This window comes from Massilia sp. GER05 (genome assembly GCF_052056005.1).
GTDB classification, from domain to species: Bacteria; Pseudomonadota; Gammaproteobacteria; order Burkholderiales; family Burkholderiaceae_D; genus Telluria; species Telluria orientalis.
The window spans coordinates 572,739-630,409 of the sequence record NZ_CP178858.1; the positions used below are offsets into that span (position 1 = coordinate 572,739).

41 protein-coding genes and 1 riboswitch (1 of these 42 only partly in view) are annotated in these 57,671 nt (G+C 68.9%); of the genes, 25 read left to right on the top strand and 16 right to left on the bottom strand.

Features of this window, described 5'->3' with window-relative positions:
- Nucleotides 1-200: 200 nt before the first annotated feature.
- Nucleotides 201-310, top strand: a riboswitch (guanidine-I (ykkC/yxkD leader).
- Between the two features lie 54 nt (nt 311-364).
- From ACL58G_RS02575 to ACL58G_RS02665, 19 genes are all read left to right on the top strand, one after another.
- On the top strand, nt 365-1,366 hold the full coding sequence (locus ACL58G_RS02575) for an ABC transporter substrate-binding protein (RefSeq protein WP_413386092.1): 1,002 nt from the start codon (nt 365-367) through the stop codon (nt 1,364-1,366).
- Between the two features lie 3 nt (nt 1,367-1,369).
- Nucleotides 1,370-2,206, top strand: coding sequence for an ABC transporter permease (locus tag ACL58G_RS02580; protein WP_413386090.1), 837 nt, complete (start codon nt 1,370-1,372; stop codon nt 2,204-2,206).
- A 3-nt stretch (nt 2,207-2,209) separates the two neighbouring features.
- On the top strand, nt 2,210-3,043 hold the full coding sequence (locus tag ACL58G_RS02585) for an ABC transporter ATP-binding protein (RefSeq protein WP_440964989.1): 834 nt from the start codon (nt 2,210-2,212) through the stop codon (nt 3,041-3,043).
- A gap of 17 nt (nt 3,044-3,060) precedes the next feature.
- Entirely contained in the window at nt 3,061-3,816 is a 756-nt protein-coding gene (locus tag ACL58G_RS02590) for an urea amidolyase associated protein UAAP1 (protein WP_413386086.1), read from the top strand.
- A 10-nt stretch (nt 3,817-3,826) separates the two neighbouring features.
- Nucleotides 3,827-4,498 carry an urea amidolyase associated protein UAAP2 gene (locus ACL58G_RS02595; RefSeq protein ID WP_440964991.1) on the top strand — a complete coding sequence of 224 codons (672 nt, stop codon included), beginning with the start codon at nt 3,827-3,829 and terminating at the stop codon, nt 4,496-4,498.
- A gap of 9 nt (nt 4,499-4,507) precedes the next feature.
- Complete coding sequence (gene uca, locus ACL58G_RS02600; protein ID WP_440964993.1) at nt 4,508-8,116, top strand: urea carboxylase; 3,609 nt, start codon at nt 4,508-4,510, stop codon at nt 8,114-8,116.
- A 32-nt stretch (nt 8,117-8,148) separates the two neighbouring features.
- Nucleotides 8,149-9,018 carry a TorF family putative porin gene (locus ACL58G_RS02605; protein ID WP_440964995.1) on the top strand — a complete coding sequence of 290 codons (870 nt, stop codon included), beginning with the start codon at nt 8,149-8,151 and terminating at the stop codon, nt 9,016-9,018.
- 19 nt (nt 9,019-9,037) lie between these two features.
- Nucleotides 9,038-10,810, top strand: a complete 1,773-nt coding sequence (atzF, locus tag ACL58G_RS02610; RefSeq protein ID WP_440964997.1) for an allophanate hydrolase — start codon at nt 9,038-9,040, stop codon at nt 10,808-10,810.
- 289 nt (nt 10,811-11,099) lie between these two features.
- A complete protein-coding gene (locus ACL58G_RS02615) occupies nt 11,100-12,407 on the top strand; it encodes an efflux RND transporter periplasmic adaptor subunit (RefSeq protein WP_440964999.1) in 1,308 nt (435 codons plus the stop codon).
- 20 nt (nt 12,408-12,427) lie between these two features.
- Nucleotides 12,428-13,144, top strand: coding sequence for an ABC transporter ATP-binding protein (locus ACL58G_RS02620; RefSeq protein WP_440965001.1), 717 nt, complete (start codon nt 12,428-12,430; stop codon nt 13,142-13,144).
- 10 nt (nt 13,145-13,154) lie between these two features.
- Entirely contained in the window at nt 13,155-14,465 is a 1,311-nt protein-coding gene (locus tag ACL58G_RS02625) for an ABC transporter permease (RefSeq protein WP_440965003.1), read from the top strand.
- Between the two features lie 12 nt (nt 14,466-14,477).
- Nucleotides 14,478-15,713 (top strand): ABC transporter permease, encoded by a 1,236-nt coding sequence (locus tag ACL58G_RS02630; RefSeq protein ID WP_440965004.1) that lies wholly within the window; start codon nt 14,478-14,480, stop codon nt 15,711-15,713.
- A gap of 24 nt (nt 15,714-15,737) precedes the next feature.
- Nucleotides 15,738-17,072, top strand: a complete 1,335-nt coding sequence (locus tag ACL58G_RS02635) for a sigma-54-dependent transcriptional regulator (RefSeq protein ID WP_413386075.1) — start codon at nt 15,738-15,740, stop codon at nt 17,070-17,072.
- Nucleotides 17,069-18,400, top strand: a complete 1,332-nt coding sequence (locus ACL58G_RS02640; protein WP_440965006.1) for a sensor histidine kinase — start codon at nt 17,069-17,071, stop codon at nt 18,398-18,400. The genes ACL58G_RS02635 and ACL58G_RS02640 overlap by 4 nt, the downstream gene beginning before the upstream one ends.
- Before the next feature lie 231 nt (nt 18,401-18,631).
- Nucleotides 18,632-19,012 (top strand): energy transducer TonB, encoded by a 381-nt coding sequence (locus ACL58G_RS02645; protein WP_413386073.1) that lies wholly within the window; start codon nt 18,632-18,634, stop codon nt 19,010-19,012.
- A complete protein-coding gene (locus ACL58G_RS02650) occupies nt 19,012-19,782 on the top strand; it encodes a spermidine synthase (protein ID WP_440965008.1) in 771 nt (256 codons plus the stop codon). Before ACL58G_RS02645 ends, ACL58G_RS02650 begins: the two co-directional genes overlap by 1 nt.
- Before the next feature lie 40 nt (nt 19,783-19,822).
- Nucleotides 19,823-20,335 carry a GNAT family N-acetyltransferase gene (locus ACL58G_RS02655; protein ID WP_440965010.1) on the top strand — a complete coding sequence of 171 codons (513 nt, stop codon included), beginning with the start codon at nt 19,823-19,825 and terminating at the stop codon, nt 20,333-20,335.
- 102 nt (nt 20,336-20,437) lie between these two features.
- Nucleotides 20,438-21,535, top strand: coding sequence for an NAD/NADP octopine/nopaline dehydrogenase family protein (locus tag ACL58G_RS02660; protein ID WP_440965012.1), 1,098 nt, complete (start codon nt 20,438-20,440; stop codon nt 21,533-21,535).
- Nucleotides 21,528-22,847 (top strand): hypothetical protein, encoded by a 1,320-nt coding sequence (locus ACL58G_RS02665; protein ID WP_440965014.1) that lies wholly within the window; start codon nt 21,528-21,530, stop codon nt 22,845-22,847. Before ACL58G_RS02660 ends, ACL58G_RS02665 begins: the two co-directional genes overlap by 8 nt.
- On the opposite strand, the gene ACL58G_RS02670 is transcribed toward ACL58G_RS02665, so the two are convergent.
- From ACL58G_RS02670 to ACL58G_RS02715, 10 genes are all read right to left on the bottom strand, one after another.
- Nucleotides 22,828-23,856, bottom strand: a complete 1,029-nt coding sequence (locus ACL58G_RS02670; protein ID WP_413386069.1) for an MBL fold metallo-hydrolase — start codon at nt 23,854-23,856, stop codon at nt 22,828-22,830. The genes ACL58G_RS02665 and ACL58G_RS02670 overlap by 20 nt on opposite strands.
- Before the next feature lie 72 nt (nt 23,857-23,928).
- Nucleotides 23,929-25,443 (bottom strand): hypothetical protein, encoded by a 1,515-nt coding sequence (locus tag ACL58G_RS02675; protein ID WP_440965015.1) that lies wholly within the window; start codon nt 25,441-25,443, stop codon nt 23,929-23,931.
- Nucleotides 25,440-27,434, bottom strand: coding sequence for a DUF4175 family protein (locus ACL58G_RS02680; RefSeq protein ID WP_440965016.1), 1,995 nt, complete (start codon nt 27,432-27,434; stop codon nt 25,440-25,442). Before ACL58G_RS02680 ends, ACL58G_RS02675 begins: the two co-directional genes overlap by 4 nt.
- The gene (locus ACL58G_RS02685; RefSeq protein ID WP_440965018.1) at nt 27,418-28,287 is read right to left on the bottom strand and encodes a BatA domain-containing protein; all 870 of its coding nucleotides are present in this window, start codon (nt 28,285-28,287) and stop codon (nt 27,418-27,420) included. The genes ACL58G_RS02680 and ACL58G_RS02685 overlap by 17 nt, the downstream gene beginning before the upstream one ends.
- Complete coding sequence (locus ACL58G_RS02690; RefSeq protein ID WP_440965019.1) at nt 28,284-29,168, bottom strand: DUF58 domain-containing protein; 885 nt, start codon at nt 29,166-29,168, stop codon at nt 28,284-28,286. Before ACL58G_RS02690 ends, ACL58G_RS02685 begins: the two co-directional genes overlap by 4 nt.
- Before the next feature lie 3 nt (nt 29,169-29,171).
- Nucleotides 29,172-30,167 (bottom strand): AAA family ATPase, encoded by a 996-nt coding sequence (locus tag ACL58G_RS02695; protein WP_440965021.1) that lies wholly within the window; start codon nt 30,165-30,167, stop codon nt 29,172-29,174.
- Nucleotides 30,168-30,170: 3 nt separating this feature from the next.
- On the bottom strand, nt 30,171-30,791 hold the full coding sequence (locus tag ACL58G_RS02700) for a DUF4159 domain-containing protein (protein WP_413386064.1): 621 nt from the start codon (nt 30,789-30,791) through the stop codon (nt 30,171-30,173).
- Between the two features lie 5 nt (nt 30,792-30,796).
- On the bottom strand, nt 30,797-32,434 hold the full coding sequence (locus ACL58G_RS02705; protein ID WP_440965024.1) for a TldD/PmbA family protein: 1,638 nt from the start codon (nt 32,432-32,434) through the stop codon (nt 30,797-30,799).
- Between the two features lie 126 nt (nt 32,435-32,560).
- A complete protein-coding gene (locus tag ACL58G_RS02710) occupies nt 32,561-33,898 on the bottom strand; it encodes a TldD/PmbA family protein (protein WP_413386062.1) in 1,338 nt (445 codons plus the stop codon).
- 17 nt (nt 33,899-33,915) lie between these two features.
- Nucleotides 33,916-35,553: a TldD/PmbA family protein gene (locus ACL58G_RS02715; protein WP_413386061.1), complete on the bottom strand. Its 1,638-nt coding sequence runs from the start codon at nt 35,551-35,553 to the stop codon at nt 33,916-33,918.
- A gap of 373 nt (nt 35,554-35,926) precedes the next feature.
- Here ACL58G_RS02715 and ACL58G_RS02720 point away from each other — a divergent pair, with 373 nt between their 5' ends.
- On the top strand, nt 35,927-37,516 hold the full coding sequence (locus ACL58G_RS02720; RefSeq protein WP_440965026.1) for a trypsin-like peptidase domain-containing protein: 1,590 nt from the start codon (nt 35,927-35,929) through the stop codon (nt 37,514-37,516).
- A complete protein-coding gene (locus tag ACL58G_RS02725; RefSeq protein ID WP_440965027.1) occupies nt 37,516-38,430 on the top strand; it encodes a hypothetical protein in 915 nt (304 codons plus the stop codon). Before ACL58G_RS02720 ends, ACL58G_RS02725 begins: the two co-directional genes overlap by 1 nt.
- Before the next feature lie 113 nt (nt 38,431-38,543).
- Here ACL58G_RS02725 and ACL58G_RS02730 read toward each other — a convergent pair whose 3' ends face one another.
- Nucleotides 38,544-40,166, bottom strand: a complete 1,623-nt coding sequence (locus ACL58G_RS02730; RefSeq protein ID WP_413386057.1) for a serine hydrolase — start codon at nt 40,164-40,166, stop codon at nt 38,544-38,546.
- Nucleotides 40,167-40,259: 93 nt separating this feature from the next.
- On the opposite strand from ACL58G_RS02730, the gene ACL58G_RS02735 reads away from it, so the two are divergent.
- Nucleotides 40,260-40,835: a TMEM165/GDT1 family protein gene (locus ACL58G_RS02735; protein ID WP_413339035.1), complete on the top strand. Its 576-nt coding sequence runs from the start codon at nt 40,260-40,262 to the stop codon at nt 40,833-40,835.
- On the opposite strand, the gene ACL58G_RS02740 is transcribed toward ACL58G_RS02735, so the two are convergent.
- From ACL58G_RS02740 to ACL58G_RS02750, 3 genes are all read right to left on the bottom strand, one after another.
- Nucleotides 40,832-42,469: a CehA/McbA family metallohydrolase gene (locus tag ACL58G_RS02740; protein ID WP_440965029.1), complete on the bottom strand. Its 1,638-nt coding sequence runs from the start codon at nt 42,467-42,469 to the stop codon at nt 40,832-40,834. The two genes, ACL58G_RS02735 and ACL58G_RS02740, sit on opposite strands and share 4 nt — an antisense overlap.
- A 56-nt stretch (nt 42,470-42,525) precedes the next feature.
- Nucleotides 42,526-50,730, bottom strand: a complete 8,205-nt coding sequence (locus tag ACL58G_RS02745) for a GH36-type glycosyl hydrolase domain-containing protein (RefSeq protein WP_440965031.1) — start codon at nt 50,728-50,730, stop codon at nt 42,526-42,528.
- Between the two features lie 159 nt (nt 50,731-50,889).
- Nucleotides 50,890-52,812, bottom strand: a complete 1,923-nt coding sequence (locus ACL58G_RS02750; protein ID WP_440965033.1) for an aminotransferase class V-fold PLP-dependent enzyme — start codon at nt 52,810-52,812, stop codon at nt 50,890-50,892.
- Between the two features lie 152 nt (nt 52,813-52,964).
- On the opposite strand from ACL58G_RS02750, the gene ACL58G_RS02755 reads away from it, so the two are divergent.
- The 3 genes from ACL58G_RS02755 to ACL58G_RS02765 all read left to right on the top strand — a co-directional run bounded on the left by ACL58G_RS02755 (nt 52,965) and on the right by ACL58G_RS02765 (nt 56,693).
- Nucleotides 52,965-53,450 (top strand): Lrp/AsnC family transcriptional regulator, encoded by a 486-nt coding sequence (locus ACL58G_RS02755; RefSeq protein WP_413343381.1) that lies wholly within the window; start codon nt 52,965-52,967, stop codon nt 53,448-53,450.
- Between the two features lie 194 nt (nt 53,451-53,644).
- A complete protein-coding gene (locus ACL58G_RS02760; protein WP_440965035.1) occupies nt 53,645-54,778 on the top strand; it encodes a branched-chain amino acid ABC transporter substrate-binding protein in 1,134 nt (377 codons plus the stop codon).
- 106 nt (nt 54,779-54,884) lie between these two features.
- Nucleotides 54,885-56,693 (top strand): DUF885 domain-containing protein, encoded by a 1,809-nt coding sequence (locus ACL58G_RS02765; protein ID WP_413386052.1) that lies wholly within the window; start codon nt 54,885-54,887, stop codon nt 56,691-56,693.
- Nucleotides 56,694-56,880: 187 nt separating this feature from the next.
- Here the strand turns inward: ACL58G_RS02765 and ACL58G_RS02770 are convergent, their stop codons facing one another.
- Both ACL58G_RS02770 and ACL58G_RS02775 read right to left on the bottom strand, forming a co-directional pair.
- Nucleotides 56,881-57,048 (bottom strand): hypothetical protein, encoded by a 168-nt coding sequence (locus ACL58G_RS02770; RefSeq protein ID WP_440965037.1) that lies wholly within the window; start codon nt 57,046-57,048, stop codon nt 56,881-56,883.
- Nucleotides 57,018-57,671, bottom strand: partial view of a PQQ-dependent sugar dehydrogenase gene (locus tag ACL58G_RS02775; protein ID WP_440965039.1) — the 3' end only. The gene runs 1,023 nt beyond the window's last position; 654 of the gene's 1,677 nt are visible here — the last part of the coding sequence; the start codon falls outside the window, past its right edge; it ends in the stop codon at nt 57,018-57,020. The genes ACL58G_RS02770 and ACL58G_RS02775 overlap by 31 nt, the downstream gene beginning before the upstream one ends.

A 57,671-nucleotide genomic window follows, 5' to 3' on the forward strand; every position in this document is an offset into this window, starting at 1 on the left:
GCCCGCCCGCGTCCACCGCCGTGGCGCACGACCCGCGTGAAATACGCACCAGATCGGCGCATGAATGCACCGCTGCGGCGCGCCGCGAACGTGCGCCCGCGGCCCTCACACAGGTAAAGCCCGGCCGGACCCGGCTGGCACCGTTCTTGCAGATTGAACCTGCAACGAGAGGTGGGCCGATGTCGGCATCGCGCACATCTCGACAAGGTGGCTAGGGTTCCGACCGCGCGAGCGGTGCTGGTCCGAGAGCTGCCGGTTCCCCGCCGCGCCGCGGCAAGGAGCTACACGGAGGGATAAAAGCCCGGGAGGACGATTGCGCCGCAATCGCTTGCCTCTCGTTTTTATCCACTTCGGGAGCTCCATCATGCGTTTCTTCCAGCACCACCGCATCCTTCGCAGTTCCATCGCAACGGTCTTCGCCCTGTGCGCGGCGCTGTCGGCCGCCGGGCCCGCGCACGCCGAGGTCAAGGTCGGCCTGTCCGACTGGCCGGGCTGGGTGGCCTGGTACGTCGCGGACCAGAAGGGGTTCTTCAAGCGGCACGGCGCCAACGTCAAGCTGGTCTGGTTCGGTAATTACACGGATTCCGTCGCCGCGCTGTCGGCCGGCCAGCTCGATGCCAATGCGCAGACGTGGTCGGACACCATGACGCCGCTGGCGAAGAAGGTCGACGTGAAGGCCGTGCTGGTCAACGACAACTCGGCCGGCAACGACGCGCTGATGGTCGGCCCGAAGATCAAGTCGTTCGCGGACCTGAAGGGCCGCACGGTGGCGCTGGAGCAGTTCAGCATTTCGCATTTCGTGCTGGCCACGGCGCTGGCCCGCAACGGCATGAGCATGAATGACGTCAAGGTCGTCAACCTGTCCGCCGGCGATGCGGCCGCCGCGTTCGTGGCCGGCCGCGTGGACGCCGCCGTCGTGTGGAACCCGTGGGTCAACAAGATCCAGGCGAGCGGCAAGGGCCACGCGCTGTTCACGTCGCGCGACATGCCGGGCCTCGTCCCCGACCTGCTCGTCGCCCACGGCAAGGCCCTGCGCGACAAGACCAAGCGCCAGGACCTCGTCGGCATGATCCAGGCGTGGTTCGACACGCAGGCCTTCATCCACGACCATCCGGACGAAGCGGTGCAGATCATGGCGAAAGTCGTCGGCATCAAGCCGGCCGAGTACAAGGTCTTCCTGCCGGGCACGCGCTTCTTCGACCGCGCCGACAACCAGGCCGCGCTCGATGCCGGCAAGCCACAGTCGCTCGTCGCGGCCGGTCCCGAGATCCACAAATTCCTCAGCACGAACAAGCTGGTCGCCGGCCCGGTCGACTACGCCGCCGGCATCGATGCCTCGCTGCTGGCCGACGCCCTCAAGAAGTAAGCCATGCGCGACGACCTGTCCCCTCCCGATCGCGCGGTCACGCGCAACCGCCGCTCCCCCTGGGACGTGCGCGGCGACCTGCGCCGCCGCAGCGCGCTCGCGCTGGCCGTCGCCGGCTTCGTGCTGCCGCTGGCCGTGTGGATCCTCGTCTCGCTGAACGGCTGGGCCGATCCCGTATTCCTGCCGCCGCCGTGGCAGGTGCTGGCCCAGCTGGGCGAGTGGTACCGCGACGGCGACCTGCTGGGCGACGTCATCGTCAGCATCGGCCGCGTGCTGGGCGGCTTCTGCGTCGCGGCCCTCGTCGCCGTGCCGCTCGGCGTGCTGGTCGGGACGTATGCGCCGGTGCGCGCGTTCCTCGAGCCGCTGACGGAATTCACCCGCTACCTGCCGGCCGTCGCGTTCATCCCCCTGATCATGCTGTGGGTCGGCATCGAGGAAAGCGCGAAGGTCGCCGTGATCTGGGTCGGCGTGTTCTTCCAGATGCTGCTGCTCGTCGCCGCCGACGTGGCGCGCGTGCCGGACGCGCCGATCGAAGCGGCGCGCACGATGGGCGCGACCAACGAGGAGATCATCAAGTACGTGCTGATCCCGGCCGCACGTCCCGCGATCCTGACGACGCTGCGCGGCGCGATGTGCCTTGCGTGGACGTACCTCGTCGTGGCCGAACTGGTGGCCGCGAACTCCGGCCTGGGCTACGCGATCCTGAAGGCGCAGCGCTTCCTGCAGACCGACAAGATCTTCGCGGGCATCCTGCTGATCGGCCTCGTGGGCCTGCTCACGGACCAGGCGTTCCGCTGGCTGCACAAGCGCTGCTTTCCCTGGCATCACCTGCGAGGCTGAACCATGACACCCAAGATAACCGTACGCGGCCTGTACAAACACTATGGCCGCGGGGCCCGGCGCACGCTCGCGCTGCAGCACGTGGACCTGGACATCGCCGCCGGCGAATTCGTGACCCTCGTCGGCGCGTCCGGCTGCGGCAAGTCGACGCTGCTGCGCACGATCTGCGGCCTGGAGGAATACGGACAAGGCAGCATCGTCTGCAACGGCCGCGACGTCGACGGCCCGGGCGCCGACCGCGCCATGGTCTTCCAGAGCTACAGCCTGTATCCGTGGCTGACGGTGAAGGACAACATCCGCTTCTGCCGCCGCCTCAGGCACCACGCCGCCGCCACGTCGAGCGACGTCGAAATCGCATCCGGCCGCGCCGACGCCCTCATCGGCTTGATGGGCCTCGCCCACGTGGCGCATGCGTATCCGGCCGAACTCTCGGGCGGCATGCAGCAGCGCGTGGCGATCGCGCGGGCGCTGATGGCGCGGCCGGACGTGCTGCTGATGGACGAGCCGTTCGGCGCGCTCGACGCGCAGACGCGCGAGGTGATGCACGACCTGATCCGCCATGTCCACCACCTGGAAAAGACCACCATCGTGTTCGTCACGCACGACGTCGAGGAAGCGATCTACCTGGGCGAGCGCGTCGTCGTGATGGCGCCGCGGCCGGGCCGCATCGATTCGATCGTCGACGTGCCGTTCGGCGCCAGACGCCACCAGGACCTGAAGCTCGCGCCCGAATTCTCCGCGCTGAAGCGCCAGATCCTGAACCGCATCCGCGAGACGTCCGGCGTCAAGACCGACCTGGAACAGCTCGAAAAACTCACCCGCACAGCACAAGACTAACGACTGACGGAGCCACCATGACCCTCACCGAACACACTCTCGAACTGGCACCGGACCTGGACCCGGCCCGCGTGCTGTGGACCGAACGCTTCCCCGGCGGCGCGCACTGGTCGTACCGCGTGCGGCGCGGTACCACGCTGCGCTTCATCGCGATGGAAGCCGGCGCCAACGCGGCCGTGCTGCTGTACCGCGCCGACGAACGCATGGAGCGCCTGAACGTGCCGGACACGCTGAAGGCCCAGCACACCGCGCACCTGACGGCGGGCCACGTGCTGTACTCGGACATGGGCCGCATCCTCGCGTCGATCCCGCGCGACACGGTGGGCTGGCACGACCCGCTGTGCGGCCTGTCGGACGCCGAAGGCATCGCCCGCCGCCACGGCGTCAAGCGCTACCAGGAACACCGCAACGCCATGCACCGCAACGGCAAGGACAGCCTGCTCGTCGAGATGGGCAAATGGGGCCTGGGCCTGCGCGACCTCGTGCCGAACGTGAACCTGTTTTCCAGGGTGGCGGTCGATGCCGACGGGCGTTTCCGCTTCGCCGAACACCACGCAAAGCCCGGCGACTTCGTCGAACTGCGCTTCGAGATGGACACGCTGGTCCTCGTCTCCACCGCGCCCCACCCGCTCGATCCGCGCCCCGAGTACGCGCCGGGCAAGGTCGCCATCGTGGCCTGGGATTCCGGCCCGGCCGGCGCCGACGATGCGTGCCGCCTGTCGTGCGCCGAAAACGGCCGCGGTTTTCATAACACCGAACTGATTTACCGCTGAGGAGACCGTCATGCACACCCTGCGCGAGAGCACGCTCGATCCCGCCGCCGCCCTGGCCATCCACGACCTGCCGGCCGGCGAACCGTGGCTGCACGAAGTCAAACGCGGCCAGACGCTGCGCATCGTCGACCTGGAAGGCAACCAGGCCGTGGACACGATCTTCTACAACGCCGCCGACACGGCCGAAAGCTACAGCGTCACCGACACGCTGCAGCGCCAGGGCGGCATCTACCTGTCCGCCGGCTCCGTGCTGTATTCGAACCGCGGCCGGCCGATGCTGTCCATCGTGGCCGACACGTGCGGCCGCCACGACACGCTGGGCGGCGCCTGCGCGGCCGAGAGCAACACGGTGCGCTACGCGCTGCAAGCGAAATTCATGCACAGCTGCCGCGACAACTATCTCCTGGCCCTCGCCCGCGCCAAAAATGGAGCTGAAATAAGCGGCATGGACAAGCGCGACCTCGTCCCCAACGTGAACTTCTTCATGAACGTGCCGGTGACGGCACAAGGCGGCCTGTCGTTCGAGGACGGCCTGTCGGCGCCGGGCAAGTACGTCGAGCTGCGCGCCGAGATGGACGTCCTGGTGCTCGTGTCGAACTGCCCGCAGCTGAACAACCCGTGCAATGCCTACAACCCCACCCCGGTCCGCTTCGTGATCTGGGGGGCCTCCCCCTCCGCCTGAAAGACCGCCATGTTCGACAAGATCCTGATCGCCAACCGCGGCGAAATCGCCTGCCGCGTGATCCGCACCGCGCGCCGCCTCGGCATGAAGACGGTGGCCATCTATTCCGAGGCCGACGTCGAATCGCTGCACGTGCGCCTGGCCGACGAAGCCGTGTGCGTGGGCCCAGCCGCCGCCAGCGACAGCTATCTGTCGGCCGAGCGTGTGCTGGCGGCGGCGCGTAACACGGGCGCGCAGGCGATCCACCCCGGCTACGGCTTCATGAGCGAGAACGCGGGCTTCGCGGAAGCGTGCGCCGCCGCCGGCATCGTGTTCATCGGCCCCACGCCGCAGCAGATGCGCGACTTCGGCCTGAAGCACACGGCGCGCGAACTGGCGCAGAAGGCCGATGTGCCGCTGCTCCCGGGGACCGGCCTGCTGGACGGCGTCGAGGAAGCGCTGGCGGAAGCGCGCCGCATCGGCTACCCCGTCATGCTGAAAAGTACGGCGGGCGGCGGCGGCATCGGCATGCGCCTGTGCCGCGACGACGACGAACTGGCCGGCGCCTACGCGTCCGTGCGCCACCTGTCCGAGAACAACTTCAAGAACAGCGGCATCTACCTGGAAAAATTCGTGCAGCGCGCGCGCCACGTGGAGGTGCAGATCTTCGGCGACGGCCGCGGCAACGTCGTGTCGCTGGGCGAGCGCGATTGCTCGGTCCAGCGCCGCAACCAGAAGGTGATCGAGGAGACGCCCGCGCCGGGCCTGTCGGACGGCACGCGGCACGCGCTGGCCGCCACCGCCGTGCGCCTGGGCGCAGCGATCGACTACCTGTCGGCCGGCACCGTCGAATACGTGCTGGACGCCGACACGGGCGCGTTCTACTTCCTCGAAGTGAACACGCGCCTGCAGGTGGAGCACGGCGTGACGGAAGAAGTGTTCGGCGTCGACCTCGTCGAATGGATGATCCGCGCGGCGGCCGGCGAACTCACGCTGCCGGAGCAGGCGTCCCTGGTGCCGCACGGCCACGCGATGCAGCTGCGCGTGTATGCCGAAGACCCGGCGCGCAATTTTCAACCGTGTTCCGGCGTGCTGACGGCCGTCGACTTCGCGCCCGGCCTGCGCGTGGACACGTGGGTCGAGCGCGGCGTCACCGTCAGTCCCTACTATGACCCGCTGCTGGCCAAGCTGATCGTCAAGACCGACGACCGGGCCGCGTCCGTCGACCAGCTCGCGCGTGCACTCGAGACGTCGCGCATCGATGGCATCGAAACCAATCTGGCCTACCTCGCGCGCATCCTGCGCTACGACGATTTCGTCGCCGGCCGCCAGATCACGCAGATGCTGGCCGCGATGGACTTCGCGCCGCAGACCGTCGAAGTGCTGGACGGCGGCATCCAGACGACGGTGCAGGACTACCCGGGCCGCCTGGGCCTGTGGGCCGTCGGCATCCCGCCGTCCGGGCCGATGGACGCCTACGCGCACCGCGTGGCGAACCACCTGCTCGGCAACGACATCGCCGCACCCACGCTGGAGATGACCCTGCAGGGCGCGACCTTGCGCTTCAACTGCGCATGCACGATCGCGCTGGCCGGCGCGGACCTCGGGGCCAGCGTCACCGGAGCGGACGGCAAACGCGAGCTCGCCAACTGGCGCGCGCATGCCGTCGCCGCCGGCGAAACCTTGCGCTTCGCCGGCGTGCGCGGCGCGGGCGTGCGCGCGTACATCGCGTTCGCGGGCGGCCTGGACGTGCCGGACTACCTCGGCAGCCGCGCCACGTTCACCTTGGGCCAGTTCGGCGGCCACGGCGGCCGCGCCGTGCGCGCGGGCGACATGCTCAAGCTGAAGCCCGTGCCGGCGTTCACGCGCGAACTCGCACCCGCCGCGATCCCGGCCTATGCGCACCAATGGGACATCGCCGTCCACTACGGCCCGCACGGCGCACCGGACTTCTTCACCGACGACGACATCGTCACGTTCTTCGGCACGGACTGGCAGGTGCACTTCAATTCCAGCCGCACCGGCGTGCGCCTCGTCGGCCCGAAACCGCGCTGGGCACGCACGGACGGCGGCGAAGCGGGCCTGCACCCGTCGAACATCCACGACAACGCCTATGCCATCGGCTCGATCGACTTCACCGGCGACATGCCCGTGATCCTCGGCCCGGACGGCCCGAGCCTGGGCGGCTTCGTGTGCCCCGCCGTGATCGTGTCGAGCGACCTGTGGAAGATGGGCCAGCTGAAGCCGGGCGACACGGTGCGCTTCCACCGCGTGTCCGTCGACGAAGCGGCGGCCCTGCGCGCGGCGCTGGACGCCGTGTTCGAGCGGCCGGATGCGGCGCCCGTGTGGACACCGCCAGCGTCGCCGCAAGGCCTGGCGCAGCCGGCCATCGCGGGCGAGGCGGCGCTGCCCGACGGTACGCGCGTCGTGTTCCGCCGCGCCGGCGACGACTACCTGCTGGTGGAATTCGGCGACCTCGCGCTGGACATCAACCTGCGCTTCCGCGTCCATGCGCTGATGTGCGCACTGGAGGATGCACGCCTGGCTGGTGTCGTCGACCTCACGCCCGGCATCCGCTCGCTGCAGGTCCACTTCGACCATCGCCGCCTGGGCGCCGCGCGCCTGCTGGAGCGGATCGGCGCGCTGCTGGCGGCGCAGGGTCCCGTGGAGGACATGGTGGTCCCGTCGCGCATCGTGCACCTGCCGCTCGCCTGGAACGACACGCAGACGCGCCTCGCGATCCAGAAGTACGAGACGACCGTGCGCCCGGACGCGCCCTGGTGCCCCAGCAACATCGAATTCATCCGCCGCATCAACGGGCTGGACTCGATCCGCGACGTGTACGACGTCGTGTTCAAGGCGAGCTACATGGTGCTGGGCCTGGGCGACGTTTACCTGGGCGCGCCGGTCGCTACGCCCGTCGATCCGCGCCACCGCCTCGTGACGACCAAGTACAACCCGGCGCGCACATGGACGCCGGAAAACGCGGTCGGCATCGGCGGCGCCTACCTGTGCGTGTACGGCATGGAAGGCCCGGGCGGCTACCAGTTCGTCGGCCGCACGGTGCAGATGTGGAACCGCTACCGCCAGACGGCCAGCTTCCGCGACGGCAAACCGTGGCTGCTGCGCTTCTTCGACCAGATCCGCTTCTACGAGGTGACGGAAGACCGCCTGCTCGAGCACCGGCGCGACTTCCCGCTCGGCCGCTTCGACGTACGCATCGAGGAGACCACGTTCTCGCTGGCCGACTACAACGCGTTCCTGGCGCGCGAAGCGGACGCCATCGCCACGTTCAAGACGCGCCAGCAGGCCGCATTCGAGGCCGAGCGCGAACGGTGGCGTACGAGCGGCCAGGCCGAATGGGTCAGCGAGGAAGCGACGCTCGATGCGGGCGCGCTGGCCGACCTGCCCGACGGCAGCCAGTACCTGTCCGCCGTGGTCCCCGGCAGCGTGTGGAAGATCGTCGTGCCGCCCGGCGCCGCCGTGCGCGAGGGCGAGACGCTGGCGATCTTCGAATCGATGAAGATGGAAATCCCCGTCGTCGCCACCGCCGACGGCGTGCTGGACGAATGGCTCGTCGCCGAGGGCAAGCCCGTCGCCGCCGGCCAGCGCATCGCCGTCTTCACGGCCGCATCCTGAATCCGCAACCCATCCCCTACAAGGAGTCCCGCATGCACGACAAGAAGATCATCCTCGCCATTGCCACCCTGCTGTGTTCCGGCGCCGCCTGGGCCGACGACGCGCCCGCGTTCACCGGCCACGTCGACCTGGTCAGCAAATACATCCTGCGCGGCGTCAGCTCGACCTATGGCCCCGGCCTGCCGGGCCTGGGCAACGCCGGCGCCGACGCGCCCGAGTCGGACCAGCCCGCACTGCAATGGGGCGTGGACTGGAACGACCCGTCCGGCTTCTTCCTCGGCTACTGGGCGTCGCAGATCAACTACTCGTACAAGCGCCTGGGCGAATCGTATGCCGACCGCGGCATCGCCGATTTCCAGCACAAGAAATCGATCGAGAACGACGTCTACGGCGGCTACAACGGCAAGGTGGGCGACATCGGCTACACCGTCGGCCTGACGGGCTATTACTACGTCAACGGCGAACACGCGAACGCATTCGAGACCAAGCTGGGCGCCAGCCACGGCCCGTTCAGCGTGACGGCGCAGACCCTGCTCAAGGACGTCGTCTGGGGCAACCGGGGCGACACCTACTGGACGCTGGCCGCGAGCCAGCCGCTCCCGCACGACATCACCCTGTCCGCCACGCTCGGCTTCTACACGTACCACAAGGAAGGCCGCTACCTGGGCACGGTCGACACGCTGACCGGCACGCGCTGCGCGGCCGGCACGAGCTTCATCGTCAACGGCTGCTTCGCGGGCGGCGCGCCGGCGTCGGGCGGCTGGCGCCACCTGACCGTCGGCTTCACGCAGCCGCTCGGCGCCGGTTTTACCTGGGGCCTGCAGGGCCTCCTCGGCGGCGACAACCGCTACGGCGTCAAGCAGGGCAACCGCCTGCTGGCCACCCTCGGCTACGCCTTCTGACCCTCTTATGCGAGATACCATGACGATCACCGACATCCACGCCGGCTACCTGGGCGGCGCATCGACGCCAAGCCGCTGCATCGAGCAGGTACTGGCCCGCATCGCCGCCGCGGACCGCCCCGAGATCTGGATCAGCCGCGTGGACGACGCCGCGCTGCGCGCACAGGCCCGCGCGCTCGACGCCGTGCTGGCGGCCGAAGGCGCCGCCGCGCTGGCGCGCCTGCCGCTGCTGGGCATCCCGTTCGCCGTCAAGGACAACATCGACGTGGCCGGCATGCCCACCACGGCCGCCTGCCCCACCTACGCCTACGTGCCGGACGCATCCGCGCCGGTGGTGGAAAAACTCGTCGCGGCCGGCGCCCTGCTGGTCGGGAAGACGAACCTGGACCAGTTCGCGACGGGCCTCGTCGGCACGCGCTCGCCGTACGGCGCCGTGCGCAACGCGGTCAATCCGGATTACGTGTCGGGCGGCTCCAGTTCCGGCTCCGCCGTCGCCGTGGCGCTGGGCATGGCCGGCTTCGCGCTCGGCACGGATACCGCAGGATCCGGCCGCGTGCCGGCTGGCCTGAACGGCATCGTCGGCCTCAAGCCCACGCGCGGGCTGCTCTCGACGCGCGGCGTGGTGCCGGCGTGCCGCACGCTCGACTGCGTCTCCGTGTTCGCGGCGAACGTGGCCGATGCGTGGAAAGTGGTGCAGGCCGCGGCCGGGTACGATGCGCTCGACCCGTATTCGCGCCGCATTGCACCGCAGGGCGTGCGCAGGCGCGGCTATCGCATCGCCGTGCCCGCGCAGCTGGAATTCTTCGGCGACGCCGCCGCGCAAGCCGCGTTCGAGGCGACCCTGGCGCGCCTGCGCGACCTCCCCGGCTGCACGTTCGGCACCGTCGACTACGCGCCGTTCCGCGACGCCGCCGCCCTGCTGTACCAGGGCCCGTGGGTCGCGGAGCGGCACGCCGCCGTCGGCGCCTTCATCGACGCGCAGCAGGGCGCCGCGCATCCGGTGGTGGCCGGCATCATCGAGCAGGCCAGGGAGTACGACGCCACGGATGCGTTCAAGGGCCAGTACCGGCTGGCGGCGCTGCGCCGCGCGGCAGAGGACAGCCTCGCGGGCTACGACTTCCTGCTGGTGCCCACGACGCCGACCATGCCGCGCATCGCCGACGTGCTGGAACGTCCGGTGGAACTGAATGCGCAACTGGGGTATTACACGAACTTCGTGAACTTCTTCGACATGGCCGCGCTGGCCGTGCCGGGGGCGGCGCGGCCAGACGGCCTGCCGGCCGGCGTCACCTTGATCGGCTCCACCGGTAGCGACCACCTGCTCGCGACGGCCGCCGCGGCGCTGCTGGGCGGCGCGGAGGCCGCTGCGCTGGCCGCCGACCCGCTGCCGTTCGCCGAACCGACGGTGCAGGTGGCGGTCGTCGGCGCGCACCTGGCGGGCCAGCCGCTGAACTGGCAGCTGCTGGAACGGGGCGCGCGCAAGGTGGCGGCCACGCACACGGCGCCGCACTACCGCCTGTACGCGCTGCCGGGCACGACGCCGCCCAAGCCGGGCCTGGCGCGGGTCGACCGCGACGGCGCGGCAATCGAGGTCGAAGTGTGGGAACTGCCGCTGCGCCGCTTCGGCGAATTCGTGGCCGAGATCCCGGCGCCGCTGGGCATCGGCTCGCTCGAACTGGCGGACGGCGGCTGGGTCAAGGGCTTCATCTGCGAGCCGGCCGCCATCGCGGGCGCCACCGACATCAGCGTGTTCGGCGGGTGGCGCGCGTACCTGTCACGACGCGCAGCCTGACCACCGGGGTCAGACCCCGATATTTGGAAATTTCCCAAATTCGGGGTCAGAGCACATTATTTTTTGGCGTCTTCGCCAACGCCTGTCTTTTACCTCGCTACGGGCTGGCAATGTCGGCCAAGTCGACGGTTCGACTTCAGAAAATGTGCTCTGACCCCGAATCCCTGAATCTGTCCGGACATCAAGACCGTCCGCACTGTCCGCCCACGCTGCCCCCGGACAGTCGCGGACGCGACCGTGTCCGCTGTCCACGCCAATGAAATCAATGGCTTAGCAGCTGGCATGGATCATGCAAATACAGGCACTGTCCACAACCCGTGTCCACATCATGATCCGCGATACATCCCAACAAGACGCCGTCATCGCCCCGCCCCCGGGCCACAAGCTGAAGCGCCGCGCGCTCTGGATCGGCAGCGCCGTGCTGGTGGCCGCACTGTGCGCGGGCCTCGTGTCGACGTGGCGCGGCAGCGAGGCGTCCGTCAGCGCGTCGCGCCTGCGCATCGCCGAGGTCACGCGCGGCACGCTCGTGCGCGATGCCTCCGTCAACGGCCGCGTCGTCGCCGCCGTCAGCCCGACGCTGTATGCCAAGGCGCCCGCCACCGTCAACCTGAAGGTCGCGGCCGGCGACACCGTCAAGAAGGGGCAAGTGCTGGCCGTGCTCGAATCGCCCGACCTGGCGGACGTGCTGAAACGCGAGACGTCCGCGTACGAAGGCCTGAAGGCCGAGGTGGCGCGCCAGCAGATCCTGTCGCGCAAGCAGAAGCTGCTGGCGCAGAAAGAGGCCGACACCGCCGAGATCGACCGCCTGTCCGCCCAGCGCACGCTGGAGCGCTACGACAGCGTGGGCCAGCTCGGCATCATCGCGAAGATCGATTACCAGAAGGCGAAGGACGCGGTGCAGTCCGCGCAGATCCGCGCGAAGCACGCCTCGCAGGCCTCGCTGCTGGAAGGCGAGGACGTCGCGCTCGCGATCAAGACGAAGCTGAACGACCTGGAACGCGCGCGCCTGTCGATGGAAGAAGCGCAGCGCCGCGTCGACGAGCTGACCGTGCGCGCGCCCGTCGACGGTTTCATCGGCACCCTGAACGTGCAGGACCGCATGGTCGTCGCCGCGAACGCGCCGCTGATGACGCTCGTCGACCTGTCGAAGCTCGAGGTCGAGATCGAGGTGCCGGAGACGTATGCGGCCGACCTGGGCCTGGGCATGAACGCCGAGGTCACGCTGCCCTCGGGCACGGCGACGGGCAAGTTGTCGGCGCTGTCGCCGGAAGTCGTGAAAAGCATGGTGCTGGCGCGCGTGCGCTTCGACGGCGAACAGCCGAAGGGCCTGCGCCAGAGCCAGCGCGTGACGGCGCGCCTGCTCATCGAGGAACGCCCGAACGTGCTGATGGTGGCGCGCGGCCCGTTCGTCGAAAGCGAGGGCGGACGCTATGCCTACGTCGTGCGCGACGGGATCGCCACGCGCACGCCGATCCGCATGGGCGCCACCAGCATGTCGGCCGTCGAAATCGTCTCGGGCCTGAAGCTGGGCGACAAAGTGGTGGTGGCCGGCACCGACGCCTTCAATAACGCGCAACGCATCTCGATCAATCAGTAACCCAACCCAAAGGAACAGCCATGCTGCGCATGACCAATTTGAGCAAGGTGTACCGCACCCACATGATCGAGACGCACGCGCTGCGCGGCTTCGAGATCGAAGTCCGCGAAGGCGAGTTCGTCACCGTGACCGGCCCGTCCGGCTCGGGCAAGACGAGCTTCCTCAACATCGCCGGCCTGCTCGAGGAATTCACGTCCGGCGAGTACATCCTCGACGGCGTCAACGTGAAGGGTTTGGACGACAACGCCCGCTCGCGCCTGCGCAACGAAAAGCTCGGTTTCATCTTCCAGGGTTTCAACCTGATCCCCGACCTCGACCTGTACGACAACGTCGACGTCCCGCTGCGCTACCGCGGCTTCAACGCGGCCGAGCGCAAGAAGCGCATCGAGGACGCGCTGGCGAAAGTCGGCCTGGCGTCGCGCATGAAGCATTATCCGGCCGAGCTGTCCGGCGGCCAGCAGCAGCGCGTGGCCATCGCGCGCGCGCTCGCGGGCTCGCCGAAACTGCTGCTGGCGGACGAACCGACCGGCAACCTCGATACGCAGATGGCGCGCGGCGTGATGGAACTGCTGGAAGAAATCAACGCGGCCGGCACGACGATCCTGATGGTCACGCACGACCCGGAACTGGCCGTGCGCACCACGCGCAACGTGCACATCATCGACGGCCAGGTGTCGGACCTCGTGCGCCGCGGACCGACGCTGGTCGACACGAAGTCCGCCACGGTCACCGCATAAGGAGCGCACCATGTTCGGCTATTACTTCAGGCTTGGCGTGCGCAGCCTGCGCCGCAACCCTGCCCTCACCGCGCTGATGGTACTGACGCTGGCCGTCGGCGTGGCCGCCAGCGTGTCGACGCTGACGATCCTGCACATGATGTCGAGCGACCCGATCCCGCAGAAAAGCACCCGGCTGTTCGTACCGCTGATCGACAACGGCCCGGTCGAGGGCTACACGCCGGGCGAGGATCCGGACGACATCCAGATCAGCTACAAGGACGCCGTCAATCTGGTAAAAAGCGGCCAGGGCGTGCGCCGCACGGCACTGTACGGGGTCGCCGCGCCGATCCAGCCGCCGCGCGCGGACATCCAGCCGTTCAACCTGTCCGGCCTTGCGCCCACGCGCGACTTCTTCGCCATGTTCGACGTGCCCTTCCTCCACGGCCAGGCCTGGACCGAACAGGACGAGGCGCGCGGCGCCGACGTCGTGGTCCTGAGCCGCGAGATCGCGGAAAAACTGTACGGCGACGCCAACCCCGTCGGCCAGCGCGTCATGCTGATGGGCTTCCCGTTCACCATCGTGGGCGTGATCGACAACTGGATGCCGCTGCCGCGCTTCTATCGCCTGAACGGCGGCGTGCGCTACGGCGCCGGCGAGGAATTCTTCATCCCGTTCACGACGTCGATCCGCCACGAAGTCACGCACAACGGCAGCATGAGCTGCTCGGGCAACCCGGGCGCCGGGTTCGCCGCGCGCCTGGCATCGGAGTGCACGTGGATCACGGTGTGGTTCGAAACGGCGGCGGCGAGCGACCGCGCCGACCTGCAGGCCTGGCTCGACAACTACGCGGCCGACCAGCGCAAGCTGGGCCGCCTGAAGCGCAACGCCGTGAACCGCCTGTACGACGTGCCGGAGTGGCTCGTGTTCACGAAGGTCGTCGGCAAGGACAGCAAGCTGCAGACGTGGCTCGCGTTCGGCTTCCTCGTGCTGTGCCTCGTGAACACCGTCGGCCTGCTGCTGGCGAAATTCTCGGTGCGCGCGTCCGAGATCGGCGTGCGCCGCGCGCTGGGCGCCTCGCGCGCCGACATCTTCCGCCAGTTCCTCATCGAGACCGGCGTCGTGGGCCTCGTCGGCGGCGTGCTGGGACTCGTCCTCGCGTTCGGCGCGCTGGCCCTGATCTCCATGCAGGGCAAGCAGACGGCCGCCGTGGCCCACATGGACTGGGAGATGCTGATCGTGACCTTCGTGATGTCGGTCGGCGCCGCCGTCCTCGCCGGCCTGTTGCCGACCTGGCGCGCCTGCCAGGTCACGCCCGCCATCCAGCTGAAATCGCAGTAAAGGAGAACCGCCATGGAAATCCGCCCCATCCTGTCCGCGCTGCTGCGCAACAAGACCGGCCCGATCCTCGTCGCGGTGCAGGTCGCCCTGAGCCTCGCGATCCTGGCCAACGCGGCCCACATCGTCAACGAGCGGCGTGCCGTCGCCGCGCGGCCGTCCGGCCTGGCCGACGAGCACTCGACGTTCTACATCACGGTGCGCAACCTGTCGAACGACACGCCGGAGCAGCGGCTGGCCAACATCAAGCGCCAGACCGCCGTGCTGCGCGCCGTGGCCGGCGTCGCGTCGGTCGCCCACGTCAGCCAGATGCCGCTGTCGCGCAGCGGCAGCAACACGAGCGTGGCCGTCAATGACCGCCAGGACAAGCCGAGCGCCGTCGCCTCGCAGTTCGTTTCCGGCGACTCGCTCGTGCAGACCTTCGGCCTGAAGCTGGTCGAGGGCCGCGACTTCCTGCCGGCCGAGCTCCTCGACGTGAACGAGGACACGACGGCCGAACCGCCGCCCCAGGTCATCCTGACGAAACCGCTGGCCGACAAACTGTGGCCGGAGCAGCCGGCCGTCGGCAAGACCATGTACTTCGGCACCGGCAAGGATGCCCGCGGCGTGCAGGTGGTCGGTGTCGTCCAGGCCCTGATGAGCGCCCACGGCGAAGTCGGCGAACGGGGCGAGCAGTCGGTGATCATGCCGGCGCGCCTGTACGGCAGCGAACCGGTGGTCCTGTACGCGATCCGTACCGAACCGGGCCAGCGCGACCGGGTGATGAAGGAAGTGGAAGACGCGCTGCGCAAGTCGTCGGCCACGCCGATGATCACGAAGATGAAGACCGTCGACGACGACCGCAAGGACCGCTACCGCGCCGACGTCGCGCTGCAGTGGATGCTCGTCACGGTGAGCGTGCTGCTCCTGCTGATCACCGCCAGCGGCATCGTCGGCATGGCCAGCCTGTGGGTCACGCAGCGCCGCAAGCAGATCGGCGTGCGGCGCGCGCTGGGCGCGAGGAAGACCGACATCCTGCGCTACTTCATCACGGAGAACTTCATGATCACGAGCGCCGGCGTGTTCGGCGGCGTGGCGCTGGGCCTCGCGTTGAACCAGCTCCTCGTCAGCAAGCTGGAGATGGCGCGCCTGCCGGCCGGCTATCTCGTGTTCGGCGCCCTCGGCTTCTGGCTGCTCGGCGTGGCGGCGGCCTACGGCCCGGCATGGCGCGCGGCCAGCATTTCGCCGGCCACCGCGACGCGCAGCGTGTGACCCGGCAGTGATATGCTAGCGGACATGCCTACCGTATTGATCATCGATGACAACGCCGCCGTCGGCATCGCGCTCGACGTCCTGTTTTCGCTGCACGACATCGCCTCGCTGCGCGCCGCCTCGCCCGAGGAAGGGCTTGCCCTCCTCGCGCGCGAACCCGTCGATCTCGTCATCCAGGACATGAACTTCACGGCCGACACCACGTCGGGCGAGGAAGGCGTGGCGCTGTTCCGCGAGATCCGCAAGCTGTATCCGGACCTGCCGGTGATCCTGCTGACGGCGTGGACGCACCTGGACGCGGCCGTCGACCTGATCAAGGCCGGCGCGGCCGATTACCTGTCGAAGCCGTGGAACGACGACCGCCTGCTGGCGACGGTGACGAACCTGATCGAACTGGGACAGGCCAACCGCGCGCTGGGCCAGCGCCTGCAGCGCGAACGCCGCGCGCGGCGCGAACTGGAACAGCAGTTCGACCTGCGCGGCCTCGTGTGGGCCGACCCCGCGACGGAGCGCGTGCTGAGCCTCGCCTGCCAGGTGGCGCGCGCCGACGTGCCGGTCCTGATCACGGGGCCGAACGGCACGGGCAAGGAACGCATCGCCGAGATCATCCAGGCGAATTCGATGGTCCGCGACGGTCCGTTCGTCGTGCTGAACTGCGGCGCGCTGCCGTCGGAACTGATCGAGGCGGAGCTGTTCGGCGCCGATGCCGGTGCGTACACGGGCGCCTCGAAGGCGCGCGAAGGCAAGTTCGAGGCGGCCGACGGCGGCACCTTGTTCCTCGACGAGATCGGCAACCTGCCGCTGGCCGGGCAGATGAAACTCCTGCGCGTGCTGGAGACGGGCCGCTTCGAGCGTCTCGGCTCCAACCGCGAGCGCCAGGTGAAGGTACGCGTGATCAGCGCGACGAACGCCGACCTCGCGGCGATGATCCGCGCCGGCGCCTTCCGCGAAGATTTGTATTACCGCCTGAACGTGATCGAACTGAAGCTGCCGGCACTGGCCGCGCGTCCCGGCGACATCCTGCCGCTGGCGCACGGCTTCCTCCCGCGCGGCAAGACCCTGCATCCGGGCGCGGAAGCCGCGCTGCTCGCGCACAACTGGCCGGGCAATGTGCGTGAGCTGAAGAACGTGATGGCGCGTGCGAACCTGCTGGCCCAGGGCGACGTGATCAAGGCGCCCGACCTCGGCCTGCCGCTGCCGGCCCATGTCGCGCTCGACGCGGAGCCGGACCGTGACGCCATCACGCAGGCGCTCGCACGCGCGGGCGGCGTGATCGCGCAGGCGGCGGCGGAACTCGGGCTGTCGCGCCAGGCCCTGTATCGCCGCATGGAGCGGTTGGGCATCGCCCGCACCGTATGAGATTCCGGCTGTCGCTCGTCACGCGCTGGTCGGCCCTCGTCGGCACGCTGCTGGCGGTCGGGATCATCATCGCGCTGGCGCTCGACCATCTGCTGCCGGGCCGTCCGCTCGCGGTGCTGGGCATCTGTTTGCTGTGCGTCGTGCCGATATCCATCATCACGCTGCGCTCGCAGGTGCAGCCGATCCTGTCGCTGTTCCGCGCGTTGGAGGGCACGGTCACCAGCTACCGCGACGGCGATTTTTCGTTCAGCCTGCACTGGCCGCAGAACGACGAACTGTCGGACCTCATCGCCGCCCACAACGCGCTGGGCGAAGTGCTGCGCGAGCAGAGACTGGACCTCGTGCAGCGCGAACTGCTGCTCGACACGATGGTGCAGAACACGCCCGTCGCCATGCTGCTCGTGACGGAGCCGCCGGGCGCCGCCGACCGCAATGTACGCGTTGTCGTCTACGCGAACGTGGCGGCGCGCCAGTTGCTGTTCGAGGGTCATAAGCTGGAAGGCCACGCGCTGCACGACGTGCTGCAAAAAACGCCGGCCCTCGTGGAAGCACTGGCGCGCGGCGGCGACGGCCTGTTCACGGCCGGCGACGGCGAAGAGGAAGAGGTCTATCACCTCGCCCGCCGCAACTTCAGCCTGAACGGCCGGCGCCACGAACTGCTGCTGCTGCGCCAGCTGACGGCCGAACTGCGGCGCCAGGAAGTGCAGACGTGGAAAAAAGTCATCCGCGTCATCAGCCACGAGTTGAACAATTCGCTGGCCCCGCTCGCATCGCTCGCCCATTCCGGCGCGGAGCTCGTGCGGCGCGGCCAGACGGAACGCCTGCCGCAGATCCTGCAAACCATCGGCGAACGCACGCGCCACCTGGAGAGTTTCATCCTCGGCTACGCGCGCTTCGCCAAGCTGCCGGCGCCGCGCCTGGAGACGATCGCGTGGTCCGATTTCGTGGCCGGCCTGGCGGACCAGGTGGCGTTCCGCCTCGGCGGCGAACTGCCGGAATCTCCGGCGCACATCGACCGCGCGCAGATGGAGCAGGCGCTCCTCAACCTGCTGAAGAACGCCCACGAATCCGGCTCGCGCCCGGAAGACGTCGAACTGCACGTACGGCGCGTGCAGGACGTGGTCCGCATCGACGTATTCGACCGCGGCACGGGCATGAACGACGCCGTGCTGACGAACGCCCTCGTCCCGTTCTACTCGACGAAGCGCAGCGGCACGGGCCTCGGCCTGGCGCTGGCGCGCGAAATCGCCGAAGCCCACGGCGGCCGCATCACCCTCGGCAACCGCGAGGGCGGCGGCCTGGCCGTCACCCTGATCCTGCCCGCCTGAACTCGACACTTCGGGGTCAGAGCCCGGTTTTAGGAAATTGCTCAGATTTGGGGTCAGGTCCCTTTCTTCCGGCGCCGTCCCGCGCATTGATCGCCGTTCCTCGTACTTACCCGCACAATAGGCGACGTTGAGCGCATCGACCATTTATAATGTGCTCTGACCCTGAATTTGCCGCGAAAGCGCACGATCGTGCGATACTCCCGGTTTCGTCGACGTTGGAGTACGCGAAGAATGATCCGACTACCTTTGTTTTGCATGACCGCGCTGGCGCTGTTGGCCGGCTGCGTCCAGTCCCCTGCCACCCGTACGGCCTCCGCGCCCGCGCAGCCGCAGCAACCGCCGCAGCAGCAGGTGCCGGGCCAGCATTGCGCGCCGCCCGTCTATCCGCAGGAAGCGCTGCAGGCGCGCATGAGCGGCGTGTCGATGATGGCCTTCCTGGTCGGCAGCGACGGCACCGTGCGCGAATCGCGCCTGCTCAAGTCGAGCGGTTACGCGATCCTCGACCACGCCGCCGAAGCCGCGCTCCGGCTGTGCCGCTTCAAGCCCGCGCTGAAGAATGGCCATACGGTCGCGGCGTGGCAGCCCGTCCAGTACGCGTGGTCGCTGCCGTAATGACCAACGCCAGGGATCCCCGCTTCGCCCAGCCCGGCCACCCGCCAGCCACGATCACCGAATTCGAAGGCGTGCGCTCGCTGCACCTCGGCACCTCGTGGGTGCAGGGCTCGATGCGGCTGGCGCGCCCCGATGCGATCGAACTGGAATACGTCCAGATGATGATGATGTGGATGCTGTTCCTGCCGAATCCGCGCCGTATCGTGCAGCTGGGCCTCGGCAGCGCCGCGCTGACGAAGTTCTGCCACCAGCGCTTTCCGCAGGCGCGCGTGACTGCCGTCGAGCTGAATCCGAACGTGATCGCCATCTGCCGCGAACACTTCGGCCTGGGATCCGACGACGAACGCCTGGACGTGCGCGAGATGGACGCGCTGGACTTCGTGATGGACGACGCCAACCACGGCACGGTGGACGTGCTCCAGGTCGACCTGTACGACGAGGAAGCGCGCGGCCCCGTGCTCGATACGCCCGAGTTCTACGCCGCGTGCGCCGCCTGCCTGAAGGATGGCGGCATCATGACCGCCAACGTGTTCGGCGATTTTTCCAACTACGACAAGAACCTCGATGCGATGCGGGACGCGTTCGACGCCGTCGTCTGGCTGCCCGAGGTCCACGACGCCAACATCGTCGTCGTCGCGTTCAGGGACGCGCCGCAGATCGACTTCGCCGTGCTGTACGAGCGCGCGGCCGACATCAAGCGGCGCTACAACCTGCCGGCCAAGGGCTGGGTCAACGGGTTGAAGGAGTGGATGCGCGACCACGCCGGCTGATCGTGCGCCGGCCCCGGCCCGGCTCGGGCTAGCATGGGACATGGCCACCGACATCTCGCTCCTGCGCACCGCGCGCCTGCAACTGGTCGTTCCCGAGGCGCGCCACACGGCAGCATTCTCCGCCCTGCATGCGGACCCGTACACCATGCGCTACATCGGCCAGGGCCGCCCGCTCGACCGGACGGACGCCTGGCTGCACCTCGCCATGCTGATCGGGCACTGGCAGATGCGCGGCTACGGCGCGTGGATGCTCGAAGATCCCGCCGACGGCAGCTTCGTCGGCCGCGTCGGCCTGTTCCATCCGGCCGGGTGGGACGAAGCGGAACTGGGCTGGATGATCGTGCCCGCGCTCCGCGGACGCGGTCTCGCCACGGAAGCGGCGCGGGCCGTGCGCGACGTCGCGTTCGGCACGCTCGGCATGACGTCGTTGATCAGCCTGATCAAGCCCGGCAACGAGGCGTCGCGCCGCGTCGCACTGAAGGCCGGGGCCATCGCCGCCGAAACCGTCAGCTTCCCGGACGGCCCCCTCCAGACCTACCGCTACCGCAAATAGTTCCCTCATGCGCGGCGCATACGACTGAGCCAGCGCAACTCAACCAAAAGTGTAATGGGCATTGTCATGAAACGTCATCGACGATTCTGATGAGGCTCAAGCATGAACGTGTTAATGGTTGGCGCCGGCAATGCCGGTTGCGCGCTCGGGGCCCTGCTGGCGCTGGACGGTCACCGTGTCGCCCTGCTCAAGACGTCGCGCGCGCTGCATGACGAGAACTTCGACGCGGTCGCCGCAACGCGCACGATCACGGTGAACGGCAGGGCCGGCGCCGGCACACCGCGCACGGCCGCACTGGCGCTCGCCACACGCGATCCGGACGAAGCCTTCGACATCGCGCCCGACGCCGTCGTCGTCACCACGCAGACGCAGTGCCACCCGCACGTCGCCGCGCTGATCGGCCCCCGGCTCGACGGCCGCCCGCTCGTGCTGCTGGCGCCCGGCTACCTGGGGTCGTTCCACTTCCTGCCCTGGCAGGCCCGCGCCGGGTTCCTGCTGGCGGAAGGCGAAAGCCTGCCGTACGACGCGCGCCTCGTCGCCCCGGGCACCGTCGACATCCTGTTCCGCAACGTGCGCAACGCGCTGGCCTTCGTGCCGCGGACCCGCGCGGCCGAAGGTCTGGCCCGCGCGGCCCGTTTGTTCCCGACGTATGTCGCGACCCGCACCAACGTGGTCGAATCCGCGCTGCACAATCCTAACCTCGTCGTCCACACGATCGGCACGCTGCTGTCGGCCAGCCGCATCGAATACGCGGAAGGCGAATTCTGGATGTACCGCGAAGCGTTTACGCCCTCGGTCCTGCGCCTGCTGGCGCGGCTCGACGCGGAAAAGAACGCCGTCATCGCGGCCACGGGCGGGCGGCCGTCGCCGTATTTCGACGAGTGCCGCTTCCGCAACGCCGACGACCTGGACGAACCCGCGCTGGCCGTGTTCCGCCGCTACGCGCGGGAAGGCGGCCCGAAAGGACCGGCCAGCATGGAGACGCGCTTCATCACGGAAGACGTGCCGATGGGCCTCGCCCTGCTGTCCTCGATCGGGCGCCTGATGGACGTGCCGACGCCGGTGGCGGATGCGCTGATCGTGATCGCCGAAGGCCTGCTCGACCGCGATTTCCACAGCGAGTCCGACGCGCGCACCCTGGCGAGCCTCGGGCTCGGCGACGTGTCGCCGGCCGACTTCCGGCGCCTGCTCGATGCTTGAGCGCGCCGCCCTGTACGGCTGGCTGGCGCGCCGCTATTACGCGTGGCGCCCGTATCTTCCGGCCCGCCTGCTGTACCACCCGGACTATTTCCGCCTGCGCGCGCTGCTCGCCGGCGACGCCGCGGCCGTCGATGCGCTCGCACGCCGCCGCCTGCGCGGCATCCTCGTGCACGCGCTCGCGCACGTGCCGCACTACCGCCGCACCGTGCACGTCAGCCCCGCCGAGGCGGCGCACGAACCGCTCGCCGAGGTGCTGGCCGCCTTTCCCTGGCTGACCAAGGACGAAGTGATGGCGCGGCAGCGCGACTTCCTCGACAGCCGCCTCGACCCGCGCCGGCTGCTGTACGCGACGAGCGGCGGCTCGTCCGGCCAGGGCATCGGCATGTGGCGCAACAAGCGCCTGGCCGACATCGAAAAAGCCTTCTTTGCGCACGAGTGGGGGCGCTTCGGCTTCTCGTTCGACAAATCGCGCATCCTGCGCATCGGCGCCGACGCGCGCCGCCACGCGCACGAGCCGCCGGTGCGCGTGGCGGGCAACCGCCTGATGCTGTCGCCCTACCACGTCGGCGCCGCGCACCGCGCCGCCATCCTCGATGCGCTCGACCGCTTCCGCCCGGACTACGTGCACGCGTATCCCAGCTCCGCGGCGGCGCTGGCCGAACTGCTCGATCCGGGCGACCTGGGTTTCCACGTGCGCGCCGTGCTGCTGGCGTCCGAGCCCGTCACGCCCGCGCAACTGGCGGCGCTGCGCCGGCTGTTCGATTGCCCCGTCTCGCTCAACTACGGCCTGTCGGAACGCACGAACCTGGCCTTCGCCACGTGCGCCGGGCTTGCGGGCGCGGACTATCGCTTCCAGCCGCTGTACGGCTGGTCGGAAAACCGCTGGGATGGCGAACGCGCGGAAATCGCGGGTACCTCGCTGTGGAACGACGTGATGCCGCTGATCCGCTACCGCACCGGCGACTACGGCGTGATCGACGCGGGCGGCCGCTGCGCCGCCATCGACGGGCGCGCGCAGGAATTCCTGATCGACCGCGCCGGCAACCGCATCCCCGGCCTCTCCATCGTCATCGACGAAGCCACGTGGGACGTCGTGCGCCTGTACCAGGTGCGCCAGCGGCGGCCCGGCGAGATCGTCCTCGCGGTGGTGGGACGCCACGGCCCGCTCGACGCCGCCCAGCGCGCCTTCCTGCTCGACGCCCAGCGGCGCCGCTGGGGCGACCGGTTCGACATCACCTTGCAGGAAGAAAGCGACATCCCGCTGGCGCCGAACGGCAAGCGCAAGCTGGTGGTCAGCGCGCCGGGTGCGTGAGCGGCAGGGCCGGCGCGGGCATCGCCTCGCGCCACCAGTCGGCGCCTTCCTGCGGCTGCGCGAGCGCGAGGCGCTCGCCCATCATCGGCGTCGCCAGCTTCACGCCGGCCGCGCGCGCAAGATCGGCGATGCGCTCGAACGGTTCGTACCACGGGTGCAGCGCCAGGTCGAACGTGCCGTTGTGGACGGGGACCAGCCAGCGCCCGCGCAGGTCCAGGTGCGCCTGCAGCGTCTCCTCGGGCAGCATGTGCACCTCGGGCCACATCTCGTTGTAGGCGCCGTTTTCGACGAACGTCACGTCGAACGGGCCGAAACGCTCGCCGATGGTCTTGAAGTCGTCGTGGTAGCCCGTGTCGCCACTGAAGAACAGCTTCAGTCCCGCCGCCTCGATCACCCACGACACCCACAACGTGCGGTCGCCGTCGCTGAGACTCCGGCCGGAGAAATGCCGCGACGGCGCCGCCGTCAGGCGCAACCCTTCCACGTCGGTCGACTGCCACCAGTCGAGCTGGCGCACCTTCGCCGCGTCGACGCCCCAGCGCACGATGCGGTCGCCCACGCCGAGCGGCGTAATGAACTGGTCAGTCTTGGGAATCAGGCGCTTGATGCTGTCGTAATCCAGATGGTCGTAATGGTCGTGCGACAGGATCACGCCGGCGAGCCGCGGCAGCGCCTCGATGCCGATCGGCGGCGCGTGAAAACGCTTCGGACCGGCCCATTGCACCGGCGCCGCGCGCTCGGAAAACACGGGGTCCGTGAGCCAGTAGCGGCCGGCGAGCTTGAACAGCATCGTCGAATGGCCCAGGCGCCACAGGCTCGCGTCGGGCGCGGATTCGATGTCGGCCCTTGTCACCGGCTGCACGGGCAGCGGCTGGTCGGGCACCGCCGTCTTCGGCTTCGTCGTCGACACTTTCCAGAACAGCGCCAGCATCTCCATGATGCCCTGGCGGCGGCGCGGGACGACGTTGCGGAAACGGCCGTCGGGGTGGCGTGGGGCGGATTCAGACATGGCGGCAGTGGCTCGAAGGACGATGAACGATCATCGCACGTTCCCAAAAATCCTGCCGAAGGGTTGGCAAATTCAGCGCCGTTCGCGCCACCACAAGCCAAGCATCGCCAGCGCGAACACGACGCCGAACGGCCACACGGGCAGCGGCCGCGTGCCCGGTGCGACCGGTGCCGGCGTACGCGCCGCATACTTCTCCGTCGCGGCACGGCGTTCGCTGCGTTGCCACAATGGCCAGTCGCCCGGCGCATACACGTACACCTGGCCGTCGTTCGTGCCCGTCTGCACATGCAGCCAGCCGCTGGCCGCCGGCCACACGGCCACGCAGGCGGCATCCACGTGTTCCGGGCGGCGCTGCCAGGTGAGCGTCTGTTTCAACTCAGCGATGGTCACGGTGCCGCTCACGCCGCGCGCGCAGACTGCCAGGCGCCGGTGCGGCAGCGGCATCTCCTCCGGATCGAGCCATGCGACGTCCGCGCGGCGCTGCACGCCCAGGCGGTCGAGAACGTCCTGCCACCACAGCGCCAGTTGACGGGGCTGCGCGATCGCATGACGGTGCCAGTCGCCCACGCCCAGCCAGGCGATGCGGCCGTCTTTCCAGTCGCGCGTCCACAAGCCGTCCTTGCCGGTCCACTCGCCGCTGCGGTCACCGGCCGGATTCAAGCCGCCGGACGCCATCGGCAGCACCGTGCCGATGGTCTTGTTGGCCGGCTGCGGCGCCAGCGGCAACTGCACGCTGCGCGCCCACGTGCCGGCATCGCGCGCATTCGCGCCCAGCACGAGCAGCCGCGTACCGCCGGCCACGCGCGCCAGCAGCGCGGCGCGGGTGGCGGCGCCGGCCCGCTCGAACCAGGCCGCGTCGACGATCTCCAGCTCGGGCTTGTCCATCGCCGCGCGCGCCGTCTCGGCACGTTCCAGTCCTTTGCCCAGTTCGACCTGCCAGTCGATGACGGCGCCGCTGGCCGCGAGCAGGTCGTCCAGCACGCGCAGGTCGAACGACGGCGCGCCGAACCGTCCCCGCACCTGCAGCGGCGCGGGATCCGTCACCGTGAACGGCACGGGCCCTTCGTCGACGACCTTGCCCGATGCGTCCTGCAGGCGCGCCTTCAACACGAGCCGTTCCGCGACGGGCGGCAGCCATTGCACGGCGAGGTCCGTGTCTCCCTTCGCTTCGGCCAGTACTTGACCGTTCTCCGCCAGCAGTTGCAGGCGGCCGGGCGCGGACCACGAGCGGTGCACTTTCAACGTGAACACGCGGCCCAGCGCGATCGTGCGGGGGAAGTCGAGATCGATGGCCGGCGTATCCGGCTTTTTCCAGTCGAGCGGACGGGCCGGCAGGTCGTCCCATTCGGCCGCGCGCAGGCCGTCGCCGGACAGGCGCAACGTGCGCACGCCGGCCAGCGTGCGTGGCGGGTCGGCCGCATCGACCGTCAGCGTAGCCCCCGCCTCGCCCGGCAACGCGAATTCGCCGACCGTACCCGCCAGCGCCACGCCGGCGACCAGCGCCAGCACGGCATCGATCCAGCGCCGGCGCGCGGCATACGCGAGCGCGGCCAGCACGCCGATGACGACAGCGGCGATGGCGCTCATCGTTCGCCTCCCCGCAGCGCCTTCGCGAACGGCGTCTCGACGACGGGCCGCGCCTGCAGCAGCACGGGCGCGTCAAGCACGCCCCCGCGCAGCCACGCGGCCAGTTGCGCACGCGCGGCCGGCTTGCCGTCGGCCACGTCCTGGATTGCCCGCTGCGCCGCGAGCCGCTGCTCGTCGTCCGCGATCCGTTCGCGTACCCAGTCGTGCGCCGTGCGCGTCCACAGCGCGGGCAGCGGACCGTCGTGGCCGAGCGCCTGCACGAGGTCGCGCAGGTTCGCCGGCACGATCTCCGCGGCGCCGGCCTGCGCGCGCTTGTAGCTGGCCGCGCCGGCCATGTCGCCGCTCATGCGCTTGTCCTCCTTGATGGCCGGCGGCGCGAACGCCGTCTTGTGCAGATAGATGCGTTCCGACCGCTGCAATTCCTTGATCGCTTCCAGCGCCTGGTACTCGGGCGGCAGCGCGGTCTTCGGCGTGATGGCACGCAGCGCCTTTTCCGCGTCCCACATCGCGGACAGCGCGCGCCGCAGCAGCTTTTTCGTCGCGTCGTCGAACAGGGTCGCGTTCTCGACCGAATCGTGCGCGTGGCCGAATTCGTGCAGCACGTCGAGCCTGGCGCCCGCGCCGTGACCATGATCATCGTCATGATCGTCGTCCTTGCCGAACAGCGTGGATTCCTCGCCGAGGAACTGGCCGTAGCGGCGGCGCAGCGCGGCCTGGTCGGACGCGATGCTTTCGCTGCGCTCGCGCACTTCATCGTCGCGCATCTTTTTCGACCGCATGTCCGCCACCAGCTGCTCCGTGTCGATGATCACCTGGCGCTGGCTGCGCAGGCTTTCCGGCTTGACGAGCGTGGGGAGCGCCGTCGTCTCGTCCGCCTGTTCCGACGGCGGCGCGGGCAGGCGCAGCGTGACCGTGGGCGACTGCACCGTGTGCGGCCGCGCCGCGTTGTCGCTCGCGCGCACGAAGAAGTACAGCTCGTCGCCCGGCTCCATGCCGAGGTCCGTCAGCAGCCAGTCCTTCGTCCAGCTGCGCCGGCGCGGGTCGCTCGACGCGGGCAGCGGCAGTTCGCGGTCGCTGAAGCGGATGTTTTCGCCGCTGCCGCGCGCCAGCGTGAGGTGCAGCGTGGCCTGCTGGACGCGGTAGTCGTCGGTGACGGTCACCGCGATGGCTGCGCTCTTCGCATCGCGCGGCAGGTCTTTCGTCATGTCGTTCGGCTGCGTGACGGCGATGTCCGGCGGCTGGTCCGGGATCACCTTCAGGGTGTAGCGCGTGCCGCGCCAGCGCCAGAAGATGGATTCCGTCGCCGTCCAGCGCGCGCAAGCGGATCCCGCGTGCAGGGTCTGGCCGTCGCTCAGTTCGATGGTTTCGTCTGCCTTCTGTAGATCGTCCAGGCACCATTCGACCGCGGTCTGCTCGGGCACCTGCGCATCCTTCGGCGGAGACTCCCATGGCGCCACGCCCGTGTACGACGGCGGCGCCAGTTTCAAGACCAGCCCCGCGTGCGCCGCGGCTGCCGCTACCGGACGGCCGGCCGCATGGGCGGCAGCTTGCGGACTGGCCGCATGCGGCAGCAAGGTCGAACCCCACGCCAGCCCCGCGAGCGCGAGATTCGCGAGCAACCACGTCCAGCCGAACGGCACGTGCGCGGCCACGATGGCGCGCACGCGGCGCGGCGGCAGCGCGGCATCGATGCGCTTCAGCAGGCGCTCGCGCTGCAGGCGCGCGACGGGCATTTGCGTTTGCGGTTCCTGCGCCAGCAGCGCGGCGCTGTCTTCCATCTCGGGCACGGCACCGTTGATCCAGTGCGTCCAGCCATGCGCCACGTGGCGTTGCAGGTGCAGGCCGTCCCACGCGCAGAACGCCGACCACGCCAGCAGGCCGGGGCCGGAGCGCAGCAGCAGCCATGGCAGCGCGCCAACGACCCACAAGCCCGCCCGGCGCAACGATGCGGCGCGCCACAAGCGCCGCGCGAGATCAGCGGCGCCGGACATGGGTCACGATCCTTTCAAGTGCGAACAGCACGACGAGCGCGAGACCCAGCCAGTGGCGCAGCGCGCCGGACGCCGGGCCGGCCGGCGCAGCGGCGTCCGGCTCGAGTGCCTGCGCGGGCGCCGTGTAGGGTTGTACGCCGACACACCGGCGCTGCCACGCGGCGAACAGGGTGCGTGCGCCGTCGGCATCGCGCGGTGGCTCTGCGCGCCACAGCGGTGCGCGCAGGCCGGGCGGCGGCGCGTCGGGCCGGTCCCACACGACGAGCTCCGTGCGCGGGCCCGGCGCCGCATCGACGACGATATGCCACACGCCCTCGGCCGCCGCGAACAACCGGTTCCACGCCTCGGCCCGGTCGCTGAAGACGGCGACGTGACGTTCGACCGGTGCCGCGGGCGCCGCCGCGGTGCGCAACTCGACGGCGTGGCGGAAGCGCGGCAGCACGGCGGGCATGACGGCGTCGCCGGCGACGACCACGCGCGCATCCGGTTCGAATTCGCGCTCGTGCGCGTGCAGCCACGTCACCGCGTCGCGATCGGGCAAGGTGATGCGCCGCCCAGCCTCCTTGTCGACGACCGCCGGCGGCGTCCCCGGCACGACCAGCACCGTGTCCCCGCGCCACGCCAGCACGAGATCGGCCAGCAGCGCGATCAGGGTCACCAGCAGCAGGCAGCGCAGCAGTAACAGGACCGCGTCGTGCCAGCGCCACACGCGCTGCTGTTTCGGCTCCGCCGCCGGCAGGAAGCGTGCCGAGGCAAGGAAGGCCGTCTTCGCCTGCTCGCGTTTCTGGCGGTGCCACAGGATGGGCAGCAGCACGACCGGCAGCGCCCACCACCACAAGCTCATTCCGTTCATGCGGCCTGCGCCCTCCGTAACCACGCCCGCAGGACATCACTGGGCGCCTGCTCGATGCGCGCCTGGACCAGTGGCACGTCGTTCTTGCGGCACGCGCGCACGACCTCGTCGAAGTGCGCCGCACGGTTGCGAACGTACGCTTCCTTCACGTCACGACCGAAGCGGTAGACGGCGCCGCCGTGCTCGGGGTCGCGGTAAGCCGGTGTCGCGTCGAACGCGGCATCCACCTCGGCCTGCGTGTGCAGGCACAGGGCGCGCACGTCGTGGCGCATGCGGCGCAGCCGGAGCAGCGCGTCGGACAGCGGGGACGGCCAGTCGAGAAAGTCGCTGGCCGCGCACACGACGCCGGGCGCGCGGGAAAAATGCAGGCTGGCGCGCAGGGTGTCGGCGCCGGGCAGCACGCCGCCCGCCTCGACGCCGTTCAGGCGCGCCAGCACGCGCTGCAGCTGGCGCGGTCCGCGCGCGGCCGGCGTGAAGTCGGCGCGCTCGCCGCGGCACACGATAAGGCCGAACGCATCGCCCTGGCGTTGCGCGATGGCGGCCACGCACGCGAGCAGCACGCGCGCATACTGCAGTTTCGTGAGCCCTTCGATGCTGCGGCTGGGTTCCGCCATCGACGCGGTCGCATCCAGCACGAGCCAGACGGCGACGTGGCTGTCGCGCTCGGCCTCGCGCACATAATATCGATCGGCGCGCGCGAGGAGTTTCCAGTCGACGCGGCGCCACTCGTCGCCGGGCGCATAGGCCCGGTATTCCGAGAACTCGACGCCGGCGCCCCGCTCACGGCCGGCGTGGATGCCGTGGCCGAGCCCCGCCAGCACGTGGCGCACCACGAGGTCGAGGTTGGCCGCGTGCGCGATCAGCGACGATGAAGACAGCACGTTTTACTCGGCCCGGATGCCGGCGTGCAGCGCGGCGAGAATGTCCGCGATGGCGATGCCGTCCGCCTCGGCCTCGAAGTTGCGCAGCACGCGGTGCGCCAGTACGGGCAGCAGCATGGCTTTGACGTCGTCGCGCGTGACGGCGAGGCGGCCGTGCATCAGCGCGCGCGCCTTCGATGCCAGTACGAGGGCCTGGCCGGCGCGCGGGCCGGCACCCCAGCCGATGTGCTTGCGGATCGCTTCGACGGGCGAATCCGCCGGGCGCGTGGCGCGCACGAGGCGCGTCGCGTAGCGCAGCATCGACTCCGAGATCTCGATGTCGCGCACGAGCAGCTGCAGGCGCAGCAGCGTCTCCAGGTCCATCGCGGGATCGGCATCTGCCAGGCCGGCGTGCGTCGTCGCGCCGACCATCATCATCTCTTCGTCTTCGCTCGGGTAGCCGACGTCGATGCGCAGCAGGAAGCGGTCGAGCTGCGCTTCCGGCAGCGGATACGTGCCGGCCTGTTCGATCGGGTTTTGCGTCGCGAGCACGAAGAACGGTTTCGGCAGCTTGTGGGTCTGGCCGGCGAACGTCACGCTGCGTTCCTGCATCGCTTCCAGCAGCGCGGATTGCGTCTTTGGCGGCGCGCGGTTGATCTCGTCGGCGAGCAGCACCTGCGTGAACACGGGGCCCGGCTGGAAGCGGAACACGCGCTGGCGCGTGGCCTGGTCTTCTTCCAGGATCTCGGTGCCGACGATATCGGACGGCATCAGGTCGGGCGTGAACTGCACGCGCCGGAACTGCATGTCGGTCGCCTGCGCCAGCGATTTCACGAGCAGCGTCTTGCCGAGGCCCGGCACGCCCTCGACGAGCGCATGGCCGCCGCCCAGCAGGCACGTCACCAGCAGGTCGATCACGTCGCGCTGGCCGATGATCACGCGGCCCATGCTCGCCTTGAGCGCGTCCACCTTTGCCGCCAGGTCGGCGATCTCGTTCTCAGTCCATGCAGCTTCAGCCACTTGCTACGCTCCTAACGCATATTGAATGATGTTCACCGCGAAGCGGGTGTTGTCGACGGCGAGCCAGCGCTTGTTGCGGAAGTCGTAGTCCCACTCGCAGCCGTAGTCCTTGTTCGAGTACAGCACGCCGATGCGGCCACCCACCTCGATGGCGCGCAGGTATTCGTGCACGAGATCGTCGCCCCAGCCGTTCAGCTCCACCGACGTGTTGGGCGGACCGTCGAAGTGGAAGAAGCTGGAATACAGGCGGTGATTATTCGGGATCTTGTGCAGCGCCTTCGGGCCGAAGATGCGCGCCATCTCGGCCTCGAAGGATTTGGCGAACAGGCCGTCGATGTCGTGGTTGCAGTCGTCCACGAACACGAAGCCGCCGCCCTTCACGTAGCGCTCGAAGTTGCGCCGCTCGGCCGGCGTGAACTGCACGAGCTTGTGTCCGGCCAGGTAGCAGAACGGCGCTTCGAGCATCTTTGGATCCGCCAGGGCGACGATGCGCTCGGCGGTATCCACCCGCAATGTCGTGTACTCGACGAGCGAGTTCAGGACGTTGCTGGGCATGCGCTGGTCCACGTCCCAGTCGCCCGACTCGTACGTCAGCCGCGTGAAGTAGAAGTCGTACGTCGCCATTCTGTTCAGCCGATCCTGCGGCCCGTGTTGATCACGTTGATGCCGTTGAAGCGCGTCGTCGACGTGCCGTGCGAGACGGCGCTGACCTGGCTCGGCTGGCCCTTGCCGTCGAAGAAGGAGCCGCTCATGCGCCAGTCGCGCTCATCGCAGATCGCCGTGCACGCATTCCAGAAGTCCTGCGTGTTCGACTGGTACGCCACGTCTTCCAGCATCTGGCCGATCTTGCCGTCCTTGATCTCGAAGTACAGCTGGCCGCCGAACTGGAAGTTGTAGCGCTGCTGGTCGATCGAGTAGGAGCCGCGGCCGAGGATGTAGATGCCCTTCTTGACGTCCTTGACCATCTCGTCCGGGGTCATCTTCTGCGTACCGGGGACGAGCGACACGTTCGGCATGCGCTGGAACTGCACGTTGCTCCAGCTGTCCGCGTACGAGCAGCCGTGCGATTCCTTTTCGCCGATGATGTGCGCCTGGTCGCGCGTGGCCTGGTAGTTGACGAGGATGCCGTCCTTGATGATGTCCCAGCGCTTCGCGGGCACGCCTTCGTCGTCGTAGGCCACGGCGCCCAGCGAACCCGGCGCCGTCTTGTCGCCCGTGAAGTTGACGATCTTCGAGCCGAAGTTGAAGTTGCGCGACTCCCACTTGTCCAGCGTGCAGAAGCTCGTGCCGGCGTAATTGGCTTCGTAGCCCAGCACGCGGTCCAGCTCCGTCGGGTGGCCGACGGATTCGTGGATCGTCAGGAACAGGTTTTCCGGCGCCAGCACGAGGTCGTACTTGCCCGGGTCCACGCTCTTCGCCGTGAGCTTTTCGCGCGCCTGGCGGCCCGCGTTCTTCGCTTCCTCGACGATGTCGTAGCCGCCGTTGTACAGCGTGGCCACGCCGCCGGCCGCGCGCACCTTGTGCGCCGGCTTCGCGTCGAACCACTCGTAGCCCATGCCGACCGGCGGCGCCAGGCCCGCGCGCGAGCGGAATTTTCCCGTCGCCTTGTCGACCGCGGTCGCGTTGATCGGCGCCCACAGGCGGTGGATGTCCTGGTCGATGTACGAGCCGTCGGTCGATGCAAAATACTTCTGCTGGTTCACCTGGAACAGGTTCGCCGTCATGAAGCTGGCGCCGGCCGCGAGGCCCGCCTTGTTCGCGGCGATCAGCAGGTCGGCCTTGTCCTTCACGGGGACCGTGCGCCAGTCCTTCTTGATCGGCGTGGCCCACGCGACTTCGCCCACGCCTTTCACGGGTGCGAGCTGCACGGGTTCCGTCTGCAGCTTCGCGTTGGCCTTCGCGATGGCCACGGCCTGGCGCGCGGCGCCGGCGACGGCATCCGGGGTCAGGGAATTCGTGGCGGCGAAGCCGTAGGCGCCGGCGGCGATCACGCGTACGCCGATGCCCGTCGATTCGGTATTCGTCACGCTCTCGACGTTCAGGTCGCGCGTGGTGATGTACTGGTTCAGGTAGCGGCCGATGCGCACGTCGCAGTACGAGGCGCCCGCTTTTTTCGCGGCGTCCATCGCGGTATCGGCCAGCGACTTCTTGAAGCTCAACGCGAGGGGATTGAGCAGTTCCTCGGCGGCGATCGCATTGCCGAACACGGGGACCAGCATGGCGCCGGCCGTGCCGGCACCGATTTTGAGGAAGGTACGGCGTTCCATTAGATGCTCCGATAACACGTGGTCATGCGTAGGGTGGGCACCCTGTGCCCACGCGTGACGTATGCGTGATGCCGACGTTCGCGTGGGCTCGGGGAGCCCACCCTACGTCAACACGTACCGTTCTGATTAAACCGCGTCCGACAGCGACGTGAAGTTGAAGTCGCGTACCTTCATCGGCGGAATCAGCATCTGGAACGGCACCTCGTCGCCACCGATGACGACCGGCTTGCCGATCTCCTCGATGTTGTTGAGCATCGTGACGGGGCTCTCGTTGAAGCGGAAGTTCTTGATCGGGTACTTGATCTTGCCGTTCTCGATGTAGAACGTGCCGTCGCGCGTGAGACCGGTCAGCAGCACCGATTGCGGATCGACCATGCGGATGTACCACGTGCGGGTCACGAGCACGCCCTTCTTCGTGTTGGCGATCAGCTCCGCCGTCGACTTGTCCGTACCGGCCATGATGATGTTGCCCGGCGTGGCCGTCGCCGGCACGCCCTTCTTCTTGGCCCAGTACTGCGAGTAGTTCAGCGCATTGACCTTGCCGTCCTTGATCAGGTCCATGCGCTTGCGCGCGATGAGATTCTCGGTATCCCACGGCAGCACGGGCACGTCCGGGTTCCATGGGTCGGCCCAGATGTTGACCTGCTGGTCGAACAGCTTGTCGCCCAGGCGCGAGGCGCCGCCCTTCTTCGACAGGAAGCTGCGGCCTTCGTCGGTCTGGCGCGCGTCGAAGCCGAACAGCATGTAGCCGAGCAGCTCGGACGTGGCGGCCGGTTCCAGGATCACGGTGTAGCGGCCCGGTTCCAGCGCCTTCGCGTCGACGGAGCGCAGCGCCTTCTCGATCGCGACGTCGGCCGCTTCGCGCGCGTCGAACCTGTTCGCGTCGGTGGCCGAGCGCTTGACCCAGCCGGAGCCGCGGCCGTCTTCCGTGCGCACGGTGCAGGTGAAATCGAGGCTCGTCTGCTGCTGGTGGCCGTACACGCCGTTCGAGTTGGCCACGCTGGAGACCTGGTTACCGTCGGTGAAGAAGCCGGCGGCCACGAGCTTGTTCTTCTTGCACGCTTCGATCGCGTACGCCGCGGTCTGCGCGCGGAATTCCGGATCGATGGCGGCCGTCTTCGCGTTGAAGGTCTGCGACGCCTTGTAGTCCTGCTTCGACACGGCCGGCATGAATTCCGGATTTTCCGGCGCCAGGCGCGCGAGGTCCTCGGCGCGGCGCACGACTTTTTCCAGCGACTTGTCGTCGAATTCGTTGATGGTCGCGGTGCCCTGGCGCTTGCCGAAAGCGACCGTCACCGAGATGTTGGTGTCGTCCGCGAGGCCGGCGGTGGAGACCTGGTTGCGCGCGAAGCGGATGTTGCCGTTGCGGCTGCCGCTCACGGTGACGATGCATTCGTCCGCCTTCGAGAACGAGAGGACGCGGTCGGTGATGTGTTTGGTCTGTTCCTGGGTCAGGATGGTCATGGTCGTAGGTCCCTGCCTTAGCCGATCTTGCGGGCGGTGTTGATGACGTTGATGCCGTTGAAGCGCGCGGTCGACGACCCGTGCGACACGATGCTGATCTGCGGAGGCTGGCCCTTGCCGTCGAAGAAGGAGCCGCCCATGCGCCAATCGCGTTCGTCGCAGATCGCCGTGCACGCATTCCAGAAGTCCTGCGTGTTCGACTGGTACGCGACGTCTTCCAGCATCTGGCCGATCTTGCCGTTGTTGATCTCGTAGAACAGCTGGCCGCCGAACTGGAAGTTGTAGCGCTGCTGGTCGATCGAGAACGAACCGTCGCCCACAATGTAGATGCCCTTCTTGATGTCCTTGACCATCTCGTCCGGCGTGAGCTTCTTCTTCCCGGCCTGCAGCGAGACGTTCGGCATGCGCTGGAACTGCACGTTGCTCCAGCTGTCCGCGTACGAGCAGCCGTCCGATTCTTCCTTGCCGATGATGTGCGCCTGGTCGCGCGTGGCCTGGTAGCTGACGAGGATGCCGTCCTTGATGAGGTCCCAGCGCTTGGCCTTGACGCCTTCGTCGTCGTAGCCCACGTTGCCCAGCGAGCCGGGGGTCGTCTTGTCGGCGACGATGTTCACCAGCGGCGAGCCGTACTTGAACGACTTCGACTCCCATTTATCCAGCGTGGCGAAGCTGGTGCCGGCGTAGTTCGCCTCGTAGCCCAGCACGCGATCGAGCTCGGTCGGGTGGCCGACGGATTCGTGGATCGTCAGGTACAGGTGTTCCGGCGACAGCATCAGGTCATATTTACCCGGCGTGACCGACTTCGCGGTCAGCTTGCGCTTGGCGTCGCGGCCCGCGGCGCGCGCGTCCTCGACGATGTCGTACGATTTCGTGTACAGCGTGGCGACGCCGCCCGCCGCCTTGATCTTGTCTTCCTTGCGGGCGTCCAGGTATTCGTAGCCCATGCCGACCGGCGTCGACAGGCCGCTGCGCGAACGGAACTTGCCGCTGGCCTTGTCCACCGCGGTCGCGGAGAACGGCGCCCACAGGCGCTGCAGGTCCTGGTCGATGTACGAACCGTCGGTCGATGCGAAGTACTTCTGCTGGTTCACCTGGAACAGCATCGACTGCATGAAGCTCGCGCCGGCATCCATGCCCGCCTTGTTCGCCGCGATCAGCAGTTCGGCCTTTTCCTTGATCGGCACTGCGCGCCAGTCCTTGACGATCGGAGTCGCCCACGCCACCTCGCCCACGCCCTTGACCGGTGCGAGACGGACCGGCTCGGACTGCAGCTTCGCGTTCGCCTTGGCGATCGCCACCGCCTGGCGCGCTGCGCCCGCGATGCCGTCCGGGGTCATGTCGTTGGTGGCGGCGAAGCCGTACGCGCCGTTGCACACCACGCGCACGCCGACGCCGGCCGATTCCGTGTTCGTCACGTTCTCGACGTTCAGGTCGCGGGTGATGATGTACTGGTTGAGATAGCGGCCGATGCGCACATCGCAATAGCTCGCGCCGGCCCTGGTGGCGGCGTTCAGCGCGGTGTCGGCCAGCGCCTTCTTGGCCGCGATGGGCATCGCGGTGAGCAGCTCCTCGGCGGCGATGGCGTTGCCGAAGACGGGTACCAGCATGGCACCGGCGGTCCCGGCACCGATTTTAAGGAAGGTACGGCGTTCCATGGGTTCTCCTGAAATCACACACTTCTTTTTGGTCAGCGGCCCGGATTGCGGGCCGCTCCTTTTTTTACTGCGGGGTCGTGAAGCCGATGCACCTTAGCAGCAAGTTGACGTTTTGAATAGGCAATGTTCATGCCACGTGGCAGGCGGCGGATTTGCACGCGTTCCGGCGTTTTTCGGTGTCCGCGACTGTCCGCCCGGTGTCCGCGACAGGTGGGCCGGACACCTCGCATATGCATGCGTCATTACGCCTGGATACAACACGAGGTTACTGAATGGTTACGCGTGAGAATTCGTGCATTTTTACAGTTAAGCACCGTGTATATTGCGACGGCAACGTTTGCATGTCACATTTGCACACCAAAACAGGGATTCCATGAAGATCGTTCGCCTTGCAGCGGCCGCCGCAATCGCGCTGGCCAGCTGCACGCTCCAGGCCCAGGAAGTCAGCTTGGCCACCGCCCCGCCGACCGCACCGTCTACCGCACCGTCGACCGCACCGTCTACCGCACCGTCGACCGCAGTACTGCCCGTATCGCCTGCCGTCGAGAACTCGGTCGTCAAGATCTTCAGCACCCTGCGCCGCCCGGACCCGTTCAAGCCCTGGACCAAGGCCACGCCGCAAGAGATCACGGGATCGGGCGTGGTCATCGAGGGCAACCGGATCCTCACCAACGCCCACGTCGTCGGCTACGCCAGCCAGGTGCAGGTGCAGGCGAGCCAGGACGGCGACAAGGTCGGCGCCACCGTCGTGGCCATCGCGCGCGGCATGGACCTCGCGCTGCTGAAACTGGACGACGAATCGTTCTTCGACAAGCACCACCCGGTCAAGCGCACGAGCGTCCTGCCGGACGTGCGCGAAGCCGTGATGGCCTATGGCTATCCGATGGGCGGCACGTCGCTGTCCGTCACCAAGGGCATCGTCTCGCGCGTCGAATTCGTCCCCTACGGCTACGGCAGCGCGGGCCTGCGCGTGCAGATCGACGCGCCCATCAACCCCGGCAACAGCGGCGGTCCGGTGATCGACGGCGACAAGATGGTCGGCCTCGCGTTCTCGGTGGCGGCGAATGCCCAGAACATCGGCTACGTGATCCCGAACGAGGAAGTGGAGCTGTTCCTGCGCGACGTGGCCGACGGCCGCTACGACGGCAAGCCGCTGCTGCTGGACGATATCCAGACGCTGGAGAACCCGGTCCTGCGCCAGTACCTCAAGCTGGACAAGTCGGTCGACGGCGTCGTCGTGCACCGCCCGTACCGCAGCGATGCCGCGTATCCGCTGAAGGAATGGGACGTCATCACGCGCATCGGCGACTACCCCATCGACGACCAGGGCATGGTCAGGCTCGGGCCCAACCTGCGCGTGCGCTTCCAGTACCGCGTACAGCAGGTCGCGAAGAACGGCAAGGTACCGCTGACCATCGTCCGCGGCGGCAAGACCATGCAGGTGCAGGTGCCGGTGAACGGCCCGCGTCCCCTGCTGATTCCCCCGCTGGACGGCGACTATCCGTCGTACTTCGTGTACGGCCCGATCGTGTTCTCGCGCGCCACGGCCGAATACCTGTCCTTCATCAGCAACAACGCGCACCTGCTGAACGCCTACAGCTTCAACGCCAGCCCGCTGGTCACGCGCCGCGGCGACGAGCCGGACGCGCAGCGCGAAGAACTCGTCGTCATCAGCTCGCCGTTCTTCCCGCACAAGCTCGTGACGGGCTACAGCAACCGCTTCGGCTCCGTCGTCGAGTCGATCAACGGCGTTCCGGTACGCAGCCTGCGCCATTTGGTGGCCGTGCTGCGCGACCTGAAAGACGACCTCGTCGTGCTGCGCTTCGACCAGCGCCTGGGCGAGACGATGGTCCTGCCGCGCCAGGCGATGGTCGACGCCACGGAGGGCATCCTGCAGGACAACGGCATCCGCTCGCAAGGCTCGCAAGACATGCTGGACGTCTGGAACGGCAGGAAGAATTGATGGCGTCTGCACTTTCGTTACGCCGCGCCGCATTGGGCGCGGCCGTGCTGTCCGCCTGCGTGCCCTGCCTGGCCGCGGCCGCGCAACCGTTACCCACGCCGGCCCAGCTGGCCGCGCTGGCCTTTCCCGGCTGGAGCGAGAGCGCGGCCGGCCGCGTGCACAGCGCGGCCTTGCCGCCGCTTCCCGGCACCGGGCACGGCATCTACGCGGGCTGGAACGTGGGGCAGAACCGCGTACTCGTCGAACCGAAACTGGTGCTGCGCACGGACCCCACACACCTGACCCTCATCGCGGGCCTCGTGCCGGCCGGGGACGACGGCCGCTCCAGCGCCGTCCACGCGACGCCGCTGGCACTGGCTGCTTACCAGTTCGAACAGCATGGCGGCACGTGGGGCGTGCGTGGACGCCAGGGCATCTTCGCGCTGCGCGGCTTTTCCGGTGCCGCCGCCGTGCGCGAAGTCGCGCTGGCCGCGCGCCGCCCGGCCGTCGCGGTGGAATACGGCAGTTGCTGGCAGGGTTACTGCGGCACCTGGCTCGCCGTGTACGAAGTGGGCCGCGACGCCGTCCGGCGCGAGCCGGCCGTGGAGCTGGCACTGTCCGGCATCAACGTCGACAGCGCGGCGGATTGCCAGCGCCGCCTGGCTCCGCTCGTGAAGCCGCACGCGCAGGACCCCATCGCACGCGACGACGGCGGTGCGCCGGACACGCACGACTGCTATGCGATCGAGAGCAGCTGGAGCATCGACGCGACGCATGAGGGGCCGGGCGACCTGACCATCCACTACCAGGGGGCGATCAGCCGCGCGGAGTCGTATGCGGGGCCGCCGGCGGCGATCGACCAGAAGCAGGTGCTTCGGTACGGGAATGGGAAGTATCGGGCGATTTCAGGGTACTCGCCGGTGCCGGCGATTTAAATATACCGTCGTCCCCGCGCAGGCGGGGACCCAAGTTTATCTGAGTAGCCGCGCACACAAAATTGGCCCCCTGCCTTCGCAGGGGCGACGGTTCATGGGCCGCAGGTCGATAGTTATGGCACCGCCTTCTTCACCGGCGTGAAGTTCAGATCCTGGAAGTCGTAGCTGAAATCCGTCTCGGTCGAGATGGGCTGCATCCGCATCCGCTCGATGCTCCCGTCCGGGTTCAGTGCGAACGTGACGTACGCATCCGCATTGAAGTTGCGCTCCTTCCAGCGCACGATGAACGTGTCGTACTGGTAGTGTTCCAGTTCGCCCGTCAGGTCCGGCGTGCGCGACATCGTCAGGATCTGCCGGTTGCCCTCGTGCCGGATTGTCGCGATGCCGTACCAAGGATCCTGGTACTCGCCGTCGTACGCCGTGCGCGCCAGCGACGGCTGCGACTTCGCCGCGCGCGCGGCGTTCGCCTTGCCTATGCGCGCCAGTTCCTTCGCGTGGTTCTCGTCCTCGACGGCTTTCACGATGCCGATCCAGTCGGTCGCCGCGGCCGGGTTCAGCATGCGGTCGAGCAGCTGGTACTGCAGCGCGTTCAGCGAACCGCCGCTTTCCGCATTGGTCAGGATGGCGATGCCCAGCTTCGCATCCGGCACGAGCACCACCTTCGAATAAAAGCCCTGCAGCGCGCCGCTGTGCATCGCGACCAGCCTGCCCTGCCAGTCGCGCAGCTGGAAGCCGAGGCCATACGCGAGGAAGTTCGGGCGCGTGGCGGCCAGCTTGGGATCGGGCTCGCTGATGCGCATCGGCGTCTGCGCCGTCCACATCTCGCGCGCCTGCTTCGCACTGTACAGGCGGATCTCCTTCCCGTTCGCGTCCGTGCCCACCTTGCCGCCCGCCAGCAGCACGTTCATCCAGCGCGCGATGTCCTCGGCATTCGTATTGATGCCGACGGCGCCCACGGCGTTCGGCACCGGCATCGCCTTCACGGCCGCGATCCTGTCGTTGATCTTGCTGTGGGCATTCGCCACGTCCGGATTGCCCGCGCTTTCCGCGAGGCTCGTCGTCGTGGAGACCATGCCGACCGGCGCCAGGATGCGCTCGTGGATCGTCTCGCCCCACGTCTTGCCTGACTTGGCCGCGATGATCTTGCCGGCCACGATGTACAGCAGGTTGTCGTACGCATAGCTGCTGCGGAAGCTCGTGGCGGGGCGGATGAAGCGCAGCTTGTGGATGATCTCGTCGGTCGAGAAATTCGTCGTGGGCCACCACAGCAGGTCGCCGGCGCCGAGCCCCAGGCCGCTGCGGTGCGTGAGCAGGTCGCGCACCGTCATCTCGTGCGTGACGTACGCGTCGTACATCTGGAAGTCCGGCAGGTGCTGCGTGACCGGATCGTCCCACGCGAGCTTGCCTTCGTCGACGAGCATCGCCAGCGCGGCCGCCGTGAAGGCCTTCGAGTTCGACGCGACTTCGAACAGCGTCTTCGCATCGACCTTGTCCGGCGCGCCCAGCTTGCGCACGCCGAAGCCCTGCGTGGCGACGACCTTGCCGTCCTTGACGATGGCGATCGCGATGCCGGGCACGTCGAACAGCTTCATCGTGCGTTCGACGTCGGTGGCCAGCCGGGCGTTCAGGGCTGAGGCATCCTGCGTAATGACAGATGCGGCGGGGGCGGTGGCGGGTGTCTGCGCCAGTGCGGCGCCGGAGAAAGCGAGCAGGATCGCTGCTGCGATGCGGGTCATGGATTGCACTCTTGGATTCCTCGGATGGTGGAAGCGCGGGGCAGGATAGCATGTTCGCGTCGGCGCCACACCTCTGCTATGATCCGCCTTTCCATGGATGCCTTCCTCGTTTCCACCGGCATCGTCGCCCTCGCCGAAATCGGCGACAAGACGCAGTTGCTGGCCTTCCTCCTTGCCGCACGCTTCCGCCGTCCGCTGCCCATCGTGGCCGGCATCTTCGTCGCGACCGTCGCCAACCACGCCTTCGCCGCCGCCGTCGGCGCGCTCGTGAGCCGCCTGCTCGGCCCAGACGTCATGCGCTGGGTGCTGGGCATCGTCTTCCTCGGCATGGCCGCCTGGATCATGGTGCCGGACAAGGTGGACGAGGACGAGACGCCGCTGGCGCGCTTCGGCGTTTTTCTGACCACCGTGCTCGCGTTCTTCGTCGCCGAGATGGGCGACAAGACGCAGGTTGCGACCGTCGCCCTGGCGGCGCGCTACTCGTCCGCCGTGGCGGTGGTCGCCGGCACGACGCTCGGCATGATGCTCGCGAACGTGCCGGCCGTGTACTTCGGCGACCGGATCGCCGGACGTGTGCCTCTCAAGCTGGTGCACGGCCTGGCGGCGCTGATCTTCGCCGTGCTGGGCATCGCCACCCTGTTCGGCGCGGGACGCAGCCTGGGCTTCTAGGGCTGCTGCGTCACCCAGACCGGGGCCGACCACAGGATCTTGCCGTCGTCCTGCGTCACCTTCGCATAATAGAAATGCGCGCCCGGCGAAGGCGCTGTCGTGACGTCGGCCTTGTCGGACAGCTGGCTCACGTCGCCGTTGCGTCCCGGGACGCCTTCGATGATCGCCACCGTCGCGGCCTGCCGGCCCGCCGCGCTGGCGTAGGCGACCTGCAGCCGCAGCGCGCCCGTATTGTCGAAACGCTCGCCCATCAGGTGGCCGTTTGCGGTGAGGACCACCTGCGCATCCTTGTCCATCGTCGCGAACACGCGGCGCGCGCGCACGGCCTCGAGGAAGCTGGCGCGCGTCAGCGGCACGCCGTTCGGGATCAACACGGCGCTGCGGTTGCTGTACGACGCGCCCCAGTTGGCGCAGTGGTTGTCCTGGTTGCTGCTGAACGCCACGTGGTAACCCGCTTCCAGCAGCTTGTTGCAGGCCAGTTCGAAAGTGCTGCGCCGCGTTTCGCCCTCGTTCTCGCTGACGGAGAACGCGGTGCTGTTGACCACTTCGCACAAGGCCATCACGGCGTCGCCGTCGGGCGTGTAGGCGAGCGGCGTGCCGTTCACGGTGAACTGGCCGGTCGGCGCGGGATGGTTGAACTGGCCGGTCAGGCCGCGCTGGCGCATCAGGGCGTACAGCGCAGCGTAGTCGCTCTTGGCCGTTGGTGTGTCCGCAAGCAGCTCGCCCTTCCCGTTCTTTTCCCAGCCGAGCAGTTCGTCGCTGTCGAAGATGTTCAGGTGACCGCCGTTGCCGATCACGCCCCATTCCATGCCGTACAGCGCGATGAAGCCCGGATTCGCATCCGAATAATCGCGCGCCGTCTTCAGGCCGGCGTGGTACAGCGCCTTCGCCTGCGCGGGATCGGCATCGAGGTTCGTGCCGTCCGAGCCGTCGTACATGTGGTTGTGCTCCGAGACCATCAGGATGTCCAGGCCGTGCCTGCGCGCATACGGGTAGGCGACATCCGGACCGTAGGGCGCCGTCTGCGGATCCTGCGCGCCGTGGCAGTTGTCGACGGGGCCGCCGCCGTCGCTGTCGCGCGTCTGGCTGTGCAGGTTGCCGTAATAGACCGTGTACGGCAGCGCGCCCGGCGCCGGCATGGCCATCATGGGTGCGCGTCCCGTCGGCAGCGGAGAAAACGCGGGCAGCGCGGGCGCCGGCACGGTGCCGACGGCGATGTCCCAGGCCTGGTCGGCCGTCTCGCTGCCGCTGGCGGCATGCAGGCGTACGCGGTAGATGCCGGATGCGGGCCGGCGGCCGGCGAGCATGCCCTGCCAGCGCACGGCCACGACACGCGACTGTGCACCCGGCGGCGTACCGCCCAGCGCGAGCCGCCCCTGCCATTGGGCGACGCGGCGGCCAGACGGCGCGACGAGTTCCAGGCGCCATGTCACGGGACGACGCGCGTGCAGGCCAGGATAGTTGAACGACAAGGTGAACGAGCGCGCATCGCGAACGTCGCCGCGGTACGGCGCGAGCAGGGTCGCGTCGAACTCGCGGTGTTCGAGCGTCGCGGCCGACGCAGAGCCAAGCCAAGGGTTGAACACGCCGGCCGCGGCCAGCACCAGGGAGAGAGTGGGGATCGAGGTTTTCATGATGCAATTTTTGCAATTGCATGCATGTCGGCCTTGATCCGCAACTCATAAAATTGTCAGTTAGACATTAACTTATTGACAAAATTTAAGGGTTTATCCATTTGCATGTCGTCGTGGCGGGAAGCCACGTGCAGTTCCACCTCGTGCGTCCGGCCGTCGTCCACCAGCGCGATCGTATTGCCCTGCTGCGCCACCCCGTCCACCTGGAGCAGCGGCTCGTCCGCGCGCCGCACGGCGATCGTGTACTGGCTGCCGCGGTAGCGGTAGTGTAGACGGAAGCCTTCCCAGTTGGCGGGCAGGCGTGGCATCAAGGTCAAGGTTTCGCCGGCGCGCGTCACCCCGAGCAACGATTCGACGATCAACCGATACATCCAGCCGGCCGAGCCCGCGTACCAGCTTGCCGTCATCACGTACGGCGCCGTGTGCTCGGCCGGAACGAGCCTGCGCGCCAGCGCCCACGCGCGCTCCGTGTCGCCCAGGTGCGCGAACGCCATCGCCGCCCAGATCGCCGCCTGCGTGTCCTGGGCGCCGCCGTCCTCGCGCACGAGATGCGCGTCCACCGCCTCCATCGCGATGCGCGCGCGGTCCCGGTCGGCCGCGCCGGACAGCACGGCCCAGCTTTGCGTGGCCGCATCGATGCCGCTCGCGCTGTCGTCGCCATGCGCGCGCCGGTACCAGGCGCCGTCCCACGCGTTGCCGTCGAGGTTGTGCGCGAGGACCTGGGCCGCGCTGCGGCACGTCGTGCAGAAACCGTAATCGCCGCGGCGGTCGGCGAGCTCCGCGAAGCGGCACAGCACGTCGTACAGGAAGAACCCGAGCCGGACGCTCTCGCCAACGCCACCCGCCCCCGGCGGCAGGCCGTGCGGCCCGAACACGAGGGCACGGCGCAGCGCGCGCACGCAGTGTTCGTAGATGCTGGCCTGTTCCTGCGAACGCTCGGGCAGGTCGCAATACGCCGCCTCGTCCTGCCTGAGCGCACGGCCTTCGATGAACGGCGCGATCTCGTCCAGCAGCGCGTAGTCGCCCGTCACGCCCACATAGCGGTGCACCGCGAGCGGCAACCACAGGGCGTCGTCCGTGCAGCGCGTGCGCTCGCCGCGGCCCGTCGGCGGATGCCACCAGTGCTGCACGTCGCCTTCGACGAACTGATGGCCGGCGAACAGCAGGATGTGGTCGCGCAGCAGTTCCGGACGCACGTGCACGGCCGCCATCGCATCCTGCAGCTGGTCGCCGAAACGGTACGCGCCGACCGACTGGTCATGGCTCGTGCGCGCCCACATGCGGCATGCGATCGCCTGCACCATCAGCCAGCCGTTGACGAGAACGTCGAACGCCGGTTCCGGCGTCTCGATGCGGACGGCGCCCAGCGTGTCGTCCCAGAAGTCGCGCACGCGCGCCAGGTCGGCGGCGGCGGTCACGGCACCGCTGTGGCGCTGGACCATGCCGGTGGCGTCCAGGTTGCGGCGTCCTCCCACGCCGAGCATGAACACGAGTTCCTGTTCTTCTCCCGGCGCCAGGTCGACGACGGTCTGCAGCGCCGCGCACGGATCGAGCGCGGCGCCGCTGCGGCCGGACAAGGTCGTGCGCCCGAGCGCGGCCGGATTGGCGAGACTGCCGTCGCGGCCGATGAATTCCGCGCGGTCGCAGGTAAACGCCACGTGCTCGGCATCGAGGTGGAAGAACGCGACGCGGCCCGCGAAATCCCCGTTCCACGCGTTGCGGGCAAACAGCGCGCCGCTGACGGGATCCTGCTCCGTCACCACGTGCGGCGCGGCATCCGCGCGCAGCTCGCCCAGCACCCACTCCACGTAACCCGTGACGGACAGGCGCCGCGCCGTGGCCCCGTCGTTGCGCAGCTTGAGCACGATGTGTTTCAGCGGCGCGTCCAGCGCCACATACGTCAGCAGCTCGCTGTGGATGCCGTGCGCCGCGTGTTCGAACACGCTGTAGCCGAAGCCGTGGCGCGTGACGTAGCCGGCGCCGGAGGGTGCCGGCAGCGCCGTCGGCGACCAGAACACGCCCGTCTGCTCGTCGCGCAGATAAAACACTTCGCCGCCGCGGCCGGCCACGGCATCGTCGTCCCACGGCGTCAGGCGGAATTCATGGGCATTCTGGTTCCAGCTGTACGCCTGGCCGCTTTCCGAGATCACCGTGCCGAACATCGGGCTCGCCAGCACGTTGACCCACGGCGTGGGCGTGTGCCGGCCCGGGCCCGTACGGATGACGTATTCGCGCCCGTCGGCCGTAAAGCCGCCGGTGCCGCCGTCCTGCACGAGTTTCTGCGTGGCCGGCGCGGTCTCTTCGTCCTGGCCCGGCGCCGCGGTCGGCACGAGCGCCGGCGGCAGCTCGGCCTTGCGCGCGGCCGCGCGGCGCAGTTGTTCGGCGAGGCTCCCCTGGTCGTCCGCCAGGACCACGCGCGCCGCGGCCTGCATCAGCATGCGGTCTTCCAGCGACAGCTGCTCGGACGTGCACACGTACACGCCGCCCGCGCCGGGCAGCCGCATGACCTCGTCCTGCAGCGCCGCCGGGCCGTCGCACCAGACCACGAGGTTCGCGGCGAGTCCCTTCGCGCGCCACCACGCATACGCCTGGACCGCCTGGCGCGCGAGGCCGAGGTTGGCGGCGTCGCGCAGGTGCAGCAGCGCGAGCGGACGGTCGCCCGGAATGCCGAGGGCTTCCAGGTCGGCGCGGCCGTACTGGTTGCGCGCGATGACGGCCGGGTCGGCGCGCAGCGCGGGCTGCGGACACAGCACGCTGCCGGCCAGGCGCGCGTACAACTGGGCGTCCGCCTCGCTCGCGTTCAACTGGCGCAGCATGACCTGGCCGTGCGTCCATGCGAGTTCGGGCACGCGGTCGGCCACCTGGCGGTCGCGGTATTTGTCGATCAGGCGCAGCGCGTGGTCGCGCGTCTCGGCCACGCCCAGCACGATGTCGACGGTCGCTTCCTGGTGCGGCGCCAGCGCCAGGATGCGGCGGATCGCCAGCGCGGGATCGGACACGGCGCCGTCCAGGCCGCCCAGCGGCGCGCGGCCCTCCAGCGCGGCGGGATGCGTCCGGCTCCGTCCGCGGCCGATGAAGTGCGCGCGGTCCGTCCCGAACTGGGCCGCGGGCGCGTCCGCGCCGTGCACCGTCATCACGTTCAGCAGCCATGCCTGCCCACGCGCGCACACGAGCGCGTCGCGCTCCGCCAGGATCTCCATCTGCACGGTGGCCGGCGCCACCTCCGCGTAGCTCGTCAGTTCGATCGTGCGCGTCGTGCCCGTCCGGTTGGCGATGCGCAGGCGGCGCAGTTCGACGTCGTCGTCGGGCGCGACGACGATCTCCGTGTGCAGTTCGATGCCGTGGTCGCGCCGGCGGAATGCCGCGCGGCCTTCGGAGAACCGGGCTTCGTCATGCTCGGGCCGCGCCAGCGTGGGCCGCCACGTGTTCGACCACACGGCGCCGCTGTCCACGTCGCGCACGTAGCAGACATGGCCGCTGTCGCCGGCGGTCGGATCCGCGCGCCAGCGCGTGACGGCCACGTCGCGCCACGCGCTGTAGCCGGCGCCGCTCGCCGTCACCAGCGCGTGGTAGCGGCCGTTGGACAGCAGTTGCACGTCCTGCGGCGCGGCATCCGGCTGCGTCACCGTGCGCGCCGTCGTGGCGGTGTCGGGTGCGCGCGGACGCGTGTCGTCGACCTCCACGTGGCGCCCCGCGGCGGCGTGCGGCACCGGTTCCTGCAGCAGCGGCAACGCGGCCAGGAACTGCGGTTCGGCGGCGAAGCGGCGCTGCATCGGCCGGTCGTGCAGCAGGCAGGACAGCGCCAGCAAACCCATGCCCTGGTGGTGCGCCATGAACGCGCGCACGATCGCATGGGCCTGGCCTGCGGGCCGCCGTGCCGGCGTGTAGTCGACGGCTTCATAGAAACCGTAGCGGCCCGTGAAGCCCAGCTGCGCCATGCGTTCCAGGTTGGCGCAGGCGCGCTCCGGCTCGACCATCAGCGCCAGCAGCGCGGCATACGGCGCGACGACGAGGTCCTCGCCCGATACCCGTTGCGTGCCGCGCCGTGTACCCACCTCGGGTATGCCGAAGGCGCGGTACTGGTAATGCAAAGCGGCGTCCATCGCGTTGTAGCCGGAAGCCGCAAAACCCCACGGCACGTCGCGGCGGCGGCCGTATTCCGCCTGCGCGCGGACGATGCCCCGGTACGTCCGGTCCAGCAGCGTGTCGCGGTACGCCGGCATCACCAACAGCGGCGCCAGGTAGTCGTCGAGCGCGCCGTCCGGCGACAGCAGCACCGGGTGGCCGTACGCGCGGCACATCTGGCGGCCCAGCGCGGTCCAGTGTTCCTGCGGCAGCTGGCCGCGCGCGATGCCGGTGAAGCTGGCCAGGCGGGCATTCGATGCGAGCAATCCCGTGTCCGCGTCGGCCAGCAGACCGAAATCCATATCCGCGCACGCACGCGCGGCGCGGGCCAGTCGCGCGATCTCCTGCAGGCGCACCCGCGCGTTCGTGCTGCCTTCCTCGACAAGCCCGGCCAGCAGCAGCTGGCGCGTGCGCTCGTCCGGTTCCAGGTCATCGCCCGGCCCCTTCATGCCGAAGCCGGCCAGCTCGCGCACTGTCGGGATGCGGGTGAGGCTCGAATCGATCACGTATTCCTGCACGACGCGCATCCACGGCGCCATCGCCAGCAGGTCCGCCTGCGCGGCCGCCGTTTGCCGCGCCAGCCTGCCGGCCCAGTCGCGCAGCTGCGGATCGGCGTCGTCCGGCACGGCGGCGCACAACGCCTCGGCGTCGCGCGCCAGCGTCTGCAGGCAATCGGCGAGGCCCGGCAAGGTGCCCGCATTGCGGCAGCGCTCCGGCGAAAGGTGCAGGCGCAGCGCGCCGATCGCCTCGCGCACGGCGGGCACGGCGTGTTCGTCGGCGACGTCGAGCGTGTCGCGGATGCCGTCCAGTGCGCGGCTGGAGGCGATGGGCTCGTCGGCCAGCCGCTCCAGGCCGGCGGCCAGCGTGAGCAGGTGCGCCGCCAGGTTGCCGCTGCCGGCGATAGCCGTGGACAGCGGCTCCAGCGTGCGCGTATCGTACGCGTCGTGGAAGTGGCCGCGCTGGCGTTCCAGCCGGCCCATCGTCTGGAGTGTCGCGCGCGTGCGCGCCAGCAGGTCGCCCGTGGGCGCGTAGCCGAAGTCCCAGGCCGTCATGTTGGCCAGCAGCGCGAAGCCCATGCTTGCGGACGACGTGCGATGCGCGACGACGGGAGCCGGGTGTTCCTGCAAGTGGTCGGGCGGCAGCCAGTTGCTCTCCGCCGTGACGTGGTCTTCGAAGAATGCCCACGTGCGGCGCGCCGTCGTGCGCAGGAAGCGGCGCTGCGCATCCGCCAGGTGCGGTGCGTGACGCGCGGCCGGCAGGCTGACCCACCATGCGAGCACGGGCGACAGGAACCACAGCAGCAGGAGGGGCGCTGCCGCGAACAGCGCGAGCGGATTCGCAAAGCTGAGCAGCACGGCGACGCCCACCGCGAACGCGGGCGCGAACCACATGTTCCGCCAGTTCGACTCCATGTCCGTGCTGGAGCGCGACAGCGTGGGCGCGCGCCACTCCAGGCGCAGCCGTTTCGACACGAGCATGCGCCACGCGCCGCGCGCGATCGCGTCCACGCTGTAGCTGGCCTCGTGCGGCAGGAAGGCCATGTCCAGCAGCGCGTGATAGAGGCCGATGCGCGCGTCGTGCGCGCAGTGCCGCAGGTGCACGCCGGGGGCGACGTCGTGCGGCTTGTCGGCCAGGGCGACGAGCGTGCGCAGCGCGAACGGCACGAAGAACACGGCCAGCACGGCCGCGGTCCAGAACGCGGGCGCCGGCAGCAGCGCCCAGCACAGCACCAGCAGGATGCAAAGTGTGGGCGCGACGAGGCTGCGGCGCAGGTTGTCGAACAGCTTCCAGCGCGCCAGCGGCGGCAACGGATTCGCTTCGCGGCTGCCGTCCGCCCTCGGCACGCGGTCGCGCAGCCAGCCGGCCAGTTGCCAGTCGCCGCGGATCTGGCGGTGGCGCCGGGCGACGTCGTCGCTGTAGCGCGGCGGGCATGGCGTCACGAGGTGGGCGTCGCCCAGCAGGCCGGCACGCAGGTAGCTGCCTTCCAGCAGGTCGTGCGACAGCACCCGGTCGTCCGGCAGGCGGCCGCGCAGCACGCGGTCGGCCACCGCCACGTCGTAGATGCCCTGGCCCGCGAACGTGCCTTCGCCGAACAGATCCTGCTCGATGCCGGGTGCGCCGCCGCACAGGCGTTCGTAGCGCGACGCGTGTTCCGGCGGCAGCGCGGCCGTCATGCGCGGCTGCAGCAGGCCGTGACCGGCCATCACGCGCCGGCCACCATCATCGAGCACGGGGCGATTGAGCGGATGCGCCATCGCGGCGACGAAAGCGCGGGCGGCGTCGCGCGGCAGCCCGGTGCCGGCGTCCAAGGTGATCACGTAACGGATCTCGTCCACGCCGTCGACGGGCCCCTCGATCACGGCGAACGGCGCGCGCTCGCCGCGCAGCAGGAACGCGTTCAGGTCTTCCAGCTTGCCGCGCTTGCGGTCGCGGCCGATCCAGGCGCCCTCGCCCTCGCTCCACGTGCGCTGGCGGTGCAGCAGCAGGAACGGCCGGCACTTCCCATACTTCGCATTCAGCGCGGCGATGCCGGCGCGCGCCTGTTCGATCAGGTCGGCGTCGCCGTACACCTCCTGCCGCGGCGCGTCGGCCAGGTCGGTCAGAAGGCAAAAGCGCAGGTGCGGATCGCGGTTGGCGAGGTAGTGCACTTCCAGCGACTCGACGAGGGCCGCCACGTTGTCGCGGCCGTACAGCAGCGCGGGCACGACGACGATGGCGCGCGCGTCCAGCGGGATGCCGGCCCCGAAATCCATGCGCGGCAGCGGCGCCGGCGCGACGAGCCGCGCGGCCATCAGGTCGACGAGGGCCAATGCCAGCCGGCTCGCACCGAGGGCGCCCAGCAGGCCGATCGCGACGAGCAGTGCGGGACTGGCGCCGTCCTGCGCCGCGTGGACCACGGTGGCACCCGCGAACAGCGCGGTGCACGCGCCGACGGCGCCCAGGTAGGCCGGCAGCGCGCGCACGCGTCGGGGGCGCAGGTTCAGCCGCTGTTTCAGCTGCGGCAACCCGTCGCCGGCCAGGTAAAAGCCGACGTGGCGCCGGCGCGCGTCATGCCCTTCCGCCGCCAGCGCCAGCGCTTCCGTCGCCACTTCGATCTCGCGCCGGCCGGCGTCCCGCGCGAGGCGCCCGACCACGTGGCGGTAATGGTCGCGCGTGGCACCGTCCATGCGGCCGTAGACGCCGGCCGGGTCGCCGCGCAGCGCCTGCTCGACGGCGCTCATCGTCTCGGTGAATTCGCGCCAGTCCATGCTGCCCAGCAGGCGCAGGCTAGCGATGGAATTCGTCACCGAGACGTCGTCGGCGGCCTGCTGCGTGACGTCGGCCTGCATCGCCTGGTCGATCGTGCGGCCTTCGTCCGCGAGGCGCGTGGCAATCCATTGCAAGGCCTGGGTGAGCGGGCCGCCGCGTCCCTGCAGCCGGCGCGCGAGTTCGGCCACGAAGCCGGAGCTCATCGGCTGCACGTCGCGCACCATGTCGGCCACGACGAGGATCAGGTCACCGGGACGCTCCTCGGCCCGCGCCGTCATGCGGTCGGCCCAGCGGTTGGCCTGCACGCGCTGGCGCCGTGTGTCCGCCTGGCGCACGGCGAGGCGGCGCAGGTTCTCGATCAGCACGAGGCGCAGCATGGCCGGCAGCGCCGCCAGTTCCGCCAGCGCCAGCGGCGCGCCTTCCTGGTACGCGGCGACGAAGCGCGCGAGGCTTTCCGCGTCCAGCCGGCCGTCGCCATGCGCGATCACGTCCAGCGCCAGCTGGTACACGCGCGGGTTGCCCGGCGCATCGGCGTCCTGCAGGCGGGGCAGCGCGCAGCAGTCGTCGTCGGGGAGATGGCGGCGCGCGAGGCGGACGTGGTCGTCGATCAGCCAGGCATGGTCGAGCAGCGCGTCGGCTGCCGGCGGCAGGCGCACGCCCGCGCGGGCGGCGCGCGCGAGGCCGGCGCAGGCGTCGGCGATGACGGCGGCATTGTCGTCCAGGCGGTCCAGCAGGCGGTCGCTGCCCGGCGCGTCGGCCAGTTGATGGCGCGCGGCGAGGCGGCGGCCGTGGACGGCCATCTGGGCGGCGGAAAACAGTTCGGCGCGCAGCGGGGCGTCGTCATCGGCGAAGCCGGCTGCGGGCGGCAGCGCTTTTTCTTCTTTCAACAGGAACCTCGTGGTGGCGTGCGCAATCGACCGCCGGCTGACGCGGGACGCGACCATTCGGATGAAGCGTGAGACGAGGGCGCACGGCTGCCGCCATGCTAAGCAATCAGGTACCGCGAAACTGTGCGTTAGCGAACGCTCATTGACGATCAGTATGTTCTACGCCAGCGCGAGCCCACCCACGAGGGTCCACGCCTGCGCATGCCCCGCGCGGCACAGGCACAGGGCGGCCTTCGCGCTACGGTTCCCACTGCGGCAGACGAACACGATCGGCCGTGCCGGATCGGACAACCATGCCGGCATATGCTCGGCAAGGCGCGACAGCGGCATGTGGTGCGCCGCGCGGCCGTGCAAGGTCATTGCGCCGGCCGCGGATTCACCGGCTTCGCGTACGTCGACGAGCAATGCGTCCGCGTGGCGGCGCAGGAAGACGTCCAGCGTGTCCGGGTGCAGCTGGCCCGGCACGCCGGCGGCGCGCAGCGCGTTCACCGTCGTACAGGCCAGGCCATCGACGTCGGTGCCGTGGCAGATCACGGCGGCAGCGTGTGCGACCTGCGCCAGGCGGCCGGCATCGACGGCGCCGAACACCTGGCGCACAGCCGTGCGCGGCAAGCGGCCGTCTTGCGCCTCACCCAGCAGCCAGCCATCCGGCAGGCGGGCCAGCACGGCGCCGCCGATGGGCATGCAGGGCGCATGGCTGCCGTCGTCCAGCGCGACGGTGGCGCGGTCCGCCGCGTCGAATTCCTCCATGCGCAGGCCCGCGTCACGCGCCAGCGCGGCGATGCGGTCAACCTGCCCCGGCGGCGGATCGATCGCGACGCAGGTCCCGGCATCGAACACGATCCAGCCATGCCGCCCGTCGCCGCTGACCTGCATCACGCCTGGATTGCCGCCGCTGAGCGGCGACGTGCGCAACGCGTCTCCGCAGCGGCGGATGCGCGCGCAGGCGGCGTCGATGAATGCGTCGTCCGCGAGCGGCCCGATCGACAGGCGCACGGCGCCGCCGCTGCGCCACAGGGGCAGGCCCATCGCGTCGAGGACGTAGCTGGGCGCGGCCTTGGCGGCGGAACAGGCCGAGCCCGCGCTGACGCGCACGCCGGCCGCGTCGAACAGGTCGAGCAGGTCCTTGCTGGAGACGCCGGGCACGGCGACATTCAGCGTGGTCGGCAGGGTGTGCTCGAACGGCGCGTTGAAGACGATGCCGGGAAACGCGTCGCGCAATGCGGCCGCGAGTCGGTCGCGCATGGCGGCCAGCTCGGCGTGGGTGCGGAACGTCGTGCCCTCTTCCAGTGCGGCCAGCACGGCGCCGAGCGCGGCGATGCCGGCCATGTTTTCCGTGCCGGAGCGCTGGCCGCCTTCCTGGCCGCCGCCGATCATCAGCGGCGTGTACGGCGCGCCGTCGCGCACGTACAGGATGCCGATGCCTTTCGGCGCATGCAGTTTATGGCCGGAGAACGGCGCGTAATCGATGCGCGTGTTCGCGAGATCCAGCGGCAGCTTGCCCAGCGCCTGCACGCAGTCGACCATCCAGTAGGCTGTCGATCCGCTGGCGCGCAGCACGCGGGCGATGCCGTCCAGGTCCGAGATGGCGCCCGTCTCGTTGTTGGCCGCCATCGTACAGACCATGGCCGCGCGCGGTGCCAGGTCGCGCAGGACGTCCAGGCGGTGGCGGCCGGCCGCGTCGACGGGCAGCGGCTGCAAGGCAAGCCCGGTGCCGAGCAGGCGGTTCCAGTGCGCGAGGCTTTCCGACACGGCCTTGTGTTCGGTGGCGCCATAGACCAGCAGGTCACCGCAGTCTTCCCCGGCCGCGCGGCGCTCGCGCACAGCGACGAGGGCCGACAGCACGGCGGTCTGGATGCCTTCCGTGGCGCCGCTCGTGAACAGCACGCGTCCCGGCCCGGCACCGAGCACGCGGCGGGCGCGCGCACGGGTCGTGTCGAGGATGCGTTTGGCGCGCAGGCCGGTGGCGTGGCTGCTGCTCGGATTGCCGAACGAGGCCTCCATCGCCTCGACCGCGGCGGCGATCGCGGAAGGCAGGACCGGCGAAGTGGCGTTTGCGTCGAGGTAGAGGTCGGGGGCCATAAAATAATTGCTAAAAGTCCAAAAATAAATGCGCCAGCAGCGCGATTGTTGAGTAATATGTTACGGTTTGGTGCCGAAAATGACGTACTAAAGAATCTTTGATTTTTCCTGGCCTGAAGAACGAACATTCTAGAGACCGTGCGATGGACAAGATGAATTCACTCGACAAATACGACTGCGCGATCCTGGCCGCCCTGCAGGCCGACGCCACGCTGTCGATTTCCGGCCTGAGCGAAAAGGTCGGGCTCTCCAGCACCCCCTGCTGGAAACGCGTCAAACGCCTGGAGGAAGAGGGATACATCGAGAGCCGGGTCAGCATCGTCAACCGGCACAAGGTCGGCCTGCCCGTGACGGTGTTCGTCAGCGTGCGCACCAACGAGCACGACGAAAAATGGCTGGAGCGCTTCGCTTCCGCCGTCGTCGCGCTGCCGGAAGTCCTGGAATTCCACCGCATGAGCGGCGACGTCGACTACCTGCTCAAGGTCGTCACGACCGACATCGACGGCTACGACCGCTTCTACAAAAAACTGATCCGCACCGCGCAGCTGTCCGGCGTCTCCTCCGCGTTCTCGATGGAGCAGATCAAGTGCACCACCGCGCTGCCGCTGGATCTGATCACGCACGGGCTGCCCGCCTGAAGTTTGCACACTTCAGCGGGATCTCGAAAAAACCGTCGCGAGCGGCAGCACCGTTGTCCGAGAAGCGCAGCTGTACGGACGTACAGCCGGTCCGCCGTAGCGGAGCATCGCAGGGCGACCGGGCAACGCGCAGTAGGTTTTTTGAGATCCCCATGCGATGATGGCGGCCGTTGATTAACAACGGAGACAACGGAATGGCATCAACCATCAAAACCCTGGCGCTGGCGGCGATCCTGCTCGCGACCGGGACGACCGCGCGCGCCCAGGACCAGGTCGTGCGCATCGGCGTGAGCGGCCCGCTGTCGGGTTCCAACGCCTTCGCCGGCAAGGACGACGAGAACGGCGTGCGCCTCGCGGTCGAGGAACTCAACGCGCAAAGGCTCAAGGTGGGCGGCAAGACGCTGAAATTCGAACTGCTGTCGGAAGACGACCAGGGCGACCCGAAAGCCGGCGTGAGCGTGGCGCAGAAGTTCGCCGACGCCGGCGTCAAGTTCGTGCTCGGCCCGTACAACTCGGGCGTGGCGATCCCCGCCTCGCGCGTCTACAACGATGCCGGCATCCTGATGTCGACCGTGGGCACGAGCCCCAAGATCACGCAGGCGCGCTACCCGAACGTGTTCCGCATCGTCGCCAGCGATTCCCAGGTGGGCGCATCGATGGCGTCGTACGCCGCCAGGGAACTCAAGATTAAAACCGTCGGCGTGATCGACGACCGCACCGCGTTCGGCCAAGGCATCGCCGACGAATTCACGAAGCAGGCGCGCGCCGCGGGCGTGACCGTCGTCGGCCGCGAATTCACCAACGACAAGGCGAGCGATTTCTCCGCCATCCTGACCGCGTTCCGCGCGAAAAAAGTGGACGCCATCTTCTTCGGCGGCTATGCGCCGCAGGGCGCACCGATGGCGCGCCAGATGAAGCAGTTGGGCATGGCGAACGTGCGCCTGCTGGGCGGCGACACGCTGTGCAGCCCCGAGATGGCCAAGCTGGGCGGCGATGCCGTCGGCGAGAACGTGATGTGCGCGCAGGCCGGCGCGACGCTCGACAAGCAGGCCAACGGCCCCGCGTTCAAGGCGAGGTACAAACAGCGCTACCAGCGCGACCCGGACGTGTACGCGCCCGCGTTCTACGACCAGACGATGTTCATCGCCCGCGCCATGCAGGCCGCGAACACGACGGACGCCGCGGCCGTCGGCAAGCAGCTGCACACGATGAGCTACCAGGGCGTGGCCGGCACGTACGGCTACGACGCGAGCGGCAACCTGAAGAAGACGGCCGTCACGGTCTACACCTTCAAGGGCGGGCAACTGGCGCCGCTGGCCAATTATTAAATCCCGTAGGGTGGGCACGCCGTGCCCACGCGTGACGTTTGCGGCATGTTGGCGCCACGCGTGGGCGGAGGGCCGCCCCCTACTTTCGTCATCACATAGAACATCCATGAAACAGACTCTCAAGCTGGGCACCCTCGCCGCCGCCTGCCTCATCGCCTGCGCGCCGGCCCTCGCCGCCGACACCGCGGCCAAGCCCACGGCCGGCGCCACGAACGCCAGCGCCGCATCGAAACAGCTGAACAAACTGGCCGACGACTACTGGGACGCGGAAGCGCGCTTCGATCCCGTCGCCGCCGGCGAAAGCGGCGACAACCGCTTCCCCGACCAGATCGGCATGACGATCGCACCGAAGAACATCGCCCACCAGTACGCGCTGTACAAGGGCTACCTGAAACGCCTGCACGCGATCCCGCGCGACGGCTTGTCCCAGCGCGACCAGACGAGCTACGACATCCTCGACTACGAGCTCAAGACCGCGCTGCGCTTCGAGCCGTTCCCCGAGTACCTGCTGCCGCTGGACCAGATGGACGCGCTGCCGATCACGCTCGCGAACTACAGCAGCGGCCAGCAGGCGCAGTCGCTCGTCACCGTGAAGGATTACCAGGCCTACCTGAGCCGCCTGAACCAGCTCGCCCCGTGGATCGACCAGGCCATCGCCAACATGCGCGAAGGGATGAAGCGCGGGATCGTGCAGCCGAAGGCGATCATGGAATCCGCCCTGCCCCAGTTCAAGCAGCTGGTGGCCGCGAAGGCGGAGGACAGCATCTACTACTCGCCCGTGAAGAACTTCCCGGCGGGCTTTTCGGACGCCGATAAAAAGAAACTCACGGCCAGCTATCGCAGCACCATCGACGGCAAGTTGAACCCGGCTTTGAAACGCCTGGCTGACTTCATCGAGCACGACTACCTGCCGGCTTGCCGCACGAGCACGGGCTGGAGCGCGCTGCCGCAGGGGATGGACTGGTATCTCGCGCGCGTCGCGAGCCAGACGACGACCGACCTGCAGCCGGAACAGATCCACCAGATCGGCTTGCGGGAAGTCGCGCGCATCCAGGGCGAGTTCGCGCGCATCGGTCCGAAGATGGGCTACGACGGCCCGCCGGCCGGCCTGCCGGTGTGGGTGTCGGAACAGGCGAAGTACAAGCCGTTCAAGACCGAGGGCGAGATCATCGACGTCTACCGTCACCTGAACACGGTGCTGCAGGCGAAGCTGCCGGCGCTGTTCTCGCTGCGGCCGAAGACGCCGCTCGACCTGCGCCTGGAACCGGAACTGTCGCGCGCGACCGCGTCCGACCACTACACGCCGCCGGCCGTGGACGGCTCGCGTCCGGGCGTATTCTGGTCCGTCGTGAACGACCCGAAGCAGTACGGCAGCACGGGCATGGTCACGCTGTTCCTGCACGAAGGCCAGCCGGGCCACCACTTCCACATCGCGCTGATGCAGGAGCTGGGCCTGCCGAACTTCCGCAAGTTCGGCGGCAACAACGCGTTCACGGAAGGCTGGGCGCTGTACGCCGAGACGCTGGGCAAGGAGATGGGCCTGTTCGACAAGCCCGAGGACTACTTCGGCCACCTGAACGACGAGATGCTGCGCGCCGTGCGCCTCGTCGTCGACACGGGCATGCACGCGAAGGGCTGGACGCGCGAGCAGTCGATCCAGTACATGCGCGAGACGCTGGGCTACACGGAAGCGGACGCGCGCAATGCGACGGAGCGCTACATGGCGTGGCCGGCGCAGGCGCTGGGCTACAAGATCGGCGCGCTGAAGATCCAGGAACTGCGCGCCCGCGCGGAAAAGGAACTCGGCCCGAAATTCAGCCTGCCGAAGTTCCACGAAATCGTGCTGGGCGAAGGCACGCTGCCGCTGGCGCTGCTGGAAAAGAAGGTCGATCGCTGGATCGCCGAGAGCAAGTGAAATCACGGAACGCGTTCCGTGATTTCACGTAGGGTGGGCTCACCGAGCCCACGCGGACGCTTGCGGCGTGTTGGCGTCACGCGCCCGAGCCCACGCGGACGCTCGCGGCATGTTGGCGTCACGCGCCCGAGCCCACGCGGACGCTCGCGGTGTGTTGGCGTCACGCGTGGGCGGAGGGCCGCCCACCCTACGATTCGCGTCCGGCCACGAACGTGACGGCGACGGCGAGGCCGGCGAGCGTGATCCGGACCGCTTCCTCGATGTCCTGGACGTCGGCCTGCGCCCGGACGCCAACGGTCAGGACAAGCGCGGTGGCCGCGGCCTTTACGGTTTGTCCGCCGGGACGATCCGCCACACGACGCCGCCGCCGTCATCCACGACGAGCAGCGCGCCGTCGGCCGCCACCGTCACCGCGGCCGGGCGGCCCCACACGTCGCGGTCGGACAGCACCATGCCGGTCATGAAGTCCTGGTACTGGCCCGTCGGCGCGCCGTTCTTCATCATCACGCGCACGACCTTGTAGCCGGTGCGGATGCCGCGGTTCCACGAGCCGTGCAGCGCCAGGAAGATGTCGCCGTCGTACTCTTTCGGGAACGCGTGCTTCGCGCCCGCCGGGGCGTGGTACACGGTCATGCCCAGCGGCGCGGAGTGCGCCTGGATCAGCGTGTCGGGCACGGTGATCTTGTCCTTCAGGTCCGGGCGGACGCCCTTCAGGCGCGGGTCTTCGTGCGCGCCCAGGTAGTACCATGGCCAGCCGTAGAAGCCGCCGCGCTTCACACGCGTGACGTAGTCCGGCGGCAGGTTGTCGCCCAGTTCGTCGCGCTCGTTGACGCTGCAATACAGGTCGCCCGTGTCCGGATGCACGAACATGCCGACGCAGTTGCGCAAGCCGTTCGCGTAATTGCGGCGGTTCTTGCCGTCCGGGTCGAACGCGAGCACGGTGGCGCGGTCGGTCTCCTGGTTCCACGTGCCGCCCAG

Bases quoted from the DNA above. Each gene is read 5' to 3' on its own strand.
- ACL58G_RS02575 (WP_413386092.1), top strand. From the start codon at position 365: ATGCGTTTCTTCCAGCACCACCGCATCCTTCGCAGTTCCATCGCAACG.
- ACL58G_RS02580 (WP_413386090.1), top strand. From the start codon at position 1,370: ATGCGCGACGACCTGTCCCCTCCCGATCGCGCGGTCACGCGCAACCGC.
- ACL58G_RS02585 (WP_440964989.1), top strand. From the start codon at position 2,210: ATGACACCCAAGATAACCGTACGCGGCCTGTACAAACACTATGGCCGC.
- ACL58G_RS02590 (WP_413386086.1), top strand. From the start codon at position 3,061: ATGACCCTCACCGAACACACTCTCGAACTGGCACCGGACCTGGACCCG.
- ACL58G_RS02595 (WP_440964991.1), top strand. From the start codon at position 3,827: ATGCACACCCTGCGCGAGAGCACGCTCGATCCCGCCGCCGCCCTGGCC.
- uca (WP_440964993.1), top strand. From the start codon at position 4,508: ATGTTCGACAAGATCCTGATCGCCAACCGCGGCGAAATCGCCTGCCGC.
- ACL58G_RS02605 (WP_440964995.1), top strand. From the start codon at position 8,149: ATGCACGACAAGAAGATCATCCTCGCCATTGCCACCCTGCTGTGTTCC.
- atzF (WP_440964997.1), top strand. From the start codon at position 9,038: ATGACGATCACCGACATCCACGCCGGCTACCTGGGCGGCGCATCGACG.
- ACL58G_RS02615 (WP_440964999.1), top strand. From the start codon at position 11,100: ATGCAAATACAGGCACTGTCCACAACCCGTGTCCACATCATGATCCGC.
- ACL58G_RS02620 (WP_440965001.1), top strand. From the start codon at position 12,428: ATGCTGCGCATGACCAATTTGAGCAAGGTGTACCGCACCCACATGATC.
- ACL58G_RS02625 (WP_440965003.1), top strand. From the start codon at position 13,155: ATGTTCGGCTATTACTTCAGGCTTGGCGTGCGCAGCCTGCGCCGCAAC.
- ACL58G_RS02630 (WP_440965004.1), top strand. From the start codon at position 14,478: ATGGAAATCCGCCCCATCCTGTCCGCGCTGCTGCGCAACAAGACCGGC.
- ACL58G_RS02635 (WP_413386075.1), top strand. From the start codon at position 15,738: ATGCCTACCGTATTGATCATCGATGACAACGCCGCCGTCGGCATCGCG.
- ACL58G_RS02640 (WP_440965006.1), top strand. From the start codon at position 17,069: ATGAGATTCCGGCTGTCGCTCGTCACGCGCTGGTCGGCCCTCGTCGGC.
- ACL58G_RS02645 (WP_413386073.1), top strand. From the start codon at position 18,632: ATGATCCGACTACCTTTGTTTTGCATGACCGCGCTGGCGCTGTTGGCC.
- ACL58G_RS02650 (WP_440965008.1), top strand. From the start codon at position 19,012: ATGACCAACGCCAGGGATCCCCGCTTCGCCCAGCCCGGCCACCCGCCA.
- ACL58G_RS02655 (WP_440965010.1), top strand. From the start codon at position 19,823: ATGGCCACCGACATCTCGCTCCTGCGCACCGCGCGCCTGCAACTGGTC.
- ACL58G_RS02660 (WP_440965012.1), top strand. From the start codon at position 20,438: ATGAACGTGTTAATGGTTGGCGCCGGCAATGCCGGTTGCGCGCTCGGG.
- ACL58G_RS02665 (WP_440965014.1), top strand. From the start codon at position 21,528: ATGCTTGAGCGCGCCGCCCTGTACGGCTGGCTGGCGCGCCGCTATTAC.
- ACL58G_RS02670 (WP_413386069.1), bottom strand. From the start codon at position 23,856: ATGTCTGAATCCGCCCCACGCCACCCCGACGGCCGTTTCCGCAACGTC.
- ACL58G_RS02675 (WP_440965015.1), bottom strand. From the start codon at position 25,443: ATGAGCGCCATCGCCGCTGTCGTCATCGGCGTGCTGGCCGCGCTCGCG.
- ACL58G_RS02680 (WP_440965016.1), bottom strand. From the start codon at position 27,434: ATGTCCGGCGCCGCTGATCTCGCGCGGCGCTTGTGGCGCGCCGCATCG.
- ACL58G_RS02685 (WP_440965018.1), bottom strand. From the start codon at position 28,287: ATGAACGGAATGAGCTTGTGGTGGTGGGCGCTGCCGGTCGTGCTGCTG.
- ACL58G_RS02700 (WP_413386064.1), bottom strand. From the start codon at position 30,791: ATGGCGACGTACGACTTCTACTTCACGCGGCTGACGTACGAGTCGGGC.
- ACL58G_RS02705 (WP_440965024.1), bottom strand. From the start codon at position 32,434: ATGGAACGCCGTACCTTCCTCAAAATCGGTGCCGGCACGGCCGGCGCC.
- ACL58G_RS02710 (WP_413386062.1), bottom strand. From the start codon at position 33,898: ATGACCATCCTGACCCAGGAACAGACCAAACACATCACCGACCGCGTC.
- ACL58G_RS02715 (WP_413386061.1), bottom strand. From the start codon at position 35,553: ATGGAACGCCGTACCTTCCTTAAAATCGGTGCCGGGACCGCCGGTGCC.
- ACL58G_RS02720 (WP_440965026.1), top strand. From the start codon at position 35,927: ATGAAGATCGTTCGCCTTGCAGCGGCCGCCGCAATCGCGCTGGCCAGC.
- ACL58G_RS02725 (WP_440965027.1), top strand. From the start codon at position 37,516: ATGGCGTCTGCACTTTCGTTACGCCGCGCCGCATTGGGCGCGGCCGTG.
- ACL58G_RS02730 (WP_413386057.1), bottom strand. From the start codon at position 40,166: ATGACCCGCATCGCAGCAGCGATCCTGCTCGCTTTCTCCGGCGCCGCA.
- ACL58G_RS02735 (WP_413339035.1), top strand. From the start codon at position 40,260: ATGGATGCCTTCCTCGTTTCCACCGGCATCGTCGCCCTCGCCGAAATC.
- ACL58G_RS02740 (WP_440965029.1), bottom strand. From the start codon at position 42,469: ATGAAAACCTCGATCCCCACTCTCTCCCTGGTGCTGGCCGCGGCCGGC.
- ACL58G_RS02750 (WP_440965033.1), bottom strand. From the start codon at position 52,812: ATGGCCCCCGACCTCTACCTCGACGCAAACGCCACTTCGCCGGTCCTG.
- ACL58G_RS02755 (WP_413343381.1), top strand. From the start codon at position 52,965: ATGAATTCACTCGACAAATACGACTGCGCGATCCTGGCCGCCCTGCAG.
- ACL58G_RS02760 (WP_440965035.1), top strand. From the start codon at position 53,645: ATGGCATCAACCATCAAAACCCTGGCGCTGGCGGCGATCCTGCTCGCG.
- ACL58G_RS02765 (WP_413386052.1), top strand. From the start codon at position 54,885: ATGAAACAGACTCTCAAGCTGGGCACCCTCGCCGCCGCCTGCCTCATC.